This is a genomic window from Nocardia sp. NPDC049190 (assembly GCF_040648115.1).
Taxonomy (GTDB): domain Bacteria; phylum Actinomycetota; class Actinomycetes; order Mycobacteriales; family Mycobacteriaceae; genus Nocardia.
On the sequence record NZ_JBEZDE010000005.1, the window covers coordinates 173,015 to 230,685 of the forward strand.

A 57,671-nucleotide genomic window follows, 5' to 3' on the forward strand; every position below is an offset into this window, starting at 1 on the left:
CCAGCGCCGCCGTTTCACGGTCCTGTCGCGCCAGTTCCCGCTGTCGGTATGCCTCGACCACGTCACGGAGCAGCTCGATTTCCGCCAGCACGGCGGGGTCGTCGGCCCCATCCCCCCGTTCTTCGACCGCGGCCAATTCCCGTTGCATTTCGAACAGCCGCTGGGGCCGCGTGCGGCGTGCGGCGTGCGGGTCCGGACGTCGCGGCCCACTCTCGGCCGAGCCCAGGTGTGGGTCCGCGGCGAACCACACGTCATGGGTGCGCTTCTGCTGGGCGAACGGATCTCTGACCGGGCTCACCGGCCGATACCACGGAATCCCACCGAACTCCGCCACCGCGGCGTCGAGGCCCGCGAGGTCGCTGTGCGCCGCGATGGCAGTATCGCCGCCGATCGCCCACGCACCCAGTCCCAGATGAGGATCTACGGCACTCAACGGCGTCGGATTCGTCGGTCCCGACCGAGGCGTTGGTTGTGGTGATTCGTTGGACGACGTGTCCGTCGAGCTCTCACCGGGTGTGAGAGCCGCGACGAACTCTTCCCAGGTCAGCGGTTCGGTCACCCCCCATAGCCGATCACGGCAGACCTTCAGGCTGTCCCACAGGCCGATCAGAATGGCGCTGCGCTGTGCTGCGGTCAGGTCATGGGTGAGCAGCTTGATCACGTCGTGCACGACGCGTTGGATGTGCCCGAAATCCAGGAACTTGCGGAAATTGGGCGACTTCTCTCGCGGTAGGAGTAATCCGCCGCTGCGAAGATAGGCGATCGCGTCGTCCTGCGACCGCCGCCCCCACCTGGCCAACTCCATGTCGAAGATCCCGGTCACTCGATCCTCGAAGACATGCATATTGCCCAGGTTTCGATCGCCGTGGATGAACTGACCCGGTTCCGGATCGAAAGAATTCGGGTCGATCGGCGCGAAGGGCAGCTCCGGTACTCCCAGCGCGGCGAAGGCCTCCCGCAGCCCGGGATGCTTTCGGAGATGCTGCCGCAACACCCACATCTCGAAATTATTGTCGTATTCGACCTGTTCGGCGACGTCGTCACTCATCGGTGGCGGTGGCAGCTCCAGCGTGATCCGCTGCGGCGCGGGCAAATCCTCGGGGCGCACCTGGGCGAGCTGATCCTGGTACCGCATGTTCGCAGTCCGAATGACATCCCACAGCCTGGCCGCTTCCAGCTTCGACGGTTGGTGCCCGTTGATATAGCGGAAGACTTGTTTCTTACCCTCGGGGGTCTGGATTTCCGCCAATTGCCTCGGCGCGAGCTCGACGCCGCGCGCTACCGCTGCCGCGTTCACCTTGGACTCGTGTTCCGGCGCGAAGTACCGGAAATCCACCTTGTCGGGCGCGACGTGTTTCTGCTCGCGGGTCCAGAAGCTGTCCTGGACGTCGGCGCCCGTGTTGTGCATTCCCCCGAGACGTTTCGGCGCACGCTTCGCGATGTCGGTCAACAGCCGGGCGTCCCGCATCGGCATCTGGACGCCCGTATCGGGCGGCTCGCCCAGGGCACGGTAGGCCCGGGAAGGCAGGAAATGCCCCAGGTCGGTTTCCCATGTCACGGCGTTGATCTCGTCCATGACCAAGGAGTCCTTCAACGCGACGGTGAATTCGAGCTCGCGGGTCACCCCCACGCCATTGGGTTCCGCGTCGGTGACTGCTACCGTCCCGAGCACACCACCGGTCTCGCGCAAGGCATCCAAATACGGATCCACGGTCCCGTCGTAACCGATCCACATCCGTATGGTCCGGTCCATCCATGGCCCGCGAGTCTCCTGCACCCGCATCCGCACCGGCCCAACGGTCTCGTCCAACGCGAACGTCAACAACGCCTGGAGCAGGTCTGCGGCTCGCTCCGCCGTTTCCAAGGGCCAGTCGTGCATCGCTCTTGTCAAATGGCGACGAGTGAGCTCCACTATCGCGACCTCGGCCAAGTCGCTCAGTTCCACACCGTTCACGCGAATCATGTGCTCGTTGAACACCAGCGGCAGCGGCAACGTCACCGGCACACCGTCCGTCGCGTGCCCACGGTCGAAGACCTTCTGCACTCGGCGCACTGAACCTCGGGCGGACCGCCCCCACAAGCCCGACACAGCAGCGTAGTCGATCAGATATCGGGTATCGTGCGCGACGTCCCGCCCACCGGTGCGGGCATGCGCGACCGTGCGGTCCAACACCTCGTTGATCAAGAGGAATTTTTGCCAAATGGCGAGATCAGGACCGTAATTGGAGATGATCGGGACGAAATCTTGGCGCTCGTAGAAATTCATTACGGTCGCCAAATCAAAAGCGGGATCCCCCAGCTCGACCGAATACCAATCCCAGATCGTCATGTGTTGCTCGTCCGAAGTCATGAACACACTGTGCGGGAGTCGTCGGTGCACAATCGACAACTCGCGGGCAACCATCGAACCCGCATCAGCGAGCACCGACTCGAATGGATAGCGCGGAATCGCTAAACCCTCGGCAATAGGATCGAACTCCGCTCGCCATTCTTCGAATTTTTGCTGGCTTTCTGCCACCTTGGACAGCAGATAATCCACCGTATTGCGGTCGCCCGGCCTACTCGAGTGTGCCGAAAGTGTTCGGGTCGGAATCTCCGACAGCATTCGCCGGAAGAAACCCAACACGCCGTCTCGTACGAATCCCTCTTCGCGGACATGCTCCGGCGGCACTCGCTCTCCCAGCGGAGCGCGCAGAATCATGACCTCGACCACCCGCCCGTCGGGTGTGCGGACCCCGCTTCGGGTTCGAATCACCTCCGGAATAAACGGAAGGCCTCGACTGGCCAAGAACCGAAGCAGCTTCGCCGGCGGCAGCGACGTCGGGCCGGTCGGGACCTCCACCACGAAATCCGCTACGTGATAACGATCTACGCCGACGCCTCGCTCCAGCCGCCCGGCCAGGAACGCCGTCTCGATCAAGGCATCGGCCTGATAGGCGGACATCGTCGACCGTCGAGAGCCGTCGCTCCCCCATGCCGCATAGGAACGAGACGGAAACACCGATACCCGGCTTCGAACGCTCGCCCGAACATCGACAGCGCCCGGCGCGGACAATTCCGCGCGCAACATCGCGATCACTCGCCGAGCCAACCGAACCTGCAGCGCATCCGCGGTCCGCGGCGGCAGATTCATCGCGTCCGCGGTCTGACGCAGGGTTCGCCCGTCGAAGAAGCGGTGTTGGGCGAACTCCCGGTCCTGTGGGCGCCGCAACTGCGCGAGGCATCGCTGCCGTGCTTCGGCGGTGATGCGCGGACTGTCCAGCAAAACCCGCAGCCGGATGTCCAGTTCTCGTACGCGACCGTGCAGCCGCCACGCCATCAACCGCGACATACGCGTGCACAGCTCGTCGATGTTCGCGATGTCGGGCAGCTCAGCGGCGAGTTCCGCCCGCGTCATTCCCTGTAGGTACCGCGCCCGGGCGAGGCGATGCAGGTCCGGGGGAAGCGACTCTATCGCTCGGTGCACCCCGGCCAGGCTGTGGCGCCCATCAAGTTCCGACCGCTCATCTGCCGTCGCATCGGCGGGGAGCACCGGCGTGGTGGATTCGGATCGCGCGCCCGCAGTGCGCCCCGAGTCGGTATCCGCATCGTCCCGGTTGGAGGTCGGGCCGGGAACCGAGGGGGTGGGGGATGTGTCCTCGCCCGAGTCGCCGGGGCCATGGGGGTCGTCATCGGGCGCTCGTTCTCCAGACGCTTGCTCTCCGGGCGTGCTGGTGAGCGTGCCGTAGACGTTTCCGAGGCCACTCTCGTCGTGGAAAGCGTAAGTCACCTGAAGGTCTCCGTCGGGCACGATCTCCGCGTCGTAGACGGCGTCGAGGCGCTCCGGCCACTGCATGAGCGTGCCCTTCGGCAACCGTGCGTACCCGACGGTTCCAGTCGCCGACGGCGCCGAACGAATACCGATCGTCGCCACGGTGCCCGCCGGTATCGGCACCGTATCGGGCAGCTCGGCGAGGTCGCCGGTGATATCGAGTTCGATCGCGACCACCAGATCGTGCGGCAACGGCGAGCGCTTCCCCAGCTGCGTCGCCACAAATTTCGCGGTATCCCACCCGGTTTCCACCGTGAAGGTGCCCGCGGCGATCGAGCCCCAGGCCACGGCGCGTTTCCCGATATCCGGGAGGCGGTCGAAGTTCGCCGCCTCGTCGAACGGCAACAGGACACCGTCTTCGGCCATGTGGCGAACCTTGGACAGGACGGAATCCACGCTCGCGTCGCTCGCGGGTAGCGACCGCCCCCACAGGCGGTAGGCCTGTAGCAGACTGGTCCGCAGGCTGTGCTCGACCTCGGCACGGCGAGCAGGCGTCAGATCCGGCGACACCAGCGCCACCAGATCCTCCAGCACGTCGAGAATCGCCAGGAAGTCACCGTAGATACGAGCGTTCTCACGCCCCATCGCCCACGGTAAGCCGCCCCCACTCAGGCGTCGGAGATGGCGTTCCATCATTGCCCAGGTGAAAGCTGGGTCGCCCCACATGAATTCGAGTTTGTCGATCGCGACGAAAGCCCCGCCTTCGATTCGGAAGTCTCTGGGATCGAGGATCGGAATCAACTGCAGTCGTGTGGGCGTCGGGCTGCTCGCCAGGACCGCCGCGAACGGACGTTCCGGGATGTCGAGCCAATTCAGAAACTCCTGCAATCGTGGCAGATGCCGCGAGAACACCGCCATCACCGAGTCGACGAGGGAGCGCAGGAAATCATCCACCGTCTCGATCTCCGGGTCGACGAGGGAGAGCGGGAATTCATCCGCTGTCTCGCTCTCCGGGTCGACGGACACCGACTGCAACGCCGATACCGGCACCAGCGCAGCCTGATCGAGCAGCCGCTGCGTGGCAGCGATCATCTCGTTGTCGAGCATGTTCAACTCGACGGAGCTCGCCGGATGTCCGGGCGGTTCCTGCTGTACGAAGCCCCCGTCGTCCAGAACCTGCAACACCCGCGGCACCCGGTCCACGTACGGCGCGATCGCCACCAGCACGTGCGGCAACGAACCGTGCAACAGCCGCGTACTCATGTCGTCCGGATTCCGCGGCTTCGGCCACGACAGCCGGAGCCCGCTTCCCACCGCGGCTTCCCAGCTGTGCTCCCCCTCGACCACATCGGAAGCGCCGTCCGCCCGCGCAGGTAGCAACACCATCGCGTCCGCCCGCGACAGCGTCGGCCGGCCGTCCTCGGGCAGGCCCAGGGGGAGGAATCGGTAGGCCTGGGTCCGGTTGGGCGACGATGCCTCCTGCGGAATCAACCCGGCGACATCGCCGGCCCGGGTCGCACCGAAATGCGCGGTACGAAGAGTGAATTCGAACGACCAGGTGGCCCACCGCTCGTGCCGGTCGTCCAACGCGGACGCGCTCACCGCCACGAACTGGTCCGCCACCATTTCCGGCAGCATCTCGGGGGTGAACGGTTCCGGTCCGGTGTAGAGCACTCGGACCCGCATCATCCGGCGGCCGCGCGGTTCGGCAACCTCGTCGACGAGCATCTCCACTCGGCCCGTATCGGTGGTCCGCAACGCGTGTCGCAGTACATGACCCAGCGCGATATCCGCGGCCACGCACTGTTCGAGTTCCGCGGGTGACCATCCCGCCAGGGAGCGATGCAGGAAGGTTCCCGCGTCGCGCACAGCGTCGGCCGACTGGTCGACCGTGTATACCTCCTCCTCGCCTCGCACGACGTACTGGCGCCTGCTCGGACGACCGTCTGTGACCGGAAGCGCTGCCTGAGCGACCGCGCTGTCGGCCATGGCCGCGAGAACTCGCGCACCGTCCTCAGCGGGCAACCCCCACACCCGCCGTGCGGCCTCGAAGTGCGCCAGATAGCTCGGGTCGGGCTCACGGTCCAGGTTATCCACCGCCCGCTCGACAGCGGCCTGCACGGCGATCAACGCCCGCCAGGTGTCCATATTCGGACCGTCGGAGATACCGGGAACGGAAAGTGGTTGTTCGCTGTGCGATTCGAGCAGGGCCAGGTCGACTCCTTGCGATCCCAGGCCGAGCTTGTGCCATCCGGTGACAGCGACGAGCTCGCCGCGCTCGTCGATCCACAGGTCTCCCGGGCTGAACACGCCGCGCATCAAACGTATCGGCTCGTCGACGACGTCGGCTTCCCGGTCGCGGATCCGCTCGTATGGTCTGACCGGAACCTCCAAACCTCGCAGGACCTCGTCCAAGCCACCTTGCTGCGACGCTTCGAAAGTCAGTTCTCGGCGGCCTGTTTGGCTCAGCAGTAATCGTTCGATCTCGCCTGGTTGTCCGTCCCGGTAGAAGTAGGGAGCCTCGGCGGGCAACTGGGCCGACAGCCACGCCAGCGACTCGTCCGCCGGTATCTGCCGTATCTGCTGCCACTGTTTCGCCAGCGACCGCAGGATGCGGTCGCGGTACCGGTTGAATTCATCCCGGGTGGCGGGGTGAGCTTCACGGTCGAGGCGCATTACCACAACCCTGGTGGATTCGTCTGCCACGATCCCGCCCGGCAACCGGTGTCCGCGCGACCACCCGACGCGCCGCCAACCGTCCGCATCCCAGCCACGCTCCACCGGATCCCGGCCACCGAGCACACACAGCACGGGGAGCACCCATCCGACGCCGTGACCGGCCAGGAACGCCGATGCATCGTGCTGTGGAACTTGTTGCAGATATTCGTTGGTCGGCGCCTCCACCAGCACCACGTAGTCCTTGTAGACGTAGTAGTCACCGTCTTCTTGCGCGGTGCGCTCGCCCCGTCGCAGGACTGTCGCGGCGATGCGCACCGCGTCGTCGTCCTGCATAGTCCGACCGGATCCCTCGGACGCGCCCAGCGGGCGGAATTCCGTTCCAGGCGGCAAAGCCTGCTCGGCGACGGCCGGTAGGTCGCCGGTCTCCTCGGCCATGTCCGTCACCCGAGACGCCAGCTCCGGTGTCTCCTCGGCCGCCAGGCGGACCGACCGTTCGACACGAAGCCACACGGCGAGGAATTGCCGGTAGATCATGGCGTTGTTGTCGAGATCCGCTTCGGGTATCAAGCCCGGGTGCATGGTGGCCAACCAGGCCGAAACCCAGGACCACCCGTCGACCAGACCCAGTGCGCCGGTGACCCCGGAGACCTGGTCGTCGGCGAACAGAATGTTCGTACCGTCAAAGGCGATCGGCGCCAATTGCAGTGGCCGGTCCTCCAATTCGCCGATCCGATGTTCCACCTGTCCGAGGGCGTCGACAGCATCGCCCATCCCCAGCGCTTCCACCGCCGCCGCAAAGGGTGCGACCGCCACCCGCGCATGCTCGACCAGCGACCGCAGGAATTCGCGGGCAGTGCGCGGAGTTCCGGAAGCCATGTCCTCCAGCGTTTCCCACGGCACTTGCGCCAACTGTCGCAGCAGCAAGTCGGCGGTGCGCCGGATCTCGTCGGCCTTGGCGATCAGGGCGTCGCCTTCCCGCTGGACGCCGGGCAGACGTCGCGTGACCAGCACCAGATTCGCGACGTCGTCACCCTCCATCACGTCCGACCCTGGGAAGGCGTGCAGGACTTGCGGCAGCAGCTCAGGCACAGCAGGTGCGGTCGCGATAGCCAGTCGGTGCTCCTTGCCCGCGAACCGCCGCAGTCCCAGCGGGTCCGCACCGAGTGGGCTGTCCGGGTAGACGTCCCGACAGACCCAGAAGGTCTCGCCGACACCGGCCCCCGCCCAATGCGTCGCCTCGACGACGTCCATTGTCGACGACGAGGCCATCCACAGCAGACGCAGCGCATCGTTCGCAGACAGTTTCGGACGCCCGTCCTCGGCGGGCGCGCCCATGTGCCGGAACCGCACCGCGGAATCGGATACCGTCCGGTCAGGCGGGCTGGACGGCCCGGCGGTCGAACTGTGATTCCCGAAGGACCCGAGCCGCGAGACCAAGCGAGGCGCTGCGGGAGCGGCTCCAGCGTTCTCAGGCGCGGTGGGGTTCTCCGTCCGACGCATGTATTCGACAGCGGGGAGCGAACCCGGCGGGTTCCGCTCGTAGAGCGTGGCTTGCTCGACAATGCGGCGACGCAAACTCAGATACAGGTTGTTCTCGCCGTCGGTGAGTTCCGGCCGATAGTCCGGATGGGATTCGAAGAGATCGGCCTCGCCGACGGTGAATGATTCCGCGATCGCCGATTCTGGATCGAAAACTCCGTCGCGGAAGCAGTAACCGGAGAACTGGGTACGCAGCCATGCCTGGAAATCCATCCCCGCGGGCACTTCGGAAGCGTCGAAAGTCCCTCGAAGACCATCGATTACCGCCCTTCCGGGTGGGAGCTTCGCGTTCAACCAGCGGCCGATCGCATGCAGCAGGGCCCCCGGCAGCGGGTGAAACCGGACCCAGCGACGCCATCCGGATCGGAGGTCATCGCCCACCCGCAAGTCCACATGTGCCGGCATACCGGCCCACAACAGGTCCACCGCGAATTCGCCCGCGTTTGTCACGATGGGCTCGGTGCGGTCGATGTGGTGCGCGTCCTCGTGGTAGTCGACGAACACCTGCAGACGGTCCGTAGCGTCATCGTCGCGGGGCTTCCCGAACACCAGGGACGGCGCCCCCGTCTCAGGGTCTCCGGCCATGGTGGCGAGCACCCGGTACCTCGCGAACAGGGCCTTGAAGGTATCGGCGAACTCTCGCACGGCCTCGGCACGCACCACTGATTCGTCGGCCCCGTAAACCCGGACATTCAGCTCGGCCAGCCCTCGCACGAGCAGAGTTTTGGTCTCCTGTTCGGCCTGGGATACCGCTTTGTGGTACTTCGACAGCCGGGTGACCTCGGCATCGAGTTCATCCACCGCGGCCGCGGTCCGCCGCAGCAGGGCGTGCAGCGCGACCGCGCCCTCCCCGGCAGCGGCGCCATGATGTTCTACCGCGGCGAACGATTGGGTCAGCAAGGCACGCTGGTAGGGCATGCCGGAATGCAGACCGGGCAACTCACCGAATTCCGTCCGCAACCATCCATCGAACGACAGCGCGCGGTCGCCGGTTTCGAACACGTCGATCAAGGTCCGCAACACCGAGTCGACCGCTTGCTTGCCGGTCAGGAAGGCCAACACCTCGGCCACCGCCCCATCGACCATGCCGCGCACCGGGTCGTCGACCAGACCACGGAGTCGACCCGATGCCACCTGCCGCACCCACGCGCCCGCCAATGCTTCGGGATCGCGCAGATAAAGACTGTTGAAGGTGATCGACCGGGCAAAAGACCAGGGTCGCGCGAGACCCCGCGCCGACTCGTACTCGTCCTGCTCGACGCGCCAGAACACGTCCGGCGCCATCTCTGCGAAGTCCACCACGCGCACATCGAACCCGGGGTGCTCGACCACAGCACGCTCCAAGCGATGAGCGACGGCCAGAACCATGTCGCGGTCGAGTCCGTCGGCGAGGAAGTTCGCTCCGGCACGAATACCGTTTCTGCGCAGCGGGATGTCGGCGGCCACATCCGGGTCGCGGTCCTCCGGACGGACTGGTTCGACACCGGCCCCGGCCGCTACGCGAAGCTCCTCGAGCCACTCCTCCAGCCAGTCGGCGGGTTCTACGTCGCCCGCGTCCTGCAACCGCTTTTGCCGAGTCCGCAGCGTGCCTCGGTGTCGCAATATCCGCTTCGCCGGCGACTCCGGCACTTCCGCCGGGCCGTCCGCTGGAGCGCTGTCGCGTAGCTCGTCCTCGTCCTCCTCGTCCGTAGAGCCATGACGGTCCGCGTCCGGATCCGCTGGGCCGAACCTGGTCTCGGTCCCCGAGTCGCGCACCCACTGACGCGACGCCGGCGGAGGCTGAGGTAGACCCAGCGCCTCGGGGACGGAAGGCGCGGCAGAGAACTCCCGTTCACCGGCCGAACGCTCCGGTTCGGTCTGTGCCGATCGTTCCTGACTCGACCGTGCGTCGGACATATCGGCGTCTCCGGATGACCTCACCCCGATGTCATCCGGACCATCCGACTCCGACGCACCATTGTCCTGCGCCGCGAGTCTCAAGATTCCGGCGAGGAATCGGGCGCTCGGCAGCGACGTCGACTCGACTCCCCACAAACGCTGCAAGCGGGGCATATTCGCGCGCACGTCGCGCAGAGCCTGAGCCTGTCGCTCGGGACTTATCTCACCCCGAGACAATGCGACAATAGTGTCGATAGTGTCCCTTATCCGGACAAGATCGTCGTATACCCGGACATTTTCGCCCGCGCCCGGCAGCCGGACAGAATCTGCACCGGGCCGATAACCCAAAGTCGCGCGGTCGTAGTCGGGATCGCCGTACCGAGCGTGATCGAACCCGGTGTACCCAGCGACCCCACCGTTCTCGACCCGAACATGCTTGCGAATGAGACGGCCGTGGATCAGTTGGAGTTCGACCTCGGCCATCGCGTCGGCAGCCGCGCGAACCGACGCATAAGGATGCTCAGGGAAACCCAACGTATCGAAAGCGTCGGCCACCGCCGGATCCTTGTGGTTCACCAGGTAGAACGCCTCCGCCTCCTCGACGACGTCACGAGCGAATTTCCTGGCGGACTGTGGCAGGTCATCGTTCAACTGCAGCAGCACCTCCCGCGGCACCTGCTTCAACTCACCCAGCAGGCCTTCCGCATCCGCCGCCACCATGTCGAACATCTGCCGGAATGCGTCCTCCGACAGCGGCTTGCCCGGAATATGTTGTTGGACCGTGATGGTGGACATGAACGCCCCATCCGCCATGATCGGTACCTGGGTGGCCACGTGCAGCAGTCGCGGCACTCGATCACCGACAAAGGGAGCGATCACGGGCAGCAGCCGATACGCGCGGAACTCCCGCATACCCGCCTGCTGAGCGACCTCCTTTCGCTCCATCCGCACGAATAGGTCGCCGATCCGTCTCCTGTCGTGATAGGTCACATCCCACGGGCTGAGCCCGAGGTGCGCAGTGACCAACAGGATTCGCGCTTCGAAGTCGGACATTTCCGGGCGGGGATCCGCAACCGCGCCGAAGGACGGATAGTCCGCCACGGGCCGTATATCGTTCAGCCCGATCCTCTTCCGTATGTCGAATGACAACGCCGAGGACGGCTGGCGCGGCTCGCCTATCGGATCTGTGCGCTCCTGGTAGCCGTAGACGAGTATCAGTTCCGCGTCTTCGGGGAAGGCCCGGCTCGCGCGGTAATCCAGACCGTCGACGAAGGCAAGGCGCGGCGTTCCGGAATCCGAAACCGCGCGTGCCATTGTGCCCGCGGACACCCGGACGAAGGCAGTGTCGATGTAGCTCTGCTCGAGTTCGTCGTGGCATAGGACCGCGGTCCCGTCCTGCGCCGGGTAAACGTTGCCGCGCATTCGCTCGGGATGGTCGATGTACTCGTCGGCCAGGTCGAGATCGACCGCGACCAAGATATCGTGCGGCAGCGGACGGGCCTCATCGACGTCGAAGTACGCCCGGATGTATTCGACCGCCTCCGCTTCGGTGGTGAAAACGACAGTCTCGCTGGCGATTTCGAATAGCGCATACTCGTTCTTCTGCCATACGGGGTATAGGTCGAAATCGTCCTCGTCCGAGAATTGCCGATAGCGGAAGGGGCCGGGCGTGTGATCGACTTCGAGCGGCCTGTTCCGAGGCGAAGGTGCCGCTGCACCGGAGCCGATCGCCATTCGCGATGAGATCCCCGCCGAGGACGCGGCCCCAGCGCGAGTGCCCCGCGCCTCGGACGGCAGGGTGTCGCTGTCGGCCTGTCCTTCCTCGACTGGGGTGAATCGGCCGTAGATATTCCAGATGCCGTTCTCGTCGAGGAAAGCGTGGGTCACAGCGAGTTCGCCGCCATGGACGAGCCGCACATCGAAGACGTCCCCCAGACGTTGCGGCCATTCCACAACCGTGTCTTCGGGCACCAATACATACCCGATGGCTCGTGTCGTGGTCTGCCCGGAATGGCTGCCGACCCTCGCCACTGCACCCGCAGGTACCGACAACACCGCCTCCGGCGACACGGGGAGGTCCGCAGTAGTGAGCTCCACTTCCATCATCAGGCTGCGCGGCAGCGGCGATTGCTTCCCCAACTCGTTCATGGCGAATGGCGCGGTATCCCAGCCGGTTTCCACGGGGAATGCGTCCGCGGCGAGCTCCCCGCGAGCCACGGCGTGTTTGGCGAAAGGCAGGAGCCGGTCGAAGACGGGCTGCCGTTTGAGCGGTGCGAAGACAGCGTCGTCGGCCATGGCACGGACCTTGGTAAAAACGGTGTCGATCGTCTCGAATCCGCCGCCGAGTTTCTTGCCCCAGATATTGTCGGCCTTGAGCAGGGTCTGCCGCAGGCGCCGTTCGAGTTCGACGCGACGAGCGGGCTCCAGGTCCGGCGACACCAGCGCGATCAGATCCGTCAAAACATCGCACACCGTAAGGAAATCCGCGTAGACCCGGCTGTTGCCACGTCCGTAGATCCACGGCCCGTGTCCCCCGTAACTATGGCTCAGCTCCGCAAAGGCGAAGGCCCGGTCACCCATCATCCAATTGGTTCCCGTGAAACCGACGACGAGCCCGCTGTCGAGTCGGAAATTATCGAACGTGAGGGTCGGGATCAACTGCAGCTGGGCGGGCGTCAATTCCCGCGCCGATATCGCCGCGAACGGATCGTCGGGGATGTCGAGCCAGTCGAACACTTGCCGCAGGTTCTCCAGATGCGGTGCGAGCACCCGCTTCGCGTGGTCGACGAGGTAATCCCGGAAGTCCTCCACTGTCTTCAACTCCGGGATCTCCGAGGACTCCTGGGACCCCGAGGGCTCCTGGGACTCCTGGGGCTCCTGGGGCTCCGGGCGTAGTGCCGGCACCAGCGCAGCCTGGTCGAGCATCCGCTCGGCGGCTGCGTACATGTCGTAATAGAGCATCTTGAACTCGGCACGGCTCGCCGGATGCCCAGGCATTGCCTGCATCAGGTATGCCTTCCCACCGTCGAGAACACGCAGCACCCGCTGCGTCAGGTCGACATGCGGCGTTATCGCCGCCATGACCTGAGGGAACCGGCCCTGCGACGACCGCGCACGCATGTCATCCGGACGTGACGGCTTCGGCCGCTGCATCCAGAGCCCGCTTCCCACCGCGACACCCCAACTGTGCGGCCCTTCGACCAGGTCGAGGGCGCTGTCGGCTCGAGTGGGTAGCAACGCCATCGCACCCGCCCATGACAACTGCGGACCGGACTCCACGGGCATGCCCAGTGCGCGGTACCGGTGGGCTTGGGACCGGGTGACCAACAGCGAGTCCCCCGGGACCAACCCGGCAACGTCGCCGGCCCGGGTGTTCCGGAATTGTTGCGTGCTGATACTGAATTCGAACGACTTCTCGGCCCACCCTTCGTGCCGATCGTCCAGCGCGGACGCGGTCGCCGTCTCCAACCAGCCCGCGACGGATCTCGGCAGCATGGTCGGGACGAACAATTCCGACCCGGAGTAGAGCACTCGGACCTGCAACCCCCGATGCCCATGCCGCACCGAGAACTCGTGGACGAATACCTCCACCTGGCCGTCGTTGGAGGCGAGCAACGCATGCCGTACCACAGGGCCCAGTGCCATGTCCGCGGCCATGCACTCTTCGGAGCTTGTGGGCGCCCATCCCGCCAGCGAACGACGCAGGAAATTGCCCGCCGCGCGCACGGCATCGGCCAACCGGTCACCGGTGTAGACATCCCCGGCCTCCCGCACGACGTGACGCCGGGTGCCCGGGCGACCGCTGACCGGGGTCACCCCTCGAGCGATCGGGCTGTCCACGACGGCCGCGACAACGGCGGCGCCGTCCTTGGCGGGCAAACCCCACACCTGTCGCGCGGTCTCGACGCGCGCCAGGAACGACGGGTCGGGCTCGGGAACCAAGTGCTGCGCCGCCTGCCCGACGGCGAGATTCACGGCGACCAGGTCCCGCCATGTCTTCCGATTCGGGCTGTCGGAAACGCCCGGAACGGAAAGTGGCTGATCGCTGTGTGTTTCGAGGATGGCGAGGTCGTACCCCGATGGCCCCGGCTGAGCCGCGTGCCACCCGATGACCTCGACCAGGTGGCCGCGGTCGTCGATCAGTAGTTTCTCCGGGCTGAGATCGCCGTGCAGCAGTGCACGCATCTGTTCCGCGACGACCTTCCGCTCGCGAAGTTGATCGTAAGGACGGCGCGGAAACTCCAACCCCCGGAAGACTTCATCCAAACCAGCATCCCGCGACGCGTCGAAAGACGTCCACCTGACGGTTGTTTCCTTCATCAGAAATGACCGGACCGCGTCCGGTCCCGCCATGCTGTCCAGCGCCCAGTCGCGCAGCTTGGCCGACAGCCACGGCCGTGACTCGTCCTGAGGTATCTGTTCGATCTGCTGCCACTGCGTCTGCAACGACGCCATGATGCGGTCCCGATACCGGTTGAACTCCTCCCGGGTAGCGCGGTGAGCCTTGGGGTTGCGACGCATCAACACAATCCGACTGGACTCGTCCGCCACGATCCCGCCCGGCAATCGGTGCCCACGCGACCGCCCGGTGTGGATTCGTTGCCTACTGCTCCAGTAGCGGTCCACCAGATCCTGGCCACCCAGCACACCCAGCACCTGAGGCATCCGGCCGACGCCATGCCGCGTCAGAAACTCCGCCGTTTCGTGCAGCGGGATCCCGTATCTCCGTTTATGTGGCGTCTCGACCAGCACCCGGTAGTCGTCGTGCTCGTAGTAGACGCCCTCCTCGCACACGGTGGCGGTACCTGAACGGATGACCTCCACGGCGATCCGCGCCGTTTCGTCTTCAGTCATGATCCGGCCACCGGGTTCCGCACCCAGTGCGCTGAATTCACGCGCGGACGGCAACGCTCGCCCGGTATTCGCCGCGCCGAGCAGCGCCTGCTTCGGCCGCAACAGAAGAGCCGAGTTCCTTTCCGCCGCCATGCCCGCCAACTGTTCGACAAGCCCCCACTCGGTGAGGAACTGCCAATAGATCATGGCGTTGTTGTCGAGAAGTCGCTCGGGGACAAGACCCACGTGCCTGCTGTTCAACCAAGCCCACAGCCAGGACGGATCCAGCCACCCCAGCGCCCCGGTAACCCCGGAAACCCGGTCGTTGGCGAACAGAATGTTCGTGCTGTCGAAGGCGATCGGCACCAATTGCAGCGGTCGCGGATCCAATTGTTCGATCAGCGATTCCACGTGTCGGAATTCGTCGACGACGTCGACGAGCCCCAACGCTTCCACCGCGGCCCGGTGCGGTTCGAACGCCCTTCGAGCGTGATCGATCAGCGCTCGCAGGCGAACATCGACATGCTGATCAGCGTGGGAAACCGTGTTGCCCAACGCCTCCCGCGGCACCTCGGCCAACTGCTGGAGCAATACCTCGCCGGTGGGCACGATCTCGTCGGCCATGGCATCGAAATCACGGCCGTACCGGTGGGCGCCGAGCAGCCGACGCATGACAAGCACCAGATGCGGGACGTTGCCGCCCTGCCACACCTCCGCTCCCGCGAACGCAGCGAGAACTTGCGGCAGCAACTCCGGTACGGCTCGTGCGGTGGCAATGGCCAGTCGGTGCTCCTGGCCGGCAAGAATCCGCAGTCCCAGGGGGTCGTCGCCGAACAAGCGGTCCGGGTGGACGTCCCACCTGACCCAGTAGCCGTCACCGATCGCCTTGCCCGCCCAATGTGTTCCCTCGACAAAGGACACGCTCGGCTCCGTGACCATCCGCACCACGTTCAGCGCGTCGTACCTGGGCAGCCCGGGACGATCGACGGTCGAGCCCAAATGCCGGAACCGCACGGCGGGTTCGGGCAGGATCTGATAGAGCGAAGCGGGTGGTTTCACCTTCGCCTTGTCCCCGCCAATTTTCCCGAAGTACCGGGTCGACAAGTCGAATCCGGTGGTATTCGTCGGCCAACCGCTCGGGTCCGCCACGAACCGAGTCGTGACGTCGCCGAACCAGTCCAGTACCTCGTCGGGAATACGGTCTACCGGGAACAGCTCGGGGGAATCGCTCGACACGGTGATACGCACACTCCGGTTCCATTCCGGCATGGCGGCCTTTTCACCCATCAACACGATCCGGCCGGGCGCCGTTTCCCAGGCATGCGAAACCATCCGGCGCACCACATCGCTGATAGCTCTGCGTTTATGGTCGGGCCAATTCACGACGAAGTCGTCGACGAATTGCACAGCACCCTGAATCAGAAACTCGGTCTGCTGAGCGTCGTAGACGCTGCCTTCGGAGCGCACTTCCAACTCCGTGACGTCCGGGTCCGCCTCGATCTTGGTCCGGGTGTCGGAGCCGGCCACCCGGGCCACCAACTCCCCGGCGCCGCGCGGGTTGTGGCCGGTGAACATCCGCATGATGGCGTAACTGGCCAGATAGTTGGCGTCCCGACTACCAGGAACCTGCCGCCCGGCATCGTGCACGGTGCGCTGCAGGTGGGATAGCAACAACCAGAACCACATGTTCGCCCCGCCGAGCGAACTCGGAACGAAACCGGGGAAATCGAGCATGTGGAGGCGAGCCCACTGGAAGGACTGCGGAGTCAACAACGCCAGTTCCCAATCCAGCAAGAGGAACGGGTCGAGAAGGATGTTGTCTCGAATCCAATCACTCTGCCCCAGATACAGTTCTTCGGGCAGCAACAGCGGGATCAGCTGTTCGAGGCGATCGAACATCTCCTCGGAAATTCCGAGTTGGCGATACTTTTCGCCATGCTTTTCCGCCATCGAGCGGAACACCCTGCGCTGTTCGTCGATCAGGTAGCGGGCGAACTCCCAGACATCCGTGGGTGTATCGGCGGGGAGATACTGCCGCAACGGTTCCAGGTCGACGGTGCGCAGCTGCTCGAACATCCGCTTCTGCTGCGCGAGCAACTTCTCGCGGCGTTGGTAGAACTCCGCTTGGGTGCCCTTGTGTCCCGTGCCCCGACGCAGGAGCAGTCCGGGCGCCGACTCCGGCGTAACCGTGCCGTCGGGCAGTCGGAAGTCGTTCAATACCGCGAACATCCGGGGCGTATTGGGCACGCCGGCCGCGGTTATCGCCTCCAATACGGCGTGTTGGGGGAACTGTCTCGGGTCAACCCCCTCCACCTGTTTCGTCAGCAGCAGAACGTATTCGCCGATGAAGTAGACGCGGCTGCTGAACCCGTCCGCGGTCTCGCCGCGTTCGAGTGCGGCGTAGGCGATCGCCTCGGCGTGCTCCCTGGGCATCTCCACCCCGGAGTCCGCACCGAGCGGACGATATTCGCTCGCCCACAACACACCGGGCGGGTTCTGCGCCCGCCACCCGTGCGGATCCTCGTCCTCGATTCCGGAAGACACCGTGCCGTGCGCAGGATCGGGTTCGATCGGCTCGATGAGATCCGAGTCGGTCAGGTTCAATGCCGCGGCCAACGCCGGTCCGGGTCGGCCGTGCTCGTCGAACAGCGAGCGCGGATCTACGTACCGGAACTCCGGCGGATCACCCCAGGAATCGTCGAACGTGGCGCTCTCCGCCGTTTCCACATCTCGGACACCACTACCCGGATTCCGTGTGGCTTCCGCCGCCATACGGATGCGCAACTGCTCATAGAGATACCTCTCACCCTCGGTGATCGGCGCCAAATATTCTCGCTCTATTGCTCCGAGAACCATGTCGGACGCACCCACCGAGAACGATTCCGCGATCGCCGCTGCGAGGTCGAAAACTCCGCCACGGAAACAATACCCGGAGAACTGAGTGCGCAACCAAGCATCGAAACCCACTTCCCCGGAGTCCTCGGATGCTTCGAAGATTTCTCTGATGCCTGCCAATTCCGACTCTCCAGCCGGCAGCGTCGTATTCAGCCAAGAGCCGATCGCATGCAGCAGAACCGACGGAATCTTATGATTGGTACTGCCGCGACGCCACCCGGATTCGATGCCGCGCAACACCTTTTCGTCCAGATGATCCACTGGTACAGCCGCCCACAGCAAGTTCACCGCGATCTCGCCCGCGCCGGCATCGCCGGACTCGGTCTGGTCGATCGGGAGCGCGACCTCGTTGTACTCCGCCACCACATCCGATCGAGCCGTGACACCGTCGCCATCACCGTGGAGCACCCCGATCCGCAGCTGCGGCATCCCACCCGGTCGGGACGTTATCGTCTCGAACGCCGGGTCACCCGCCCGCAGCGCCCCGATGGTCTCGACGATCACGCGCGGGACCTCGGCAGGCAGCGTCGGTTCGCGGAAGCCGACGGCGCGGAAGCCCTGCATGGTCAACCGTCGCTCCAGCAGGGAATTCGTCTCCTGCTCAGCCACGGACACCTGACGATGGTCTTCGAGGGCTCGTGCCACTCGACGATGGAGCTTCGCCGCGTCCGCCGCGGTTTTGCGTAGCAGGCGGTGCAGAGCCACTCGCCCCACCCCACCGGCAGCGCCCTGGCTCTCCACTATCGCGAACGATTCGATCAACAGCGCGCGTTCATCGAGCGTCCCGTCAGCACGACGCGCAACCGCACCGAACTGCGTACGCAACCAGTCATCCCAGGGCATCGACTGCTCGTCCGCCTCGAACAACCCCGTCAATGTTCCCGACACCATGTTCACCGCACGCCCCCGACCGGCGAGAATTAACCCGTTCGCCACCACCTGGTCGACCAAACCACGCACCGGATCCCCGGGACCGTGCCACCGGGCCCAATCACGCGCCAGCGCCTCAGCATCGCTCAGATAGAGCTGGTTGAATGTGACCCGCCGCGCGAACGACCACGGCTGGTTGACAGCTGGTTCCGAGCCGTCCGCGTTCTCCGACAGCCGCCAGAACACGCCCGGCTCCATCGGCTCGACATCCACCTCACGCACATCGAACCCGGCCCGATCGACCAGAGCACCCGTCAACCCACGGGCAATCGACGCCAACACCGTACGATCCACACCCGCCGCAGCCACGCCCCGGCCAGACCGAACGCCGTACCTCCGCAAAACGAATTCGGCATCCGCAGTCGCCTCGGCACGCTTCACGACACCGGGTTCAGCCCCGCCCCACGCCACGGCGCGCAACTCGTCCCATCGCTCCTCCAACCAAGCCGCCGCCTCGTCATCACCCGCCTCCCGCAACCGATCCATCCGGTTGAACAACCGCCTGAGGGCCTTCGCTGCCCGTTTCCGAGACCACTTGGTGGCACCGGACGTCGATTCCGGAACATCGGACGCGGTGCGCCCGACGCCAGCAGTTGGGGTAGCGGCCGGGGCCTGGCCGTCAGGGAAACCGGCATCCTGAGACACGCCCTCGTCGTTCGATGAATCGGAGTGGTGCGCACCAGGACCCGCAGGGTCGAAAGCCACATTGCCTGGTGAGCGGTCCACCGGAACTTCCGAGGAGGAGGTGTCAGGTGACAGCGACGTTGTGCCGGGCGGTGGTGCATCCGAGTCTCGTTCGATTCCCGGACCGGGCTGTGGGAGCGACCCGCCAGCCTCAGGCCGGCCGGCCATGCCACCGCTGAGCGCGTCGAGGGCGAACCACGTCACCCGCCCGCTGTCATCGGACAACAGTCGGACGCCGCGACTATCGACACCGGTCAGTCCCAGCACAGCACGGTCTCTGCCGTCGTCGAACACCTCCACCAACAGCCAACCAACCGGATCGATCAGCACCACCCCGACCCGGACCTCGCCCTCGGTGACGTCCAGAGAGGTCGCGACCAAGTCCGACAGCGCGGACTCGGCTACACCGACCCGTTCGTCGGTGCCCCAACCACGTTCCCGCAGCCGATCCGCCAACCAACGACTCGCCACCTCGGCGCCGCCCGAGCGCGCATCCGGGTCGATCCCCCGTAGCCCGACGGTCAACTCGGCACGCCACGCGTCACCGGCCGCGACCCAGTCCGCGCTGCCGGCGACACCCCGAATCGCGTCAAGTGTCGGTTCGACGACCGGCTCGCCGGTGGCGCCTGCAGTGTCCGTCCGATCGGCGGTCGGCACCAGATCGGCGTCGTCCTCCGTCCGCGACCGCACCGCGCCGACCTCGGCCGCGGCCTCCTGATCCCAGCGCTCGAGCAGTGCTGCCCGGGCCCTGCGGTCCATGCGAAGCGGCTGCTGTATACCGAGGATCCCGGCGTCCCGCATCCCGGGCGGCATGGTCTCCAGCTCTCCGATACGTTCGAAGCCGAGGTGCAGATATGCTGCGAGGGCCTCGGTGTCGATGGTTGTGCCGGAGTAGACATCGACGTCGCCCAGGAATTCCAGCGCTCGACGCAGCAGAGCCCGCCCGACTCCCGTCCCGTGCCAACCCGGCCGCAGATGCCAGGCTGATATTTGGCCCGCGCTATCCATGCGCAAGGACGCCTCTACGAAACCAGTGATCTCCCCTTCCGGCGTCCTATGGACGAAAATTGTCTTGCTGCCCTCGGAAAGAATTCGCGTGAACTCCTGGAGTTTGCGTGATGCCATATCTTTCAACTGGCGCTTCAACGCGGCATTTTCGGCGCCGGGTCCGCCGAGAAGATCTTTGTATCCCTCCCAGCATGCCGCGAGATATGCGTCGAAGATTCCCTCCGCATCCGCCACCGTCGCCGGAACAATCACCGCTGCCGGCACCCTCCCGGAGGGCACACGCCAATCACCACCGAGGGGGTCACGGGCCTGCCTGACCAGCCGATGGAACTGTCCATCCAGCTGGTCGAACGCAGTCGCGTGCTGAATTAGGTCGTCGAGCTCCAGCAACAAAACGAGGCGGCCGGCAACCGGAGTTTGGATGGCCGCGTAGGCGATCGCCATCAGCTCCTCGGAGCCGATAGTGGCCGAAATCCCCAGTTCCGCACACAGATCGTCGCGCTTGCGCGTCAATTGGTCCAGCGGAGAATCCGGCTTCAGCTCCCCCAGGAGTTCCTGCAACTCCTCGGTGATGTCGTCGCGCAACTCCCGCGCGTCCGCACGCCGCCAGTACCCGCGGACGGCGGCCGACAGTCGCCGGGCGTGCCCGTCCCACCGGTTGAACTGCTCGGCCTGCTCGATCACCGTGTTCAGCCGCGGGTACCGCTCTTCGGCGAGCAGGAGCAGCCGGACATCGTCCGGTGACCGATCCGCCACCGGCACGCCGCGCTTCGCAGCGATCACCGTCGCCAACCGATCGGCCACCGCCACGCGGCTCGCATCGGCGGCGATCCCCAACTCCGCACGCAGTTCGTCACGTTCGCTGGTCAATTGCTCGAGCTGGGCCACATCCACACCACACAGCTCGGCCGCTGAATCGCGCCGTGCTCGAGCCGCCTCGCGCCGCGCCTCGGCGTCCGCCCGCATCCGACGCAGATCTCGCAACGATGGCGCATCACCCTCAGCCAGGCTGTCCGGTCGCCGCACCGCCGGGGCCCCACCCGTGGGATCGTCCGGGAGCGGTCCATCCTGCTGTGGTGCGCTACCGCCGCCGTCTTCATCGTCCCTCGGGTCGGGACGCTCGTCGGAGGGGGCGCCGATTCCCGGATCAGGCGTCGCCCCAGTTTCCGGTCGACCGGCGCCATCCGGATTAGCAGCGAACCACTGGTCCGGGTGCGGCCGTGTACCGTGCAACTCGATCGGACCGTCGTACCGAGGCTGTGGACCGCCGATAATGTGCGGCACTGCGTCGTAACCGGTCGGATCGTTGAGAGCTGTGGCGACTTCCGTGCTCAGTGCCCAGGTACCCGCAGCGTGCCGCGGATCGGGGAATGCCGGCACGTCATTCGGCGGCTCGGGATCGATCTCGATTTCTGGGGGCTCGAAACTCGATCCGGACAGTTCGTGCGCCCGGTGCAGCAGTTCGGTCGATTCGCGCACCACGACGAACCTCCGTCGTGCCGCTGCCTCGAAGTTGTCGATGAGCGACGCCTTATCGGGATCCGACGCGGAGGCACGGAGTCTGGCCACCTCGGTCCGCAGTTGTGCCATCGAACCGATGAGACGGGAGTTGAGCGCGCCACCGTAGGTGTCGATATCGTCCTGCAGCTGTTCGGCTTCCTCGCGCAGAACGGCCAAACGCGCTCCGATCTCGACCAACTCGGTTCGCGCTTCGTCGGTCAACGGAGACTGCGCCACTCCCTTGGCGAGCACGATTGCCGAGATCGTCCGCACCGATTCGCGTGGATCATCCTCCGGGTATTCGTATACGCCCAGAGTCTGGTCATCGGGGCCTTTGCTGCCGAACACCAGTAGCCGACCATTGCTATTGAATACGAGATGGACCTGCCCGCTGCCATAGAGACCGAACACAGCGACCGCAGTGCCTCGTCCCGAGATATCGAGTACCCGGGTCAAGTCGTCGTAGTCCTCGAATACCTGCAGACGCCCGCCGAGCGCCGCGGCGATCTCGAAATCGTATGTTTCTCCGTCGGAAACATCCCGTTCGATCATCCGAACGGCACAATCATCCGTGCGGGCGGGATCATCCGTGAGGGCGGCGGCCATCGTGACCGCGATCGGAGCACCGATATCGCGCACCTCGTCAACCCGCAGTGGCGCCCGCACGGTGCACCCGTCCAGCAATTGCTGTCCGAGCTGGATTTCCTCCGAACGCGCTTGCTGCACCTGCTCATCCGTGGACAGATCGACACGGCCGCGGAATATGACCATGCGCGCCTGCCAGAGCTTCTGATGAACTGCACGCAACTCCGCGCGTTCGGCAATGAGCTGCTCCCGCAATCGACGTGCTTCTCCGAGAAGCTGATCGGCAAGCCCTGCGCGTTCCGCCGCGGCGGTGTCGAGCCGCGCGGTCAGTTCCCGTATTCGGGTGTCCAGTCGGCCGATCTCGACCGAGCGCGAATGGAGACCGATGACCTCCTTCATCCACTGTTCCGACACGAACGGCGCGAACTCGTCGGGAGCCTCGGCAGCCACTTGCGGCCGCGATTCATGCTCGGAGGTCGGCTCGGATCGCGGTGCCCCCGTGGTTTCGCGGGGACCCGACGCCACAGCGTTCACCAGGTCGCGGACGCGGTCGCTCACCGGCGGCACCACGTCCCCGTCCCAGGTATCGCGGGGCTGGAGGAACCAGTCCGGCAGCGGCAGCGGCACGTCGGCGGCCCGGATCTGCTGGATTCTTTTCTCGTCGCCGATCCGACTCCAGTACACGTCCCGCTCCCGCGCGAACTGATGGACTATGACCGGCAATGAATACATACCCATCATGTGGGTAACGCCCGGAAAGAGCTTCAGCGTTGCCTCGGGAATATTCCGCGCGTTGATCATGCTCTGCTCGACCGGCACGAACTGGTCGGCATCACCTTGCACCACGGTGGTTTTTACCGTGATTGCGCCGAGTTTGAATCCCCAGGGCATCAACCGCTGCTTGGCACAGTCCCCCCACGCCTCCGGATTCTCATCCAAAGCGCGCTGGTAGCCGCGGGTCAGCGGCTTCCAGTGCGCGCCCACCCACCTATGATCCAATTTTTTGAAATCACCGGCGATGGATTCAATCAGGTTGATGCCGTCTTCCGCGACAAGTCTGGCCTTCTCCAACATATCCGCGGCCAATTTCTCCAGCGGCGTCGTGTAAACGGACCGGTTGAAGTTGCCCATTGCGCCGATCCACTTGGCCTTGTCAGCAATAGGCGGAGCACCGCCTACGAGCGAGACAGCGTGGTCGACATGCGCCGGATCCAACGCCGCGACCCCAAGAGCCGGCGGGCCACCACCGGAACGACCGAGCACCGAGTAGCGCTCGAAGCCGAACAACTCCGTCGCGATGAAAATGATGTCGCGAGCACAGTCGGCAACCACCCGGTTTTCTTTCCGACCCGACTTACCGTAACCAGGCCGCTCCACCACGATCACGGCAAATCCGCGCTCCGCCAACACCTTCGGATCCGGCATCGGACCATCCACACCCAGTGGCGTGCCAGGAGACATCATGATCGGATAACCACGCGGATCGCCCAACAGGCGGAAATGAACCAGCCGGCCTACCCGAGGTTTTGCGTCATCGGCTGCGTCATCCGCCGAATCATCCACTGCATCAAGCGGCATACGCGCACAGAACAACGTCGAAATCTCACCGAGATCAGCAGTCTCAGCCGGCTCCGGAACCTCCCAAACCCGCTTATCTCCCGTCAACGCATCCCGATGACTCCCCACCGCACGCCGCCGCAGCAGATCATCATCTACTCGCCGAACCGGAGCCTCCGCCGGCGCATCGTCGATCTCCAGAAGAACGTCAGGCTCGGTCGATAGTGTGACCGGCACGTGTATCTGTTCGTTCCACTGCAGGACTGTCAGAAGAGCCTCGAACTCAGCCGCTTCCCGAGTATCGACGGCAAGATCGAACAGAGTCGCTATATGTTGCCTTGCCTCCGTAGCCAACTCCCGAGCACGAACCACGGTGAAGGCCGGATCGTAACGGTAGTCGGAAAAGGCGAGCACAGCATCCCTGGCCCGATTCGCCGCCCACCAAACAGCAGCACTCTCAGTGTCCTCCAGCTCCCTCGGATCTCCAGGCGTCAGCAATGACGGCACATGCCCAGGGGCTTCGCCCGGCGCGTCCGCGTCGACCGCTGCCGGGGACGGCGCCGAGTGCGGCTCGGCGGACATCGTGCGCTCGGTAGCGGTCGTCTCCCCGGCATCGCCGGAACCGCGCTGGCCAGGTGATTCGAACGCGGCCGCGTCCCCGCCGACGCTGTGCGCGGTCACCTGTCCCGGATCGTACCGAGCAGAGTGGTTCTCGACCGTGAAGCTCGTCGGCTCGGCACGAGGCAGGTCCAGTCCGAGGTCGAACGGGTCGGACGACGACGTCGCGTCCTTGCGATCGGTCGGCCGTACCGGGGCCGGGCCCCGAACCGCCGGATAACCCGACTCGGACGACAGCCGCGGCGTTGCTCCGGGATGCTCGGGCGACGGCGCGATCACGGGTGGCGTGTCCGGCGTATCGGTTGGCCATCCGTACTTGGCGTCCACCGCGGCGACTGCCTGCCGGAGACGTTCTCGTCCGCCGACACGGTCGAGTAGGTGCCCGAATGTCGAGATGATGTCTTCGGGCGCCGCCCGGTAGCTGGTTGCTGGGCCTTGGTAGAAGCCGTATCGCTCGATCAGGTGAGCGCCGAGGTCGGAGACGTCCACCGAGGCGCCGGTCGCGGTGTTGGTGACCAGGTGATTGTTGAAACCGACTGTGTTGTCGCGGAACGGCGAGTCCTGGCTGCCGAGGGCGCCTCGTTTGGCCGTGGTGTAGATGTGGTTGCCCTCGCCGATATACGCCGTGACCTGGAACCGGTTGTCCAGCTCGCTGGTCAGGTGGACCGCACGTGCAAGGTCGGTGTGGCTGAGCCCGAGACTGCGAACGAGGTCGTTGTCGCGGGCAAGGGTCCGCAGCAGGCTGTCGTCGGGACCGAGGAAACCCGCTGTCGAACCGATCGACCTGGGCACTCCAGCATCCCAGGCATCCGCGTCGAAGGGCCGCATCCAGCGCTCTAGATCACTGATCCGGTATCCGTTGATTTCGGTGAGCCGCAGAATCCTGCTGGTGGGATTGTCCGCGCCGATCACGAACCCGGTCGACTCCCGGTACGGAGTAATCGGTGTCACACCGACGTCGACGGCGGTGATCGGACGCGTTACCTCGACCTTCACCAGGGACGGGGAAGTACCTGAAAGCGTGTAGTTCAGCCAGCCGTTGTCGAGTCGCAAAGCGGGCTCGGTTCCGCCGAGCCGACTCGTACTCGGTACGGAATCGACACCCACGACGCTCGACCGCGCGACCAGATCTTTATTGCTCCACATCGGCTGGTGGAACACGATCGTGTCGTCGGGGCCAACCACGGCGGTCAGTTCGACATCGTCGTGACGCAGCCGCAGGATGTTATCGGTGATGGGTTCGAATCCCGCCTCGGCCAGTTGTCGGCGGAGCGGAACCCCGGTCCGTTCCAAATGATCGAGAACTTCCCCGGCCGCGGTATCGGCGGACAGCAGACCGCCCGAACTGACACCGCTGCCACTCGCAATGTCTGCCCGCAGGTCCATCGGGCCGTGGCTGGGATCGACCGTTCGCGTGTACAGGCGAAGCCGGCCATCGCGCGCATCGGCCGCCACCGCCAGAACAGGAAGATCGTCGATGCGAAGATCTGATGTGACGTTCTCGTGCAGGCGCAGGCCTTCTCCCCGAGGTTCGATGAGGTAGCCTCCGCCGCGGTAGAGCCTGTCGCTCAGCAATTCGATACCTGGAATGTCGGCGAGATTCCGCGGCCCGATCCGGCGCAGCAGCGGTAGCACCGCCGCGATACCGGCTTGCCAGGCCAGTCCGATCTCCCCATCCGACGGCGTGCGGTCGCCCACAGCCTCGTTCAGAGCATCCTGATACGCCGCTGTGTACGCCAGCTCCAGCACATCGGGCGGATCGGTGTCGTGGCTGGCTTCCCTGGCTTCCCGCAGTTGCCGCATCGCCTCGGCACGCCCGGCCTGCGATTCGGCTTCCGCACCGAGTCGCCGTGCCACAGAGTCCGCACGCTCCGAGGCAAGCGACTCCCGAAGGGAGTTACCACGGTCAGGATCCTGTTCCTGAAGTACGTGGAAAGCGGCCGCGACCATGGCGGCGGCGAGTTCGGCGTTGGAGCCGCCGACATCGAGCACCAAGACCTTCTTGACCGGGTACGGCGGGTCGTCGGCATGCGCTGCCAGCAACACGCGGATGCCGCTGTCGGACAAGAGCTGGTCTGCCCACCGGCCGATCTCGGTCTTGCGCAGTATCTGTCGGACCCGGCGCAGTCGCCGCGCCGAGCCATCCGTGCCGTCACCGCCCCACGGAACAGGCTGCGCCCCGATCCGCTGAAGTTGCTCACTTCCGAGGCTCACGGGGACCAAGGGTCCGTCCCATGGGCGATCGTTCTCGTGATCGTGGTAGAACTCCACCGCGCCGCCGAGTCCCGCGTGTCCGTCCGCGCCCGCGAACGGCCGCTGACTGCGGGTGCGTTCCCGGACGGGGTTGCCCAGTGCGTCGACCTGACCGTCGTAGAAGGAGTCCACCGCGCCAGGAGGCGTACCGACACCGGGCCCACCCCCAGCACGGGGCGCGCCACCGGATTCCCTTGAGGCCGAGGTGTTTTCCTCAGCCGCCGCTGGACGGGACTCCTGGACCGTGCGCGCGGATTCGGAACCGACCACGAAAACTTCGGATTCCGCGAATTGCGTCCTCGGCATAATCTTGTCGAGATGGGGATCGCCGAAGGCAGCGATGACCGTTTTCCCGGCCGCGATATGATCACGAATCTTTTGCGCGGCGATCCGTTGTCTACGGTTGTGACAGGCCGCGGCCACCTTCTGCACGTCGGACAATTCCGCGCCGCCTCGGAGCATGTCCGTCGTCTCCCGCAACAACCAGTCTTCATCCGACGCCGCGAAAGCACGAGGATAGGTGTACTCGGAATAACCCTGTGCGACGAGCAGATGGTGGAATACCCGCACCGGCCGTTCGACATTCTTGGGCAGCAGGTACTTGTACAGGTCGACAGCTTCCTCCAGGTGGCTGTCCATATCCACCCCGGATTTCGCCCGCAATCCTTGCGGCATCATACGCAGCACGTAGTACACGAAAATTGCCGCGCGCCGCCGCAGCCGGGAAAGGTGTTGCAGGTCAGGGTGGCTCATCAAGCCCGCGACCTGAGCCCGGGCAGCTTCCTCCAATGATTCGGTCTTGCAACCGATTTCATAAGCCCTGTGGGCGAGGTATCCCATCTCACCCCGAGGACCCATCAGCGCCGCCTCCGGGGTCGCATCCGGGTCGACAACCGGCACTCGGCCTTCAACCAGGAAAATTACGTCCGGCAGGGACGCTCTAGGAATACTCTCGATCGTTGCATCGACGAGATCCATGAGCGCGCGAGCGTGCGGGTGGTCAGGTCTGCTGTAGTGGATGGTCCCGATGACAACGCTGTTGCCGAGCCGGGCCGCCCGGTGCGGGATATTGGATTCGTTCCCCGGAACGGCGAGCCGGTCTGCGCCGAGTAGCGTCGTCGATCTACCCGCCGGCAGATTCATCAACGAATTGCGCAAATTCCGGTATGGGTACACATCGTGCACCTCGCTCGGTGTGAAAGTGACCGAATGGCCGCGCAGATGGAAATTCCGCCGCAATTCACGGAGACCGAACAACTCCACCAGATCGATGTCCGACCCCATCCGAACGAGTCTGTCAACCCATTCGCCATAACTCAGGCTTCCGTCTCGAATATCCGTGAGGGGGTCCACATCTGCGACATAGTTCAACGCACTCGGCGGCACATGATCGTTTTCCAACGACCAGTTCACGAGCAATCGCGAAACCAGAAAACTGTCGTCGACGCCGTATTCTTCGTTGTTGTCGAAATCGAAAGGACGAATCTGCAGGAACCGGTGCACCAGCTCCGCGGCGAGTTGATAGGGATCGTGATCGGCCCGCCGTGCCGCGTTATACCAATCGCACACCAACAGTTGCAGCGCCGCACGAACCTCGGCCGCGGTCGTGAAACCCCGAAGTGCGGATGAATGCCTCGAATATTCTTCCCGGCCGCCGACAAACGGACCGTATGCCCGGAACTCCAGCTCCTCGGCGGTCGTCTCTGTCAGCGTGCCCCGCCGCTGCTCGGGCGAAGGAGTGAGATCCCCGCCTCGTTCCGGAGCTGTCAACGCCATCAGTTCCGTGTGCAGATCCACCATGAAATCTACGGTCAAGTCCTGATCGCCGTAGCCTCGGGCAAGGAGGCGGGCGCCCAGATTACCCGCCAAAACCTCGGCGCCGAACAAGAATTCGGGCCGTCGCTGTTCGGCGATAACGGCCATATCCAGCAACGGTTTCGGGAGGAACAAGCTGGCTTCCAAGGCGCGTTCCGCCTCGCTGTTCGCACCCAATTCCGCGAACCGCTCGGCGATCAAAGCTTCGACCGTGTCGATGGCGGCATCGCGATCCAGTTCCTGGGCGATGTCCGACGCCGACCAGCCGCGCAGGAACAGCTCCACCCAGGTCAGCTGCACGGGTGTGAGCCGGTCCAGGCTGTGCTGGAAATCCGCACCGTTTGCCCGGCGCGCCAACACGATCGCGGTCTCCTGGTCGCCGCGAGCCACCCTGACGCCGGCAAGGTCACGGGCCAGTCGCGGGACGTCGAGAGCGTGCTGTTCCTGGGCGCTGTCGAGAGATTCCGTGTCGACCAGTTCGGCGGCGGAACGTCCGGCCAGGAAGCGCTGTTCGGTGAACCTGCTGTTGATGTTCAGTGCTCGCAGAGCATTCCGTACTGCGGCAGGATCGACCCGGCTGATTGCCTCGACCAGGCGCTCTGCCTCGTCGGCGGTGACCAACACCGCCGTGGGAGGCACGCCGAGCAGCATCGCCGCACGCCGGATGGCACGGGTGAGTGTTTCAGCGTCCGACTCCTGCTGCCGCAGGAACGATTCCAGGCCTGCTCGTTCCTCGGGGGTCAACGATTGCAGTGCACGCCAGAACCTTTCGGAGTCCGCGCGATAGGCCGCAAGGACGGCGGACGCCTCGGCGAACAACTCCGGAACCGCGCGGGCCCCCGACACCGCCGCCAACTCGAGGTCGGTCGCCACCGCGTCCGCCTCAACCGTTCGGGCTACCGCATGCTTCTCCAGCACCCGGTAGAGGCCTACTTCCAAGCCCAACTCGGCGGCGACATCCTCGACCGAACGTCCGTCCTGGAACCGCCACGTGACCAACTGCCGTTGATGCGCATGCGGCTCGGCGCCAATGACAAAGGCATCCGCGTCGGCGAAGACTTCCAGCTTTTCCAGTTCCGCCACGATCGCGCGGAAATGATGCTCGCCGAATGCCGCGAAGACCACCGCACCGGCTGCTCTGAGCTCATGGATCTTTTGCGCGACCTTCCGCCGTCTGCGGACGTGGCAGGCCGCGGCCACATGCTGTACCTCGGTTTCTGGCACGACACCGCGGGTCACGTCGGTCGTCTCCAGCAGCAGCCAGTCCTCCGTCTCCTGCCTCAGCCGGTCGTCATCCGACAGCGAGAACCCACGGGGAAAAATTCGTTCCGGGTAGGCCTCTGCAACCAGCTCGAAGAATTTTTCCAGCGGGTCGACGCTATCGGGGGGCAACAGGAACCGATACATCTCGACGCACTTCGCCACATAATTATCGATATCCAGCCGGACGTCCTGCGCCCGCAACGCCTGCGGAATCATTCGCAACACGTAGTACAGGAACACCGCACCGGGATCGTGCCCGTCCAGTATCAAATGGGCCGCCTGAGCCTTGGGATCTTCCTCCAACGACTCGATCTCGATACCGAATTCCTCGGCCAGATAGGCGAAAAATGCCATCTCGCCCCGCTCGCCCGAGAACGACGCCTCTTCCGAAGCGCCGGGCTCCGGAACTCTCCCCTCCACCAAGAAAATGAGGGGCAGCGCCGGAACAGTACGACGCAGTTCCAACGCCGTCATGATCCACTCGTGCGTAATATTCTGAAGCGCAAGCGAATACCGATGGCGAGGATTCGTGCGGTGCGCGGTGCCGGCGAAAACGCTGGCACCGTACCGCACCGCCCAGTGCGGTATATCGGATTCCGCCTGCCCGGCGAATCTGTCACCACCCAGCCACGAACCCGCGGGCCCGGCCAGAGTCGGTGTACGCAAGGATACAAGCAACCGTCGAGCCCGGTGAGTGTCGTACGGCGCCTCCACAGCGTCCGACAGACCGCCCCGCTGACGATCACGCTGCTGCAGTTCACCGAGATCGAACAACTCCACCGCGGCGATGCCCGAACCCCGCGGCGAGAGCCTGGCTTTCCACTCGCTGTAGCGCAGACTTCCCGCCTGAATTATCTCGCTCAACATCGAGCCGGACACGTTGGTTTGATTGAAATCAATCAGTGCGCTCGGACTGAAACCTCCATTCTCCAACGACCAGTTCACCAGAAGTCGGCAAACCTTGTCATTTTCGTTGTATCTATTGATCCCAGCTTCGCCGGAGTAGCCGAAAGGTCGGATGTTGTCGATTCTGCGGTACAGTTCCGCGGCGAGCGCATAGGGATTGTGATCGGGGACGCGGCGGGCTTCGTTATACCAGATACACACCGATTGCAACGCCGCACGAACCGCCGTCGCAGCGGACCCTTCGACCACTCCCCGGCTCAGCGCGGCCTGTATCTGTTCCGGGCCAGACGTGAGATCCCCACCTCGCTCGGGCGCCGTAAAGGCAACCAACTCCCGATGCAAATCTACGATGAAGTCCACCGTCAAATCCCGATTGCCATCCCGCCGACGCTGTTGAGCAACAAGACCGGCGCCCAGATGACCCGCCAAAACCTCGGCGCCGAGATACAATTCGGGCCGAGGTTGCTCCGTGATGACGGCGATCAGAAGATTCTCATCTGCCAGCTCGGCGACTTTCATGAGACGTTCGGCCTCGCTGCCGGCACCCAATTGCGCGAACCGCTCGGCAATCAAAGCTTCGACCGAGTCCTCGGCCGGATCGTGGACGCTCTGGTAAGGCTCGGAACGCCAGTGGCTGCCGAGCTCGATCGCGGCGTCATCGGGGTCGTCGCCTGCCATCGAGAATTCCCGAGGAAGCGGGGCCTGCTCCGGTTCGGGTTCCGCACCCTGGGTCGCTCGGTTGGCCGCCTTATGCGCCTGCACCGCGTAGGGGGCGCAGTCGCCTCGCAGTTGACCGGGTTCCGCGGTGTCCGGTGTCCGTTTCCCGGCCACGGCGGCGCCCTCAGGAGTGAGGAACTCGTCCGCGGACAGTTTCAGGCCGTTGGTCATCGTGCTGTCGATCCGGCCGAGTTCGACAGTGCACGTCTCGACGGTCTCGGCTGCCCGCACCAGATGGCTGAATTGCAGCAGCTCCATGACCGGCACGATTTCGGTATCCGACACCCGCGGCAGCAGCTTCCGCTGCACCTGGTGCACAGTCAGGTCTTGGTGGTCGGATATTCCGAGTTCCAGCATTCGCCGCCGACCCAGTTGCGTCGTGAATGCGAGCTGTCTGCGCTGGAGTTCCGCGCGCAGCACCTCGATCTGATCGGCTGTGACATCGGATTCCGGCAGAGAAACCTCGGTTTCACCGACCAGGGCCAGCAACGCCGCCTTGGCATCATCGCGCTGCTTCGCCACGCGGTGCCCCTCGCGCAGCAGGTAGTCGAACCGCCGCACCCGCTGCTCCAGCCGTTCTGTTTGCTCGGCCCACAGCTGGTATTGCTCACCCAGCCGCAACAGTGTCGCCACGGCCTCGTGCCGGGCGGAACCTTCCGCCAGCTGATCCAGCAGAGCGTGCGCGCCGTGCAGGTCGGCCGGTGCGGTCAACAGCGTGGACTCGTCGTCCGGGAATGGCTCGCCGAACTCTTCCAGATATGCCGCACGATGCTTCTCGAACCGCTGCAGCGCTACGCTCCGCCGCGAATACCATCGGCGCAGATCCGATTGCACCACTACGAGATCGCGGTTCAGCTTTCTGTCAGAGAAGAATTCCTGAGCGCAGGTGATCGTCCGGTCCAGACGCTGCCATCGCTCGGCTACCTTGCGCTGCCATTCGTCATCGACCGAGTCGGTCAACCGAGTCAGATACGACTCGACCGATTTCGGGTTCACCTGCCCGAGATGCGCCGGGAACCTCGCCTCCAGGCGGTCCCGGTCCAGGTACAACTGGTTCAGCGCTCGGCCGTCCAAGTTCCGGTCCGGATCAACCCTGAATTCCGCACCAAGGGTTTTCAGCGTCGTGCGCCACTTCCGCAGGTCCGTCGCGACACTCTCGGCGAGACTCAGTAGCTCGCCGGTCAACGTGTATCCAGGACCTCGGTTCGCCACGCCGGTCGCGTGGATCGCGTCGGCGAGTTCCACCTCGAGTGCGCGCAGCCGAAGATCGCGTTTCTCGACCTGCTGAATCCATTTGATCAGGACGCGGAAGCCATGCCGCTGCTCTATCCACCGGTGTTTATCTTTGAGGTCGGCCGCCCAGATCTGCTGCGTCGCCAGCTCAGCCAGCTCGTGCAGTTGCTTGGCCCCTTGTCTGCCCAGCCGCTGCTGATCCTGAGCTTCCGGGTCGTAGCCGAGTGTCTGGAGAATGCCGCGGAACCCGGGAGCCGGCAAAGGCTCATGCCGGAAAACCTGAATCTGCCTGGCCAACTCCGCGATTCGAACAGCCTGCTCGGCCAGCCGACGAACATCGTCGGCGGACCCAGCACCCTGCTCGAATCGCGCGAGAGCGTCATACAGTTCGGCTTCCACCCCATCCAGGGCCGCACCCAGATCGCGCAGACGGCGGATCTCGCGGATCGGCGACATCGCCCGGTGACTGTTGAGGAACCGCTTTTCGGCGGCATTCAGTGCGGGCAGCTCCGCATCGGTCACCGATTCCGGATTGGCTCGGCGTGCCCGCAGATCCGCGCGCTCCTCCGCGACACGGACATCGTTACGCAGGTCATTCGGCGAAATCTTCAGTAGTGCCGCGAATTCCCGTGCGGCGGCCTCGAACTCGACAAGCATCGGGTGCTCGGAGTCCGGGTTCAGCAACTCCTCGACCGGCAGGTGCGTCACCTGCTCCCGCAGCTCGCGTTCCGCGACGTCGAGTTCGGGGCGCACCGCGGCCAGTTTCTCCGGCAGCGCCGCGACAGCCTCCGCTGGTGTCTGCCTACCGACCACCTTGCGTAGTGCCCTGCCGCGTCCGGGCGCCCGGTGCGCGTGCCCGGCCCGGTCGCCCTTGCCGAAGGCGTCCAGGACGCTGTGCGGTGTCGGGTCGAACCGCATGCCTTTCGGGCCGGGTCGGATGCCGTCGTCGAAGATATCGCCCGTCGCCGGCGCGGCAGTGGCCGCACCGGCGGCACCGCCAGGTGGCCTCGGTGGTGGCGCGGGTGGCTGTTCTCGGTCCTCGACTCCGATATCCGCAGGTGGGCGGTATCCCACAGTGCCGTCCGTCGACACCGCGACTTCGCTGCCAGATGTGTTCGCGACGGCCGCAACCGCTTCAGGTGTCGCCAGGTTACCGGCAGGGTCCGCGCTTGCCCGGGTCAACAGCCTACGCAGCAGATCGGGGCGGTTCGTGATGATCGAATCCACGCCCGCGGCCAGGAAGCGACGCATCATGGGCAGGCTGTCCACGGTCCACACCACCACCGGAAGACCGGCTACGTCCGCCCGGTCCAGCAGCACCTCGCTCACCACCGAGTGGTGCACCGTCAACATCGTGGCGCCTGCCGCCTTCGCCAGCGCCGGAATGTCGGGCGCCCACCGGTTGGCACCGGGGATCGCGGACAGCAGCCCCGAAAGCCCGAACCTCGGCGAATCCGAGCGCCCGCCCGTCCACTTCCGATTGACGGTCACCGGTGTGACCGAGGCGACCCGCTCCACATCAGGGAGTACGTCGGCGGCCGCTCCCAGCACCGTCCATGCGAGACAGGACACCCGGTAGGGCACCTTGTGTGCGGTCATCGCCTCGGCGACCGATTCCAGCAGCCGGCGCGCATCCTTCGCGCTGATAGCGGGATCGACCTTGAGGTCCACCCATACTTCGACACCCTTGCCAGCCACCAGCCGGGCGACATCCCGCAGCTGCGGGACGGCAGCGGGATCGGCCGCACGCCCGTGCGTCACCAGCAATTGCCCATCCTGAGCATGGACATCCAACTCGAAGTTGAATCCCAAAGCGGCGGCACGTTGGAACGCGGACAGCGAGTTCCCCGCCAACAGTCGGCCGAATCCCCGGTGCGCCCATATATCGGGGAGCGGATCCAACGGTCCGTGAATGGGGCCGCTGGGCATATCCGGCGTCCGCGGATCGTCGTCGGTGTGCGCGAAGTCGGGCAGCGGCACGGTCGGGACCAGAACGTCGTTCTGGTAGCGGAGCCGAATGGCCCACGTCCGGTCGACAACCGGGTAAAGGTCCCGTGCGTGGATCAGCCATTCGTCGAATGCCAACGGAACGGCCGTGCCACGAGACGCCGTCGACACATGGTCGGGATCCAGATCCCGTAGCCGAATCCGCGGGTCGTAAACAATGACCGCACCGTCGATTTCGCTGAGATAGATGTTGTGCACCGCATCGCCGCGTCCCATCAGCACGGTGGCCGAGCGCGCCCCGTCGACGTGGCCCCGCAACTCGGCGGCGACCGTCTCGACCGCGGCGAAGACACCCTGGTGGTCCGGCCCCGGCCGCACCGGCAGCAGCGCGCCGCCGTAGTGGCGCTCCAGATCCTGCCACCGGTTCGACTCGGCATCCGGATCGATCACCACCGAGTTGTCCGCGCCGTCGACATACGCGGCGGACGTGGTCATCGCCAGGCACTCCCGCAGCGTCCGGCGCGCGATGGCCTGCTCGACGAGCAGACAGTTGTCCCGGTAAGCGGGCAGCTTGCGGTATTGCTTCCGCCGCACAACCCGCTGGATCTGGTCGAGTTCCGCACTCGACAGCTGAGCCAGCGCCTCGGCGACCGCGACCGGATCCGGATCGGTGAGAATTCCCCGGACGAGATCGTCCGCGCTGAACCCCGGCGCTACATACCCTGCCGAACCATCACCAGCCGGCCCCGGTTCGCCCTTCCAGCCGGCCGAACCCGCACCGACCCCGGTGGGGAGAATGGCACCGCCGAACAGCCGGGCAACAGCCGGATTCTCCGGCAGGATTCGCTCGAAGATTCGATCCAGCACCGGGGGCTTCGCCACGCTCCCATCCGACTGCGGCGTGGTCGCGCCCGACGACCCCCATGCCCGACCACTGATCCTCGGCGCGGGCGTGCTGCCGGTCGACGCTCGCGCCCCGTGCAGTGAGTATCGGACTCGGAAGTCGTGGGGTAGTTCGCCCTCGTCAGATTCTTCCGGCAGCGCGACCGCCGGGTCAGGGTCCGGGAAGCCTTCTCGCAGGGGCAGCACGTGCACCGGTTTGGTCGGGTCGTAGCCCGGGATATCACCGATGGCGTCCGGGGTGAAGTTCCGTTTGGCGAATTTCAGGCCTTTGTCTCGCCATTCGACGCGCACCGCGCCGTCTTCGACGACCGCTCGGATCAGCCAGGTGTGACCGAACCAACCGCCCTCGCGAGTCCGGTGGGTGGCTTGGGACATCACCAGCATGACTTCGCCGCTGCCGGGCAGGCGATTATTCTGTGCGGCAAGCTCGGCCAATACCCAGTCGTAGGCTGTGTCGAGATCGCTCAGCCAACGCCCCGGCACCACCGGGCGGCCAGCGGCCAGTCGTTTCTGAATCTCGCTGACCAGCACACCATCGGTGGTGTCGAGGTCGGTGCGGTCGATAGCCCGATCACAGAGTTCCTCGACATCGTCCAACATCGCCGGGGCGCACAGGTCGCCGAGATGCGCGGGCGCGCTGGGCCGCGGCCTGGCAGTGTCGCCGTCGAATGCGGGCGCGGGTTTACCGAATGCCCCGCGCACCGGATCGGACACCTTCCGCCACAACCGACTCAGCAAGCCGTTGCCGCCGCGCGGGTCCGCCGTCTCCGGCCAGGCTTTCGGTGTATCGGTCGGCGCCACGTCGGGATCCAGCTCGGCCAGATCGGCGTCGATTCGGCCGTCCACCGCGGCGATCCGGCTGGCGCAGGCGTCGAGTTCGGCTGCGGCGAATCGCATTTCGAAGGCGCGGTTGAGTCGCTCGGCGAGCGCGAGCACGCCGTAACTGCCCCGGTCTTGCAGTAGCTCGATGATGTTCTGGAGTTCGGCATGATCGAGCTGACCCGGCGTCGACTCATCGAACCCCAGGTACAGCTCGGTGTCGCCGAGGGCGGCCAGGAATTCCTCGTGCCGTTGGCCGAACAGTTCGCGCAGCCGGTCCGACCAGTCCATGGGATCGCCCCAGGAGGCGATGTCCAGCTGGTCGCTGCCGGCCAGTTGCTCGATCCGCCCGCGTTTCTCGGCCTGCTGCTGTCGCAGTAGCAGTAGTTCGGCCAGCCGCTGGTCGATTGGCCGGGGCCGTTCGTCATCGAGCGGCGCGGGCAGCCGGTCGAGGCCGCGGATCCGGGCGTCGGCGCGTATCAGCCGCTGCAGGTGGTCCAGCACCGTGTCCAGTCGGCGCAGCCGGTCGGCAACCGCCACCAGCTCCGGATCATCGACACGCGCCGCCAGCGCATCAGCTATTTCGGCGACTTGCGCCGGGGACGGCGGCTTCGGCAAGGAGCCCCGCGTGATGGACAGCAGCTCGGACGTTGTCGGGGACCAGCTGAGTCGGGCAACCAACTCGACCGCCATCGCCTGGCGCAACTGCGCCAGCTGGCGCGGCATCCGATGGTCCGCGCTGTCCGGCTGGATCCGGAATTCTCGGCAGGTCTGGGCCTGGTCGGCCAGCCCGGCCGACGCCGCGCGGCGGGCGTCGACCGCCGCGGCACGCACGGCGGCGCGTACCTGGCCCGGATCCATGGTCGGCACTTCCCGTTCGGCGGTCGCCACCGGCGGTGGGAGGAGGTATCCGGGCTCGATGGCCCCGACGCTGCCATCGTCCAGCAGCAGCAACGGTGCGCGCTGCGCGATCAGCGGGCGGGCCGCGCGGACGATATCGGCCGCTTCCATGTAGGTGACGATCATGACCGCGGTCGGCAAGGCCCGCAAACCCCCGAACAGCAGGTCCAGGTCCTGGGTCAGTTGCCGAGCCGCGGCGGCCGAATCGGTATCGGGGGCCAGCCAGAAGACCTGGATACCCGTGTCCTGCGCAACCGGCATCCGGAGGACCGTCTCGTGGGCATCCTGCAAGGTCTCGTCGCTCGCCACGCCCATCACGTGCACGGTCACCGGGCACTCGGTATCGAGTGGTCCGGTCGCCGGGTGCGCGACATCGAGTAAGCCGGTCGCCGGGTGCGCGACATCGAGTGATCCGATCGCCAGCATGAATCGACCGCCCGGATCGCTGACGGCCTCGAACACCAGCGCCGCCACTTGTTGCCCGTATTGCGCCTCGGCCGCGAGCAGCAACTGACTCGCATGGTAGGCCAGTGCCTCCGCCGAACCGGGTTCGTACCCCGGATCACCCGGCGCGGGCCGCGGGGCCCAAGGGTCCAGGCGTCGGCGTTCGATCGCATCGCGCAGCCGCCACGGCGTGGTCTTGTCGAACAGCGCCCATTCCGGCAGTCCAGCGAACAGGATTTCCTTCTCCTGCTCGGCCAGCGAATCCCACACCTGGGAGATCTGGTAGGCGGGCAGATCGGGCCGTATCCGCCCGAACACGCCGGCCCAGATCAGCAGCTGCGCTTCGGTGGCGTCGGGCGCCCGGTGCGCCAGCAGCAGGCACATCTCCCGATCCAGCTCCCGCTGCCGCAGCTCGAGCCGCGCGAATTCCTCGGCGTCGGCGATCATCTCGTCGAACGGCAGCAACCACCGGGCAAGCTGGTGTTCATCCTCCCGCCGCGGATCGACCGCCAACACCTCGACGATGTCGCGCACCTGCACAGCCGTCCACGGCGCACGCCACGTCTCGACCGGGATGTTCGGGAAGCACCGGGCGAACCATTGCGACCCGAGTTCGGCTCTCAGCTGTTGTTGCCGCTCATCGCGGATGGCTTGCAGCTCCGCGGGCCGATCCAGTGCCGCGGCCACCTCCGCCTGGTCCAGATGTATGGCGTCGGCCTGACCGAGGACGCGCCCGTCCAGCTCCCGAGCCCGAGCGGCAACCAGGTTACCTCGCTGGACAAGCAGTTCCAGCCGATCCACCAGTGGGGCCAACTGACGCAATTGCTCGGCTCGGCGCCGATGACCGGCGACTTCCACACTCCGGGACTGTGTTCCACGCAGGTCGGCGGCAAGCCGGTCCAGGGCGCGCGACCAGATCTCCGCGACCAGGTGAGTACTCGCCCATTCGATCGGCCCGACGTACGAATCCTGTCGACCGGACCGCCGAATCAGGTCCGGCGTCACCTGCATCGGGTGCAAGTCCTGTTCGGCGGCAATCTCCACGCAGAATTCGTCGCGCAACCGCCGGTAGTCGGTCACCGTTTCCGGTCCGCCGAGCACGGCAGCGTCCAGCGGTTTGAGCAGCTGCAACTGCCCGTGCGCCGCGATCGCCGAGAACTGCAGCGCCGGACCCCATTCGCCCGCTGTCGACGAAGGGCTCGTCGGCGAGTGCTCGGCGGCGATGATGATCCGGTTCCGGTGCTCGACCAGCATCCCGCTGTCGCGGGCAGCCCGGATCAGCTCGTGATCACCGATCAGGTGCACCTCCGGCAGTGGCACGTCCGGGTAGTGCGCGCCCCGGCTGTAGAGCAGGTCAGCGAGGTCGCGATCCAACCGCTCCGGGTCGCCCTGCCACACCACGGTGACCAGTCCCTGTTCCGCCGCATCGATTTTCGGCTGCTGCGAACGGTATGCGTCGGCTCGGGTCAGCGCGGCCGACAGGCCCTGTGGGGTGACCGGCCCGGGGTGCACGAATACCGCGATCCGGGCCACGTCGTCGAGTGGACCGTCGAGGACCATCGCTCCCCGCAGGTTGACATCCAGCAGCGCCACCTGCCGCTTCCCATGCGGGCCGTCCTCGGACAGGATGTCCTCGACGAACACCCGGTCGGCGACCGACCCGAACCCGTCGACCGGATATGCCCGCCCGGATGTGCTGAGGGTGAGCGAACGCAACGCCCGCATGGTGATCGTGGTGAGCCTCGGACCGACCGGCAGCACCGGGAAGCCGGGCATCCCGACCGGCGGTGCGTGGACCAGCGCGACCTGCTCCCGCTCGGTCAAGCCCTGCCACCACCGGACGGTGTCGGAGGTGATCGGGTTGGGGTCGAGTTTCTGCCAGGCCGTCGCGGCCCAGCGTCGGTCGTCCTCGGTCGGCCCCAGGGCGGCCCGGGCCGGCTCCACCAGCATCCGCACCGTGCTCACCTCGCCGGCCAGCTGATCGACCGCCGCACGCACCACTTCGATTCCCGCGCCGCCACAGGCGATGTCGGTCGGCAGCCACCCGTCCGCGTGCGAGGCCGCGATGCGCTGCGCCATATCCTGCGCGTCGACCTGGATGCCGGTCTCCCGATCCAGACCGGTGTGCTGATAGTCCGGCTCATATCGCAGCACCGCGAACACCTCCGCGACCTGCCCCCGGGTGCTGGTCAGATACTGCGTGAAGCCTCCGACGGTCGCGTCGGCGGACCACGCCGCATTCACCACCCAGACCCGCTTGCGGTTCTCGGTCGGCGCGGTCAGATCGCGGACGCGCAATACAATCCGCCCGCACGCGCTACTGCCCTCGACCGCAGCGGGGAACGACAACAGATCCACCTGCAGTCCCCGCGACGAACGGTTATCGACCGCGGCCACCATCCTCTCGACCACGTTCAACTGGCGGAGCCGGTCGCGCTGGGCCGCATTCAGGTTGTCTTTGTTGCGAAGCAGCTCCCCCCGCTCCGCATCCAGCGCCGAACGGTTGATCTCATTGCGCCCCAGCGTTCGGTCGTCGCCTCGCTCCGGGATGCCCGCGGCCTCACCGACCACCTCCGGATGCGCTGCCGCGAAGGCCGACTGTTGCTCCGGCGTCAACCCGCGCCACAACGCCTGGTTCGCCCGCGCCTGGTCGCGCACCTCCTCGTTGGTGGCATCGAGCCGATGCAACAGCGCGTCGACATGCGGTATGCCGTTGTCCTGCAACACTTCCCGAACTAGCGCCCGCTGCCGAGCGGTACCCGGTCGCTGATGCGCGTGCGTCGAGCCGTCCCCGCCCGGGGTGTAGGCGTTGAGCGTCCCCCACTCTGCCAGCCGTAGCCGTCGACCCTTCGAATGCCGCACCGGCGCAGCCCAGGCAGTTCCCGAACCATCGGTGAATCCGAGCGGTCGCGGACCTGGCGTAGGACCACCGCCGCCTGGCGCTCGGTCGTCGATCGAGCCCAGCTGTTCGCCCTCGTCTCCTACAAGATGTGCGGGGCCCGCAGACTTGACGAGCCGCACATCGACTTTGGTGAATTCGCCGTAGGAGCGAGGACCTGCTGTTTCGCGCTCACCATCGTGGCCTGCGAGTGTGATGGATCGAACTCGGGTGTAACCGAATTCGGCCGCCATCTGGCCAGTGGGGGTTTTCTGTACCGCATCCTCGGGGGACAGCAGCAGGTCCTGCATGAGGGCATTGAAAGTTTCAAGGTCGTCGCCCAGCCAGTAGCGCTCGTTCTCCGCAGTCACTTCATGCGGGCGAACCAACTTATTCCCAGGAATGTAGAAATCCCAGTGCACATGGATTTCACGCACCGCACGGGGAGCGGAATTCATGAGCTCGCGGAACATGGCACGCCCCGATGGTGTTCTGGGGCCGACCTTCATGCGGAAACGAAGAATGCCCTTTTCGATCTCCGCGGTGACTCCGTAATGCTTCGTCCCATAACGGTTCGTATAGTGGCTGGATTGCCGGCCAGGATAATCCACCCACGCGCCATGCTGGCCGAAACCGAGTTGCGACGCGTCTTCTCCGGACCGCGCGGCACTCAACGACCGGAGCGATTCCGGATCGGTGACCACAAGGTCGGCGTACACCGGATAGTGGTCGGTGGCGGTGATTTCGAGACCGCTGTCGACCATGTGGAATTCCGTGGAGGCCAGCACCTGGTCCGGAGCGCCGTCCCAACCAGGCACGGTCGCGGTCGCCGGATCGAGCGCGACGCCGAGCCCCGATTCCTCGATGAACTCCCGGTACACCGAGTGCACATCATCGGTGTTGAAGTCGGCGGCGAACACCACCGGACCATCCGCTACGGAACGCAACACCTGCGCGATCTGCTGGGCAAGCGCCGCGCCTTCGGCATCGTCCGATTCGTAACTGCGCCCGAAGAAACCAAGCGGCGTCGGATGCATATTCACGAACGTGATACCGGCGATCCCGACAACCTGAGCGCACCGCTTGTAGTGCTCGTGCGGCTCCAGTACCCGACCCCAGAGTTTCAGCTCGAGCCGCGTCGTCGCAGGCAGCGGTATGTCGCGGGCCATCCCGATCGGGAGCCTGCTGAGCACCGCAATACTCAGCTCTTTCTCCGGGTCCATGTGCGACGGACACATCACGGTCTCGTGCACGTACCGGTAGCCGGCCATTTCGGCAAGTTTCCGCGCGGTCGAACCGTCCGGGCCGACCTCCGACTCCTGCAGGCAGACGACGTCGGCAGCCATCCGCCTCAACTGCTCGGCGAAATACGGCAGATCGACCTGTTCTTGGTAGTCGAACGGCCCGAACGACTGCGAACGATGAGCGCCCGCCATATTCCAGGTGACCACGCGCAACGGCCGACGCGGATCGGCCACACCGGCACCACCATGCTGGAGAAGATGGACCTCACCCGACGGAAGTGCCTCTTCTCCACCGGAATTCGACACATCTCCGGTTCCCGGAGAATGATTCCCGCCGTCCTGGTTCGCGGCGTCGGGACCCGAATATGGCTTGACGAACAACACCTGGACGTCATCGCACGGCCACGTGGGATCCGCTGGGGCTTCTATGACCACCTCGGTGAAGCCTTTGGCCGCGGCCATCTTCCAGGTCCAGGTGTCCATCGCGGCGGCCTTCGGTGACCAGCCCGCTCGGAGGCCTCTGTTGAAGGAGTCGAGGTTGTCCGACAGCCCGGTGCCGGATTTCCACACGCCGCGAATAGAACGCACTTCTTCACCGATGGCACGCCACAGCTCATCGAACATTGCCCGACCGCTCGGTGTGCGTTGCGACGCATAGACATCGAAGCGCAGCGCACCGTCCGCCTCCACCCTGCCGTAGATGCCCTCCTCGGGGTGCAACGGTTCACCTTCGGCGTCTACCGGACGCTCCAAGCCATACCGGTTGACATACCGAGCCAGCGGAGCCTCCGACACGACCTGGCGGATACGGTCCAGAGTCAGGGCATGCCAGTCAGCGGCGCCGATCGCCACCAGTTCCGGATATAGCGCAGCGAACTGATCCTGGAACGCCTCCACCTGCGACCGCAGCATGCTGCCACCGAGGAATCGGACGCGGCCTCGATTATCGAACCGGAAATGACGGGCGAGAGGACCCAATACCTCGCGGACACCCTCCGGGGCGAGATCGTAGTGCCCACGAGACCTACCGTGGCCTTCTCGATTCGCCGCCCCATGGGCCCCATGCGGGACCGGCCTGGCCACGGCTTCTACCGAGGCTTCCGGCCCAGCCACCACAGCCTCGGCGATAGCTCCCAGCCAGTCCCCGACATCCTCGGTCGGCGCCAGCGTTCCTGCGGCGATCCGCTCGAGTACCTCCTCGACAGCGACCCGCGCCGCATCCTCATCGCCGAGTCGCTCGAGCATCCAGTCCATCAGTGGCGCCCAGAATCGGCTACGCAGCGCCGCACCGTTCCCGGCCTGCGCATCCCGCACCATCTTCGCGACGTAGCCACCGGTGCGCGGGGCATCTTCTCTTGGCGGGCGCGGCCCGGCGTCCGGTGGACGGACCGTCCAGGACACGCCGTCGTCGTCGAACTCGCCCGGGAACAACCGTTCGCGGCGTCCGACCATCAAGCGCCGCTTGCGCTTACGTGGCGGCTGTCCCAGCTCGAGAGGCCACTCCGCTCCGTCCTCGCCCCACACAACGCCTTCCACTGCCACCACACCAGCGGGCTTCGGCCAATCCGCGAACGGCATCACCACCTTCCGATGACCGTCGAAGTCGGCCACCCACACCTTGTCGTCGTCGCCGAGGAACAGCACGAAGACGTGGCCGCCCGCCTGGCCGTAATCCACGACCCCGAGTACCTTCTTGCCCGCCTCGGCTTGCGCGGCGAGGTCATCCACCGAATCGAAGTCCGCAGTGTCCGCACCGAACGCGGACAACAACTCGTTCAGGTCCATACCCTGGGCGATGACCTTGTCGGCATCGATCCGTAGCGGACGCTTCAGGTGAATACCGTGCTCCGCCAACACATCCACTGCCACCACGCCACACAAACGTGGACCAGCACCAGCCCGATGCGCGACCAGCGCCGGGAACACCCTGGCGTCGGACACACCGGCCTTGCGCTGCACCAGCTTCCGCGACGACACCGGGATCTCCCACCCGACGACGTCGGCGGCGTCGATCACCTTCAACGCCGTGGTCGCGCTGACCGGCGCGTGCTGGGTGGTTACCCACGACACGGTCTTGGGACTCACCCCGGCCGCCGCGGCCACCGCGGCTCTCGGCACCACAACAGGCTGGGCCTCCCAGAACAACCGCAACTGCGGCGATACCGAGTAGCCCTGCTCGACAGTCGCCGCGAGCACCTCCAACGCGACCGGCTTGCTCACCCATTTGCTATCGGCGCTCGTTCCCTGGGCCTTGCGGCCGAACACCAGCTGCACCGTGGTGCGTTCCACGCCGATCGCGCGGGCCACCGCCGATATCGACAGCTTGTCGGGTTGGGCGTCCCAGAACGTCCGCGCCTTCGCCCGTTCCTGCGGCTTGTAGTCCAGCTGGTCGGCCGCGTCGAGCACCCGCAACGCCGTCGCCTTGGTCACCCTTGTGGGTCTTTCGGTGAAGACCCAGGTCACGGTGGTCGGGTTCACTTCGGCCGCGCGGGCCACCTGTTGTAGTGGTGTCGGCGGCTTGACGGCTCGTCCGGACGCTGGTTGTTGTGGCGCGGGGCGACCACCGGCACGGGGAGTGAAGTCCAGTGCGACCATGGTGGTCCGCAACCGTTTCCGGGTCTGCTCCCCCACCGATTCCGGGTTGTCCATATACCGGTGCACGGTCCGCACGGATACCTTGGCCTTCCTGGCCACATCCTCGACGGTGAGGCGCCGCTTCGACGGCATCCGTTGATGTAGCGGCGGCCGGTATCCCAGATATGCGGCCGCGTCACGTACCTGCCGAGCGATATCCGGATGCACGTCGACTCCGGCAACCAACACCCGGAACACATCCACCAACCGAGCCCGCGAGACCCGGGCCACTTCCCGTGCGGTCGACTGCCGGGCCTCGCCCAAACGGGGATAGTTCGGTCCGAATGCCGCCGGCAACAGTCGGATCAGCTGGAGCGCGGCCGCACGCTCATATCGCGTGACCTGGCGGATCGAGCAGCCCAACTGCTTCGAGACCTGCTCGGCGGAAAGTCCTTGCAGGTACCGCTGCGTGACACAGTCAGCGTGTTTCTCGGGCAGCTGTCGCAGACAGTGCAGTAGCGCGGCGCGGTCGACGTCCCGCGCGGCGATAACCAGCGCCCCGCAGTCGAGTTTGCGAGGCTCGTCACCGAAGATCAGTTCGGTCATCCGGGTGATGGCATGGCCGACTCGGGCCGCGACCTCACGTTCACCGAGTTCCGGTATCCGTCGCGCGATCTCGGCATCGTTCAGGCCGGCTTGGAAGCGCAGCTGGAGACAACGTTGTTGTTGCGGACTCAGCAATCCGATCCGGGAGCGCCAGCGACGGTAGTGCTCGACCAATACCGTTTCGACCAGCTCGGCCCGCTGACCCAGGATCGGCAGTGTCCCTCCGGTCACGGCCACCGCCATATTCCGAGCGGCAGTCCGTTTCAGCGACTTGACATTCGACTCGGTGTCATCGATCAGCTCGGCGATCTCGGGTGTCGAGCAGCCGTCCAACAGCCACAGCTGCAGGCACTGCCGCTGACGCGGCGCCAGTCTGGCCAGGGCGGCCAGCCAGGCGTTGCGATCCCTGTCCAACTCGGCCCGAACCACGGACAGCCGGCTCACCGTGGTGTGCTCGCGCATCAACGCGGCCACCCTGTCCAGCGCCGCGCGCTCCGCGGTACGAACCTCGGTTTCCCCGCCGAGTTCCGGCAAGAGCTTGGCGACTTCCGTGGTGGACATGTTCTCATCACCGAAGCGAAGCTCGAGGATCTCACGGTGTCGGTCGTCGAGTTGCTCGAGTGCTGCGTCCAGCCGCGACCATTTCACACCGGTCATAGACACCTTGCCCGATGTCGCGGCGCGGGCGATTCGGCTGCGCAGCAGATCCTGCGCGACATGATCGGCCATTACGTCCCGGATATGCCGCGCCAGCCACTGGTCTAGATCCCGGAGGCTGATCCGGCCGAAGCCGGGATGCGCTCGCCGAAACACCTCGCCGGCCAGCTGTTTCGCCACTTCCAGGCTGCCGACTTCGGTGAGAATCCGCTGAACCACGGCGTTGCCGTGCCGGCTCCAGATCGCCGAGGCCAGTGCCGAGTCGGCGGCGGCACCGACCGGCCTGATGTTCTGGTCAGCGGAGTCCGGCAGTTCCGAGCTACCGCCATCGCCGCGACCCGCGCCGGCGGCGGCTCGACCGATCTCGTGCGCGCGGGCGTCCCCCGCCGCCACATCGACGTCCGCCGGCGAACGTCCGCCGATTTCCCGGCCTTCCCGGCCGGTGATGTGCGTGACGGCACCATCCTTCAACGCCTGCGGCGTCCACCGGCCGAAACCGCGGAACGGGTCCGCCTCCGGCAGCCCCATCGCGTCCAGGCCACGCACCGGGGCACCGAATACCGCGGCCAGATCTGGTCCGTAGGCCTTCGCTCCCGCGAAGCGGGCCGCGTCGGGACGCGATAGCGGGCGCTCCTCGCGGTCCTCGTCCAGGTCACCGACGAATGGAACCGGCCGCCGTAGTAATCCGCGTTCCGGAGTCCATGCGCCGGTGACGGACTCGGGCAGCTCGTCTATTCGCTCGGCCAGCCAGTCGACCGCCCAGCGCGCCCCGGCATCCAGCGCGCTCCGCAACTCCGCGACATCGACACCCAATACCCGTGCCATATCGGCCGTTTCCCGCGCCATGTCGGCACGCCGAACCCGCGGCCGGATCTGCCACAGCTCCAGGCAGCGCGCCTGCTCCGGGTAGACGCGAGCCAGCGCGCCGATACCCGCGGTAAGCGCGGCGGGATAGTGCTCCCGCGCGTCGGCCAGCATGACCATTGTTTTGTTCTCCGGCGGGTTCTCCTCCGACAGGAACCCAACCAGTCCCAGCATGCCCTCATTCGCATGGTTCAGGACCTCGTGCACGGGCAGCCCCAGCTCGGCGGCCACTACCGCGGGCGGCAGCATCGCCTCACGCAGAGCAATCCCGACCACACACTCGTACACGGTCTTGCTGCGCCGACGCAGTCGCCGCAACCCCGCCGCCACCTCCCATGGCCGATGGATCCCGGCCACAGACACCAGCGGCGCGAGGCGCAGATAGGGCGGCTTTTCGTCCGAAAACACCTGCCGCGTGCGGAAATCGAGGCTCAGCCGCGGCTGGCTCGGTGCGTCCGGCTCCCGAAGTCGGGGCGTCTCATCCCGTATCGACCGCGCAGACTCCGCGGGACGGGCATCCGGCCTCGGTGCCGAGGGTTTAGTCGGCGGTCGGGTGTCCTGGCGCTGTTCCTCGGCTTCGTCGTCATCCGCGGGTGTCGGCTCGTGGCCGACAGCAGGGTCCTCTGCTGGCGCGCGCCAACGCACCTCGCCGTTCGCGTCCGGTATCCCCGCTGCGATCGGATAGAAGTTCTCGTCCAGGAAGAGCGCCAGGAAGTCGCCGTCCGGGAAACCAGCCCGAGCCGTGTCATCGAATTCGAAGTCGCCCGCTGTGGTGCGGTACAGCACGTGGGCATGGCCGAGATCTCCATCGTCAGCCCGCGCGGCGGGAACCGTCACGTCGAACAGCACCGCTGTCCACGCGTCGCCTCGCCGCATCCGGGCTTTCAGATCGGCCTCGCCCGTCACCCACTGCGCCAGCACCGGCACGGCATCAGGGGCGGCCAGCGCACCCTCTATCGCACTGATCGGGGTCCCGTCCGAATCTGCCCTGGGCAGCGGGCGAATGTCCGTGCGCTTCCCCGCTTCCCGCGCCCGCACCGCAACCGCATTCACTACTTCGGGACCGCACTGGTAGTTGCCGTCGTCGGGGCGGGGTGAGTCCGGCGCCCCATAGCCGGCCGTGCCCTCGGCCGTCTGTGCCGGAGGTGCGGCCTGCGCCCGGCGGGTCAGCCGGGCCCACGGGGCCGGCAGCTGTGCGGCCGTTTCGCGTCGCCTGCGTTCGGCCAGGAAGCTGGCGCCGAGCAATTCGTGGAACTCGACTCCGGGCTTCAGGACACCGAATACTTTCGCCCGAGCCATGATCAGCGAAGCCCAAGCCCCCATGGGTGGGCCCATTATCCGGCTGCCGCCGCCCTCCGCGGCCGCCCCGTGGACACCGCCGCCGCCTTCTTCCTCGCGGCCGAGGCGTGCCAGTGCGGATTCGTAGTGAGCATACGGCACGGCTGCCATGGCTAGCGCTACTCGCACCTGATCAGGGTGGATCGCACCGGTGGTGTGCATTCCCATATCGATACTGATCTTGTGTTCTCGAATGAGTCCTTCGTGTAGCCGCGCCACGGCCGCCCCGTAGCGCCGATCGGTATCCCAGAAACGGGGTGCGGGGGCCTTGTCGAAGAATTCCCAGCCGGGGCCACTCAGGAGATATTCGCGCTCGAAGTGTTGTTTTCCATCCACTTCTCGGCGCACCACGTTGCCGAGAATGGTCGCCATGTCCTCGATCGCGCGACCCGGCGGAAGTTCATAGATGTGACGCTCTTTCGATCGGTTGATACCGAAGAATGCCGAAAGGTCCGCCGACCCAACCTCCAACCACAGCACCAGACCGGGGTATTCGTTCATGAGCGCCTTGGTCTCGTGGTTGGCCTGCACCCGAGACACGGGGTCCGCGAAATCGGAGGTTTCGATAATCGGCACGGCGTATTGGTGCAGACCGTGTTCGGCGTTCAAGCGTTCGATCGTGTCGAGGAACCGGCGAGACATAGGGTCCGCGTTGGTGAACTTCGGCAAGATATAACCGGTCAGCACGCCTGCGGCGTCGCCGAGGCGCTCGACCAATTCGGTGATGTGCTCCGGTGTGCGCACTCGGACGAACAACAGCGGGCGGGGACCACGACCTGATCGCGCGTAGATACCGAACTGTTCGACAAGGTTCTCCATGCCCTGGCGAACTTTATCGGCGGGGATACCGTCTTCCAGGTCATACACCAGTGCGGGCACACCGCTCCGGCCCCATTTTTCGATTTTCTCGGCGATATTGGATTGCGTGGAAGGGCCGTAGAGCGTGGTACTGGCGGCGTTGGCGAGTGTCCACCGATCGCTGTCCGGCCCGAACGGTTGCGGGAGTTGGTAGAACAATTTCTCGAGTACGCGCGGCGGTATGTGATTGAAATGCGTAATCGTGTTGTCGCCGGATCCCGGTACGGGACGATCCGATTCATCGCCGGGCAGTTGCTTCGTGCGGTATATGCCGAGGGCAGCGGTGATGTTATCGGTTTCGGCGTTTGCCTTCGCCTGGCTGACCAGGTCTCGCGCCACCGCTATCGGGTCGTCTGGGTTCCGGCGCACGGCCGCGGTGATCGCCGCCGCGGACACGGTGTTGGGGACACCGTCGGTGCAGACCAACACCATGCCCGGTTCGTTGACCCGCCGTCGGGTGACGTGTGCCGCGCCAGGTGGCGGACCCCAGTCCTTGCCGAGGCGGTGGGTGATCGCGTGCATCTGGAGCAATTCGCGGGCCTGCGCCTCCGCGAGGCGTTCGGCGTCGGCCTGCGACTTGCCCTCGGCCAGGTGCTGCTTGGTGTACAAGGCGATCGCGGTGTGCGGTTCGGTGAGTCGATGCGCCCCGGCACCCTGGAGGGGAACCCAGTGGACCTCGCAGTCGCCGACCCCACCCGTAGTGAGCCAGCCGTCCTCCAGCACCGCGACAGCGATAGCGCATTGCGGCGGATACTGCTGGTCCGCATAGTTCTGGGCGGCGTGCTCGTCGATCCGCTGCTGCGCCAGACCGATACCGTCCAGCACAGCGCGGTCGGCTTTGAACCGGATACCGCGCCGAGCGACGTCCCGCACATGTGCCAGCACCGCATCGCGACCGATCTCGGCGGCCTCCTGGCCATTGGTCGACGAGGACACCCCGTCCGCAGCGACCAGGATCACGATATTCTTCCCGCGCCGCCGCACCACCGCGACCCCGACCCGGTCCTCGTTGCGCGACTTGACCAGCCCGCCGTCGCTGACTCCGGCTGCCACGCCCAGATCCTGCTCGACCAGCCACGCCGGGTCGGCGGCAGTACCGACCGGCCTATGGTCCACGGAGTCCGGCAGCGGCGCGGCCTCGTCGGAATGTGCCCGCGGTGACTCGTCGCCCGCACCGGTCGGCGCTCCTTCCGACAGCGCCTGGCGCTCGGTCACGTCCGGCCCGCTGCCCGCATCGGTCGGTCCCGACTGCGCCGGAGGCGGCATCTGCTCGTTGGCAGCCGCGGCGGCAAGGTCGGCGTACCCGTTATGGCGCAACAAATAGCGTGCGAAGTGACTGACCACCACGACGAACTGAACGGGCTTTGTGGCAGCCCACCAGAACCGGTCGCCGCGCAGCTCCGGTATGTCGTCGAGTACGTCACCGGGCATCAGCTCTACGGCCACGATCCGATGGCGGACCGACTCGGCGCCGCCATAATGTTCCTCGACCTCACGCAGGCTACGGCGGCCGTTGATGTCGAGCAGGTCCCCTTCCGGAGTACGCACGGCACTGTGCACGGGCTCCCACATCCCGTCGTCCCGCCTCGACTCGATGTGGACGATGTCCCAACCGGTCATATTCTGCAAAGCGGCAGCCAGCCAATGGCAGTACGCCGCCCCTAGAAAGTCTTTGACCTCCGAGTCAAGTGTGTTCGCGGTGATGGTGAGCCGGTGGGTTCCGTTGGAGGTGGGCTCGGGGAGTCCGAATTCGATCGTCCCGCTGAAATCGATCCAGAGTGGATCACGCCGCCAGCCCTCGTCATCCTGCTCCGAGGACGACTGGTCGGCCGTTCCGTCCGACCCCGCTACTTCGAACCAGCTCACCCTGCCCGCGCCGTCGGCGAGCAGCTCGACACCAAATCCGTCCACGGCGAGTTGGATCGAATCGGTGTCGGCACCTTCGTCGAACACCTCCACCCGCAGCGGATCCTGCGGATCGGGCATCACCGCCGCCACGCGAACCTCACCGGTGGTATCCCGCAACACCGCCGACACCAGATCCATGACGGCCATCCAGGCCCGCGAGCGTTGTTCGTTATTGCCCCAATTGGACTCGTCCAGGCGCTCGCGCAACCAGTTGGCCGCAGCCAGGGCGCCCGCCGTCCGCTCCTGCTGGGTAAGTCCTGGTAGGCCGACAGTGACTTCGCCGCGACCGATCTCGTCCGCCGGGGCATCCCCCGCCGCGTCGACGTCGGCGTGCGAACCTACGGCGTTCTGTTCGGCGGCCTCCACCTGTTGGCGCAGTTCGGCCAGCTCGAGCCACAATTCGCCCTCGCGGTCGAGCAGTTTGTTGTGCAAATGGATTCTTCGCAGGACCGGCTGCGCTCGAGCAGCGAGTTCGGGATTGTCGCGGTGGTCGCCGAAAATCGCCCACGCGGCCTGTCTCAGCTCCTCAGCGCCATCCTCCGGGTCGATATCGGCGCCCAGCTCGTGGAGCGACTCGCGGGCCGCGTCGAGAATGCGTGCCCGCTCGTTCGCCATGAACAGGACTCGCGCCCGCAGTTCCCGCTGCCGCTGCGCGGCGGGGCGAATCGCCGCCTCGGCGAGCTGGATAACGTCGGCGGGCAACCCTTTGGATTCGGCCCAGGAAAAACCCGATTCGGCCAGCCAGGCGGTCAATTTCTGGTCGAGTGCGCGCAATGCCGGGGCAATCCGCGCCGGATTCGGCCCCACATCGACCTGCAGGTATTCCGCCGTCTTCGCTTCGTCCCGCTGCCACATCCGCCACTCGACGTCAACGGACTCGCCGAGAACCAGGTTGATCCGACAGGTCACCGCCATCCCGCCGTCGACCTGCGTCGCGTCGACGACGTCCACCCAGAAATCGTCGCCGTACCCGGCGAACATCCGCTTCGGATCAACGGTGCCGGAGATCACCTGATCCACCCCGTACTCCGAGCCATCGGCGCGCCACAGCGGACCTTGATGCTCCTCGGGCATGTCGACCAGCCCGAGGTCCACCCCGCTGCGTGACAGCTCGAAACGGGTCTGCGCGGCGGCCTTCGCGCAGTTGTCTGTTGTTCCGAAACCCGCGCTGTGCAGTGGGAACGACACCAGCCAGCCGTCGATGATCCCCCCGTACGCGAATCCGGCGGGCCCCGGCTCCGACGGACCGTAGGAGAGGTTGAGATAGGTATGGGTGGTGTCCGAATGCAAGCGGAAGTGGATGCGGCCGTCCCTGGGCGCCGCATCCATCAGGATGTAATCGCCCAAACTCGCAGTGCTGTACCGCGTTCCCTCCAGGCCGCGGAACAACCCCTGTCGATCCGGGTAAGCGAAGGTGAATTCGACGTTGTTGGCACGTTCCGGATCGACGGTCTCGCGACCGTTCGGCCGCAACACTTCGTACTGGGTCTTGGTCGGCGCCAACGGATCAGGACGCCCGCGAGGCGGCGCGTACGCGTGCACCCCATCACCGCCACCTGCGGCGGCGGGCACCTGGGCGCTGTCGGCCGGGTCTTGCGGGCCTAGCGGGCCCGCGATGGGCTTGGCCCGGGGCGGGCCATCCGGCGGCACGGCCAGGTCGAAATCCGGCCCCATACTGTCTTCGTCGTTCATGTCGAACAGCACGGCACGGACCGGCGCCGTCCGGTGCGCACCGTTCTCGAGGTCGAGTTCTGCCCAGGCATCAAGCTCGTGCGCCCCATGTAGTCGACCGTCGAACACGATGATCTCGGGGCCCTCGGGGAGGTCGATCCGGACCAGCACGATCGCATGGTGGTAGTCCGCACCTTCCACCATGACCAGTGCGGTGTCGGCGGAATCGGCCACGAGCAGATCCTCGACCACCTGCGTCCACACGGTCATCGGCTGTCTTGCGAGGGCATCCGCCAGCACCGCCCATCGAGGATCCTCGGGCGCGGGAACGCCGCCGCGGAACATGTCCAGTTGCCCCAAGGCAAAACCCGCCCGCGTCAGACAATCCCGCGCTTGCTCACGCAGGTCGCCGATCTCGTTCGCACTGGCCGCACCCACCGCCGCGACGACGCCGGCCGACGGACCTTCGATGGGCTCGACGCCGGCTGCCAACGGCGGGTCCTGCTCGGCACTGGTCGCTTTCCGGTACGCGAGCAGTTGCGCGTCCGCATCCCGGGCCCAAGTGCGGTCCTTTCCGAACGCGCTGAGTATCTCCGCCCACGGACGTGCCTGGTCCTGCCATATCAGGGCCGCTTCGACGGGGTCCGTCTGGGCCAAGACCTCGGCCACCGGCTGCGCAATCCGGTTGAGATCCCTCGGGAGAATCTGCCGCTCACGTTCCGGCCAATCCGGTAAGTCCGCTCCAGGCACCTGCGCCGACAGCGCCCCGAGGAGCTCGAGGATGACGTTCGCAGCCGCGGGCAGTTCCAGTGCGAGTTCCAGCAGCCGCCGATCGTTCCCCTTCGCCAAGTCCAGGCCGACGGTGTCCTGGCACAGGACATGGGTCAGCCGCCACATGATGACGTTCAATTCCCGCCCGGTGCGGATCATCTCCTCGATCGGGAACGCCACGCCGACACGGTGCGCGTCCACATCGATGGCGGCTCGCTCGAGCAGCTTCCGCAGGTGTGCGATGCCACACTCGAGGACGAGACATTCGCTGCGCGCCCACTCCGTCAGATCGTCGTAGCCTTGGTCGACGACGTCCCGTCGCACCAGGGCTTGGCCGAGGTCGACCGGAACGCCGACCAGCCGCGCGACCGCCGCCGCGGCACCGATGTCACCGAATTCGCCGTGGCCCAGATCCTTGCGCGGCTTCTGCAGCGACTTGCCGATCTTGCGTGTCAGGCGCTTCGGGTTCGAGTCGTTGCGGCCCGAGAACCACTGCGCCAGCACGTTGGACACCGCTGCGCGGCGCGGCCATCCGGCCCGAGCACGCGGAACCCACCACCGCTTGTTGTCGGTGTCCAACGCCAGCGGGATCTCACCCAGGCCGGGAATCGCGACCGGGTACTGCTTGTCGCCGGCAACCTCCCACCCGTCCGGCACGGTCGAGTAGTCCGCCCAGGACGGCAGCGGCCGTTCGCGGATCGCCATGCTGTAGAGCAGGCCGGCGGGATGATCCGGTCGCTGCAGCTCGGGATTGTCGCGGGCCATCCGGTAGCCGAAATCGAGGATGTCGCCGCGCAACCGGCCCTCGACGACCTCGTCCCAATACGGCAAGTCTGATTCGGACGCGTAGTTCGCGTGGTTCAGCGTCCATGGATCGCGGCGGACCGCCTCGTACTTGTCCTTCTTCTTGTTGTACTCCGCTTCGCTGTGTTGCCTCCGCTGCGCCTCGTCCGCTTTGGTGTAGAACGCGTCCTTGCCGAGCAGACCCAGCCATGCCCGCCATGAGGGTGCTTTCTTACCGTCCTGCTGTAGTGACCAGCACAGCGTCAGATACTGCGACAGCAACCCCGCGACAGCCTCATCCCAGGTCGGACGACGATACGCTCCCTCCGCCTCGTCCCGGGTGATCTCTCGCTCATACATCCGGCCATCGGGGTGTGGGGCCACTTCCAGGTACTGGATGTCCAATCCCGACCGGTACAGCACGTCGAGGTAGTAGTCGCTGGTAATGGCCAGCTCGGCCAGCGCCTCCAGATGCTTGCCCTTTTCCGCGGCGACGACCAGCAGTAACCCTTTCCCGTCGAACCACGCAACGTGATGACTGAGCTTCCTGGGCCCGTGCCATCCCTCACGTTTGTATTCCCCCGCGACCCGGTCCAGGACCCGACTGCACGCATTCTTCGCATAGGAGTCGGTCGGGGCGAGCAAATTCGCCTGGATGCCAGACCGAGCGGGCTTGGTTCGTGGCGCCGTCGCAACTGCTCGACGATGCGCGGGCAGGTCGTCGGTACCACCCCGCAGCGCCGCGAGAATCCTGTCGGACACCTCAAAGGAGTAGCTGGCCTCGAAAGTCATTTCCCGAGCGAGGAACGCGGACAATGCATTCCCCCGACGGGAAATACGCATCCCATAGCCAGTGGAACCGCGACCGACCGAGAGCTTGGGATACCCGAGGGCACGCAGGTCGAGCAACCGCTCGTCGTCCTGCCGGAACTGTGGCGGCGTCACTTCGGGCATCGGAATCTGACGCAGGTAGAGGCGCTGCATCACCTCCGCAGGATGGCCCGGCACCACCATCGGGTCCGCCTCCGCCATCCGGTAGCCGATCCCCATGATGTTGCTGCGGAGCCGACCGACGTGAATGTCGCCTCGATCCGGAAGATCGGACATCGACTCGTCGTTGACATGGTTGATCGCGGTCGGATCCTGCCGAAGCGCATCGTATTCCGCTTTCCGCGCATCGAAGGCGCCCTTGCGGAACCGGGTCGGCAAATCCTTCTTCTGGTAGAAGGCGTCGTCGCCGAGCAGCAGCAGCCAGTCCTCGAAGGGGGCATCGGTCGTGCCTTGCTTGCGTGCCTGCACATACCCCTCGACCAACGCCCCGCAGGCTTCCTCCCACGTTGCGCGCCGGCACGGTCCCTCCGCCTGATCGCGGGTGATGGGCACCATCTCCACGCCCGTGCGCAATGGCGATGGCCGCACATACTGGATCGCCAATCCGCGCCGCCACAGCGCATCCGCGAACTCCTCATGGGCGGTGATCAATTCATCGAGCGCTGCCAGATGCTCGCCGTACAGTGCCACCACGAACAGCCGGTTCGTCGCTGGCAGCCAGGCGACCCGGCCGGTGAGCTGCTCGCCACCCGGGTCACGCGCAAGCTCCTGGTCCAGTGCACGCTGGGTGGCCGCGGCGACCGGGTCCGCGATCACGTGACCAGCGGTGCCGCCCCCTGCCGGGGCTTGCTCGCGCCAGGGCCCTGCGCCCAACCGTCGCGCCCCCGGACCGCGACGCTTCTGCACATCGGCGTCGAACCGGACCTCGGCTTGCCGGTTGCGGTTGATGGCCGCGATCCACACGTCCCCGGCGACCTCGCCCGTCTGCTCCGCCCACTGGTCCATCTGCTCGTGGCGCAGCAGCCCGTGGATCGGGTCGAAAAGCACCGTCTCGCCGACCCGGATGTACTCGTGCCCATCCCATTCCGGGTGCTGGCTGTTCAGTTCCGCAGCGAATTCCTCGGTGTCCACCTCCACGAACACGGCCAGGTGCCCGAAGTCGCTTCGACCCACCCAGTCCATGCCCACCACGGTCGCCGCGCCGCGGAACCGGGCGCGGGCGAGCACCGACCGCAGCGCCGTCGCCCCGGTGCCCACTTTCTTCTCGCGCCAACCGGCAACGATGCCTTCCAGGGCATCGTTCTTGTCCATGCCCTGGGTGGCGATGATCCGGGCGATACTCGGATCGTTCTCGTCGGCCGGATGGATCTTCGCGCCTGCTTGCGGGCCCGCCCATGCCTTGACGAACTTCTGCAGGGAAAGCCCACAGAGCTTTTCCCCGCCGCCCTGTCGGTGCGCCGCCAGATTCGGTCGCGAGATGGCGCCGTCGACCGACCGCCCGGATTCGACCGGGGGTATCAACGCCACCTTGCCGTCTTTCAGCGCGTTGGTGACGAGCCGCACCAGCGTCTTCTTCTTGCGCGCGCGCTTGTCGCCGAACCAGTCCCACACCACATGACCGGTGGTGCTGCCCGCCTGTGGGGGCTGCGCGATCCGGTAGTCGCCCTCGTCGTCGGTGGCCATCCAGATATCCACCGGGAAAGCCCATTCCTTGCCGAACCGGATGGTTTCCTTCTCGGTGCCCACCGGCTGATCCGGATCGAGCTCGTGCCAGGCGTCCGCGCCGGTGAGCTCCCGGGTTTCCAGTTTGCGAAGGATCTCGTGGACGCTGAACGGCGCGACGTCTTCCTCGCGATCGGCCAGCCAGATCGCTCGTCGGCGAGCGAAGTCGGGTTCATTATCGGAAACGCGCGTCTGTGGCTGATGGCGCTTCATGAAAGCGGAGTCCGAATCGAACCAGTCCGCTAGCCCGTTCGCTGCCTTCGACTTCCGCTCAGGATCTTTGTCCAGGCGTCCCCGGCTGCGCGCGCGGAGATACTCGGTCAGCAACACTGTCCGGATCGCATCTCGATCCGGGTGACGGAAACCGTCGTAAAGGCGCGCGTCCTCGTAATCTCGAATCAGCTCCGCCCGCACCGTGCCGTCCGGCCCGATGACCGCCTCGTAGAAACTGACCTCGTACTGTTCGCTGGCCCGGATCGTCGGTTTCCGCAGATCCGCGAACCCCGGCTGCAGGTAACACAGGTCGTCCAGGGCGGCACGGTGCCTGCCCGGCAGCGCTGCGACAGACAGTGTCCCGGCGTTGTACGGCTGCGGGGTATAGGCGACGTGTGCGGTCACCTGGGTAGCGGCCTCGTGTCCGATCCAGAACCGCGCACTGAGATCTGCGACGGCCAGGTTGGACACGTCCTCGTCAAGTTCCGCGACGGACCGATCGTGTTCGGCGACCAGTTCGACCAGTCGGGCGACTTCGACGTCACCGCGCGCGTCCGCCGAGGTCAGAGCCGCCGGGTCCACGATGCCCAGCAGATCGGCGAGATCGTCGCGCTCACGGGCCAGGTTGTCTACCCGCTTCATGGCGGCAACGACTTCCGCCGGTTTCAGGGGCCGACGAAAGAATGGGTCGAAGTCGGGCCTGGCCGGTAGCACTGGTACGGATTGTTTCGGAGCCAGTTTCGAATCGGCGGTCGCGTCGGGGGCGGTCCGCACGATCTCGCGTATTTGCGCCGAAGCTTCGATGTAGAGGGACTCCTGACCGAGCTCGCGCAACGCGGGCGCCACCGCGAGCACACGCTGCCAGGCCGCATCGACCTCCGCGAGCGGAACACGGCGGGTGTGGATCCAAACGTCCGTGCCGTCCCTATACAACGACTGCATACGCCCAGCGGAAAACAGCATTCCGGGCGCACGCGGGGCCGGAGTCGCCGCACGCTCGACACCCATGTGATAGTCGGCGCTGAGCGCCCGCCAACTGCCATCGGTATACCAGTAGAAGTGCCGGTCCGGCTGCTGCCCGAACAGCGCGTCATAC

At 65.8% G+C, this 57,671-nt stretch carries 1 protein-coding gene (cut by both window edges); it reads right to left on the reverse strand.

All 57,671 nt of this window come from inside a single coding sequence — locus AB0B25_RS07320, alpha/beta fold hydrolase, on the reverse strand. Of the gene's 151,173 coding nucleotides, 59,246 precede the window and 34,256 follow it; the stretch shown corresponds to coding positions 59,247–116,917 — codons 19,749 (partial) to 38,973 (partial); reading right to left, the first codon wholly in view occupies nucleotides 57,668–57,670. Both codon boundaries (start and stop) fall beyond the window edges.